Annotated in this window: 60 protein-coding genes and 1 other RNA gene (1 of these 61 only partly in view); 40 read left to right on the top strand and 21 right to left on the bottom strand. The window is 41.6% G+C overall.

The window, feature by feature from the left end:
* From tsaD to RBR61_RS00850, 3 genes are all read left to right on the top strand, one after another.
* Positions 1-375, top strand: partial view of a tRNA (adenosine(37)-N6)-threonylcarbamoyltransferase complex transferase subunit TsaD gene (tsaD, locus tag RBR61_RS00840; RefSeq protein WP_320341624.1) — the end only. It extends 603 nt beyond the left edge of the window; the window shows 375 of its 978 coding nt (coding positions 604-978); its start codon lies beyond the left edge, outside the window; its stop codon occupies positions 373-375.
* Between the two features lie 107 nt (positions 376-482).
* Positions 483-986: a thiol peroxidase gene (gene tpx, locus RBR61_RS00845; protein ID WP_320341625.1), complete on the top strand. Its 504-nt coding sequence runs from the start codon at positions 483-485 to the stop codon at positions 984-986.
* 101 nt (positions 987-1087) lie between these two features.
* Entirely contained in the window at positions 1088-1840 is a 753-nt protein-coding gene (locus tag RBR61_RS00850; RefSeq protein WP_320341626.1) for a TIGR04219 family outer membrane beta-barrel protein, read from the top strand.
* 4 nt (positions 1841-1844) lie between these two features.
* Here RBR61_RS00850 and RBR61_RS00855 read toward each other — a convergent pair whose 3' ends face one another.
* From RBR61_RS00855 to RBR61_RS00865, 3 genes are all read right to left on the bottom strand, one after another.
* Entirely contained in the window at positions 1845-3944 is a 2100-nt protein-coding gene (locus RBR61_RS00855) for a Tex family protein (protein ID WP_320341721.1), read from the bottom strand.
* Positions 3940-4854, bottom strand: a complete 915-nt coding sequence (locus RBR61_RS00860) for a DUF234 domain-containing protein (protein ID WP_320341627.1) — start codon at positions 4852-4854, stop codon at positions 3940-3942. Before RBR61_RS00860 ends, RBR61_RS00855 begins: the two co-directional genes overlap by 5 nt.
* 349 nt (positions 4855-5203) lie before the next feature.
* Positions 5204-6127 (bottom strand): hypothetical protein, encoded by a 924-nt coding sequence (locus RBR61_RS00865; protein ID WP_320341628.1) that lies wholly within the window; start codon positions 6125-6127, stop codon positions 5204-5206.
* A 184-nt stretch (positions 6128-6311) separates the two neighbouring features.
* Here RBR61_RS00865 and RBR61_RS00870 point away from each other — a divergent pair, with 184 nt between their 5' ends.
* Entirely contained in the window at positions 6312-7910 is a 1599-nt protein-coding gene (locus tag RBR61_RS00870; protein ID WP_320341629.1) for a flagellar hook-length control protein FliK, read from the top strand.
* Complete coding sequence (locus RBR61_RS00875) at positions 7907-8158, top strand: EscU/YscU/HrcU family type III secretion system export apparatus switch protein (RefSeq protein ID WP_320341630.1); 252 nt, start codon at positions 7907-7909, stop codon at positions 8156-8158. Before RBR61_RS00870 ends, RBR61_RS00875 begins: the two co-directional genes overlap by 4 nt.
* Here the strand turns inward: RBR61_RS00875 and RBR61_RS00880 are convergent.
* Both RBR61_RS00880 and rmuC read right to left on the bottom strand, forming a co-directional pair.
* Positions 8155-8385 carry a hypothetical protein gene (locus tag RBR61_RS00880; RefSeq protein ID WP_320341631.1) on the bottom strand — a complete coding sequence of 77 codons (231 nt, stop codon included), beginning with the start codon at positions 8383-8385 and terminating at the stop codon, positions 8155-8157. The two genes, RBR61_RS00875 and RBR61_RS00880, sit on opposite strands and share 4 nt — an antisense overlap.
* A 40-nt stretch (positions 8386-8425) precedes the next feature.
* Positions 8426-9640: a DNA recombination protein RmuC gene (rmuC, locus tag RBR61_RS00885; protein ID WP_320341632.1), complete on the bottom strand. Its 1215-nt coding sequence runs from the start codon at positions 9638-9640 to the stop codon at positions 8426-8428.
* Between the two features lie 79 nt (positions 9641-9719).
* Between rmuC and RBR61_RS00890 the strand changes: the two genes are divergently transcribed.
* The 5 genes from RBR61_RS00890 to RBR61_RS00910 are packed head-to-tail and all read left to right on the top strand — an operon-like array spanning position 9720 to position 13811.
* Positions 9720-10970 (top strand): EAL domain-containing protein, encoded by a 1251-nt coding sequence (locus RBR61_RS00890; protein WP_320341633.1) that lies wholly within the window; start codon positions 9720-9722, stop codon positions 10968-10970.
* Between the two features lie 2 nt (positions 10971-10972).
* Positions 10973-11164: a YwbE family protein gene (locus RBR61_RS00895; RefSeq protein ID WP_320341634.1), complete on the top strand. Its 192-nt coding sequence runs from the start codon at positions 10973-10975 to the stop codon at positions 11162-11164.
* On the top strand, positions 11164-12534 hold the full coding sequence (dbpA, locus tag RBR61_RS00900; protein ID WP_320341635.1) for an ATP-dependent RNA helicase DbpA: 1371 nt from the start codon (positions 11164-11166) through the stop codon (positions 12532-12534). Before RBR61_RS00895 ends, dbpA begins: the two co-directional genes overlap by 1 nt.
* Entirely contained in the window at positions 12522-13034 is a 513-nt protein-coding gene (locus RBR61_RS00905; protein WP_320341636.1) for a YgjP-like metallopeptidase domain-containing protein, read from the top strand. Before dbpA ends, RBR61_RS00905 begins: the two co-directional genes overlap by 13 nt.
* A gap of 18 nt (positions 13035-13052) precedes the next feature.
* On the top strand, positions 13053-13811 hold the full coding sequence (locus RBR61_RS00910; RefSeq protein ID WP_320341637.1) for a hypothetical protein: 759 nt from the start codon (positions 13053-13055) through the stop codon (positions 13809-13811).
* A gap of 1 nt (position 13812) precedes the next feature.
* Here RBR61_RS00910 and RBR61_RS00915 read toward each other — a convergent pair whose 3' ends face one another.
* The 4 genes from RBR61_RS00915 to gltX form a co-directional block, all read right to left on the bottom strand.
* Complete coding sequence (locus RBR61_RS00915) at positions 13813-15744, bottom strand: CHASE domain-containing protein (protein WP_320341638.1); 1932 nt, start codon at positions 15742-15744, stop codon at positions 13813-13815.
* Between the two features lie 31 nt (positions 15745-15775).
* Complete coding sequence (locus tag RBR61_RS00920) at positions 15776-17608, bottom strand: ABC-F family ATP-binding cassette domain-containing protein (RefSeq protein WP_320341722.1); 1833 nt, start codon at positions 17606-17608, stop codon at positions 15776-15778.
* 93 nt (positions 17609-17701) lie between these two features.
* The gene (locus RBR61_RS00925) at positions 17702-18238 is read right to left on the bottom strand and encodes an alpha/beta hydrolase (RefSeq protein WP_320341639.1); all 537 of its coding nucleotides are present in this window, start codon (positions 18236-18238) and stop codon (positions 17702-17704) included.
* A 4-nt stretch (positions 18239-18242) separates the two neighbouring features.
* On the bottom strand, positions 18243-19631 hold the full coding sequence (gene gltX / locus RBR61_RS00930) for a glutamate--tRNA ligase (RefSeq protein WP_320341640.1): 1389 nt from the start codon (positions 19629-19631) through the stop codon (positions 18243-18245).
* Between the two features lie 146 nt (positions 19632-19777).
* Between gltX and RBR61_RS00935 the strand changes: the two genes are divergently transcribed.
* From RBR61_RS00935 to RBR61_RS00945, 3 genes are read left to right on the top strand one after another with little or no spacing between them, the layout of a single operon-like run.
* Entirely contained in the window at positions 19778-20611 is an 834-nt protein-coding gene (locus RBR61_RS00935; RefSeq protein ID WP_320341641.1) for a peptidylprolyl isomerase, read from the top strand.
* A 3-nt stretch (positions 20612-20614) separates the two neighbouring features.
* Positions 20615-21058 carry a dCMP deaminase family protein gene (locus RBR61_RS00940; protein ID WP_320341642.1) on the top strand — a complete coding sequence of 148 codons (444 nt, stop codon included), beginning with the start codon at positions 20615-20617 and terminating at the stop codon, positions 21056-21058.
* Between the two features lie 2 nt (positions 21059-21060).
* Positions 21061-21603 (top strand): iron-sulfur cluster assembly scaffold protein, encoded by a 543-nt coding sequence (locus tag RBR61_RS00945; RefSeq protein WP_320341643.1) that lies wholly within the window; start codon positions 21061-21063, stop codon positions 21601-21603.
* Here RBR61_RS00945 and arsC read toward each other — a convergent pair.
* A complete protein-coding gene (gene arsC, locus RBR61_RS00950; RefSeq protein ID WP_320341644.1) occupies positions 21600-21953 on the bottom strand; it encodes an arsenate reductase (glutaredoxin) in 354 nt (117 codons plus the stop codon). The two genes, RBR61_RS00945 and arsC, sit on opposite strands and share 4 nt — an antisense overlap.
* Positions 21954-22145: 192 nt before the next feature.
* On the opposite strand from arsC, the gene RBR61_RS00955 reads away from it, so the two are divergent.
* Positions 22146-22601, top strand: a complete 456-nt coding sequence (locus RBR61_RS00955) for a hypothetical protein (RefSeq protein ID WP_320341645.1) — start codon at positions 22146-22148, stop codon at positions 22599-22601.
* Between the two features lie 12 nt (positions 22602-22613).
* Here RBR61_RS00955 and RBR61_RS00960 read toward each other — a convergent pair whose 3' ends face one another.
* The gene (locus RBR61_RS00960; protein WP_320341646.1) at positions 22614-23048 is read right to left on the bottom strand and encodes a DUF4395 domain-containing protein; all 435 of its coding nucleotides are present in this window, start codon (positions 23046-23048) and stop codon (positions 22614-22616) included.
* Between the two features lie 12 nt (positions 23049-23060).
* Complete coding sequence (locus RBR61_RS00965; RefSeq protein WP_320341647.1) at positions 23061-23465, bottom strand: Rrf2 family transcriptional regulator; 405 nt, start codon at positions 23463-23465, stop codon at positions 23061-23063.
* 234 nt (positions 23466-23699) lie between these two features.
* Here RBR61_RS00965 and RBR61_RS00970 point away from each other — a divergent pair, with 234 nt between their 5' ends.
* Genes RBR61_RS00970 through RBR61_RS01015 form a run of 10 tightly spaced genes read left to right on the top strand, consistent with a single transcriptional unit; the run spans position 23700 to position 32628 of the window.
* On the top strand, positions 23700-24146 hold the full coding sequence (locus RBR61_RS00970) for a DUF4395 domain-containing protein (protein WP_320341648.1): 447 nt from the start codon (positions 23700-23702) through the stop codon (positions 24144-24146).
* Between the two features lie 45 nt (positions 24147-24191).
* Entirely contained in the window at positions 24192-24422 is a 231-nt protein-coding gene (locus RBR61_RS00975) for a DUF2061 domain-containing protein (RefSeq protein ID WP_320341649.1), read from the top strand.
* A gap of 14 nt (positions 24423-24436) precedes the next feature.
* Positions 24437-25147: a phosphoadenylyl-sulfate reductase gene (locus tag RBR61_RS00980; protein WP_320341650.1), complete on the top strand. Its 711-nt coding sequence runs from the start codon at positions 24437-24439 to the stop codon at positions 25145-25147.
* Positions 25144-26055 (top strand): sulfate adenylyltransferase subunit CysD, encoded by a 912-nt coding sequence (cysD, locus tag RBR61_RS00985; protein WP_320341651.1) that lies wholly within the window; start codon positions 25144-25146, stop codon positions 26053-26055. Before RBR61_RS00980 ends, cysD begins: the two co-directional genes overlap by 4 nt.
* A gap of 1 nt (position 26056) precedes the next feature.
* Entirely contained in the window at positions 26057-27469 is a 1413-nt protein-coding gene (gene cysN / locus RBR61_RS00990; protein WP_320341652.1) for a sulfate adenylyltransferase subunit CysN, read from the top strand.
* Positions 27470-27478: 9 nt separating this feature from the next.
* Positions 27479-29038 carry a nitrite/sulfite reductase gene (locus RBR61_RS00995; RefSeq protein ID WP_320341653.1) on the top strand — a complete coding sequence of 520 codons (1560 nt, stop codon included), beginning with the start codon at positions 27479-27481 and terminating at the stop codon, positions 29036-29038.
* Positions 29031-30353, top strand: a complete 1323-nt coding sequence (locus RBR61_RS01000) for an aminotransferase class V-fold PLP-dependent enzyme (protein WP_320341654.1) — start codon at positions 29031-29033, stop codon at positions 30351-30353. Before RBR61_RS00995 ends, RBR61_RS01000 begins: the two co-directional genes overlap by 8 nt.
* 48 nt (positions 30354-30401) lie before the next feature.
* A complete protein-coding gene (gene upp / locus RBR61_RS01005; protein ID WP_320341655.1) occupies positions 30402-31028 on the top strand; it encodes a uracil phosphoribosyltransferase in 627 nt (208 codons plus the stop codon).
* The gene (locus tag RBR61_RS01010) at positions 31029-31922 is read left to right on the top strand and encodes a methyltransferase domain-containing protein (protein ID WP_320341656.1); all 894 of its coding nucleotides are present in this window, start codon (positions 31029-31031) and stop codon (positions 31920-31922) included. It abuts the gene before it with no gap.
* 49 nt (positions 31923-31971) lie between these two features.
* Positions 31972-32628: a carbonic anhydrase gene (locus RBR61_RS01015; protein ID WP_320341657.1), complete on the top strand. Its 657-nt coding sequence runs from the start codon at positions 31972-31974 to the stop codon at positions 32626-32628.
* On the opposite strand, the gene asnB is transcribed toward RBR61_RS01015, so the two are convergent.
* Complete coding sequence (asnB, locus tag RBR61_RS01020) at positions 32625-34430, bottom strand: asparagine synthase (glutamine-hydrolyzing) (RefSeq protein WP_320341658.1); 1806 nt, start codon at positions 34428-34430, stop codon at positions 32625-32627. The two genes, RBR61_RS01015 and asnB, sit on opposite strands and share 4 nt — an antisense overlap.
* Positions 34430-35020: a class I SAM-dependent methyltransferase gene (locus RBR61_RS01025; protein WP_320341659.1), complete on the bottom strand. Its 591-nt coding sequence runs from the start codon at positions 35018-35020 to the stop codon at positions 34430-34432. Before RBR61_RS01025 ends, asnB begins: the two co-directional genes overlap by 1 nt.
* Before the next feature lie 99 nt (positions 35021-35119).
* On the opposite strand from RBR61_RS01025, the gene RBR61_RS01030 reads away from it, so the two are divergent.
* Positions 35120-36073, top strand: coding sequence for an NAD(P)-binding domain-containing protein (locus tag RBR61_RS01030; protein WP_320341660.1), 954 nt, complete (start codon positions 35120-35122; stop codon positions 36071-36073).
* Here RBR61_RS01030 and RBR61_RS01035 read toward each other — a convergent pair whose 3' ends face one another.
* From RBR61_RS01035 to topA, 5 genes are read right to left on the bottom strand one after another with little or no spacing between them, the layout of a single operon-like run.
* Positions 36074-36484, bottom strand: a complete 411-nt coding sequence (locus RBR61_RS01035) for a thioredoxin family protein (protein ID WP_320341661.1) — start codon at positions 36482-36484, stop codon at positions 36074-36076.
* Between the two features lie 34 nt (positions 36485-36518).
* Positions 36519-37682, bottom strand: a complete 1164-nt coding sequence (locus tag RBR61_RS01040) for a cation:proton antiporter (RefSeq protein WP_320341662.1) — start codon at positions 37680-37682, stop codon at positions 36519-36521.
* A gap of 4 nt (positions 37683-37686) precedes the next feature.
* Positions 37687-38532 carry a biotin synthase gene (locus RBR61_RS01045; RefSeq protein WP_320341663.1) on the bottom strand — a complete coding sequence of 282 codons (846 nt, stop codon included), beginning with the start codon at positions 38530-38532 and terminating at the stop codon, positions 37687-37689.
* Positions 38529-39050, bottom strand: a complete 522-nt coding sequence (locus tag RBR61_RS01050; RefSeq protein ID WP_320341664.1) for a metallophosphoesterase family protein — start codon at positions 39048-39050, stop codon at positions 38529-38531. The genes RBR61_RS01045 and RBR61_RS01050 overlap by 4 nt, the downstream gene beginning before the upstream one ends.
* Positions 39051-39058: 8 nt before the next feature.
* The gene (gene topA, locus RBR61_RS01055) at positions 39059-41281 is read right to left on the bottom strand and encodes a type I DNA topoisomerase (RefSeq protein ID WP_320341665.1); all 2223 of its coding nucleotides are present in this window, start codon (positions 41279-41281) and stop codon (positions 39059-39061) included.
* Between the two features lie 221 nt (positions 41282-41502).
* Between topA and RBR61_RS01060 the strand changes: the two genes are divergently transcribed.
* The 13 genes from RBR61_RS01060 (at position 41503) to RBR61_RS01120 (ending at position 54004) form a co-directional block, all read left to right on the top strand.
* A complete protein-coding gene (locus tag RBR61_RS01060) occupies positions 41503-42972 on the top strand; it encodes a flagellin (protein WP_320341666.1) in 1470 nt (489 codons plus the stop codon).
* 259 nt (positions 42973-43231) lie between these two features.
* Positions 43232-45310 carry a tetratricopeptide repeat protein gene (locus RBR61_RS01065; protein ID WP_320341667.1) on the top strand — a complete coding sequence of 693 codons (2079 nt, stop codon included), beginning with the start codon at positions 43232-43234 and terminating at the stop codon, positions 45308-45310.
* Positions 45307-46074: a glucose-1-phosphate cytidylyltransferase gene (rfbF, locus tag RBR61_RS01070; protein WP_320341668.1), complete on the top strand. Its 768-nt coding sequence runs from the start codon at positions 45307-45309 to the stop codon at positions 46072-46074. Before RBR61_RS01065 ends, rfbF begins: the two co-directional genes overlap by 4 nt.
* Positions 46074-47171 (top strand): CDP-glucose 4,6-dehydratase, encoded by a 1098-nt coding sequence (gene rfbG / locus RBR61_RS01075; RefSeq protein ID WP_320341669.1) that lies wholly within the window; start codon positions 46074-46076, stop codon positions 47169-47171. The genes rfbF and rfbG overlap by 1 nt, the downstream gene beginning before the upstream one ends.
* Positions 47156-47725: a dTDP-4-dehydrorhamnose 3,5-epimerase gene (rfbC, locus tag RBR61_RS01080; protein WP_320341670.1), complete on the top strand. Its 570-nt coding sequence runs from the start codon at positions 47156-47158 to the stop codon at positions 47723-47725. The genes rfbG and rfbC overlap by 16 nt, the downstream gene beginning before the upstream one ends.
* 142 nt (positions 47726-47867) lie before the next feature.
* Complete coding sequence (locus RBR61_RS01085) at positions 47868-48929, top strand: class I SAM-dependent methyltransferase (RefSeq protein WP_320341671.1); 1062 nt, start codon at positions 47868-47870, stop codon at positions 48927-48929.
* Positions 48930-48942: 13 nt separating this feature from the next.
* Positions 48943-49683 (top strand): TylF/MycF/NovP-related O-methyltransferase, encoded by a 741-nt coding sequence (locus RBR61_RS01090; RefSeq protein WP_320341672.1) that lies wholly within the window; start codon positions 48943-48945, stop codon positions 49681-49683.
* The gene (locus RBR61_RS01095; RefSeq protein ID WP_320341673.1) at positions 49680-50165 is read left to right on the top strand and encodes an acyltransferase; all 486 of its coding nucleotides are present in this window, start codon (positions 49680-49682) and stop codon (positions 50163-50165) included. Before RBR61_RS01090 ends, RBR61_RS01095 begins: the two co-directional genes overlap by 4 nt.
* Before the next feature lie 2 nt (positions 50166-50167).
* Entirely contained in the window at positions 50168-51019 is an 852-nt protein-coding gene (locus RBR61_RS01100) for an NAD(P)-dependent oxidoreductase (protein WP_320341674.1), read from the top strand.
* A complete protein-coding gene (locus RBR61_RS01105) occupies positions 51016-51780 on the top strand; it encodes a cephalosporin hydroxylase family protein (RefSeq protein ID WP_320341675.1) in 765 nt (254 codons plus the stop codon). Before RBR61_RS01100 ends, RBR61_RS01105 begins: the two co-directional genes overlap by 4 nt.
* Before the next feature lie 124 nt (positions 51781-51904).
* Positions 51905-53293 carry a flagellar filament capping protein FliD gene (fliD, locus tag RBR61_RS01110; RefSeq protein ID WP_320341676.1) on the top strand — a complete coding sequence of 463 codons (1389 nt, stop codon included), beginning with the start codon at positions 51905-51907 and terminating at the stop codon, positions 53291-53293.
* A 95-nt stretch (positions 53294-53388) separates the two neighbouring features.
* Positions 53389-53763: a flagellar export chaperone FliS gene (fliS, locus tag RBR61_RS01115; RefSeq protein WP_320341677.1), complete on the top strand. Its 375-nt coding sequence runs from the start codon at positions 53389-53391 to the stop codon at positions 53761-53763.
* Positions 53750-54004 carry a hypothetical protein gene (locus tag RBR61_RS01120; RefSeq protein ID WP_320341678.1) on the top strand — a complete coding sequence of 85 codons (255 nt, stop codon included), beginning with the start codon at positions 53750-53752 and terminating at the stop codon, positions 54002-54004. Before fliS ends, RBR61_RS01120 begins: the two co-directional genes overlap by 14 nt.
* Here the strand turns inward: RBR61_RS01120 and RBR61_RS01125 are convergent.
* Positions 53999-54694, bottom strand: coding sequence for an SDR family NAD(P)-dependent oxidoreductase (locus RBR61_RS01125; RefSeq protein ID WP_320341679.1), 696 nt, complete (start codon positions 54692-54694; stop codon positions 53999-54001). The genes RBR61_RS01120 and RBR61_RS01125 overlap by 6 nt on opposite strands.
* On the bottom strand, positions 54691-55224 hold the full coding sequence (locus tag RBR61_RS01130) for a hypothetical protein (protein ID WP_320341680.1): 534 nt from the start codon (positions 55222-55224) through the stop codon (positions 54691-54693). The genes RBR61_RS01125 and RBR61_RS01130 overlap by 4 nt, the downstream gene beginning before the upstream one ends.
* An 83-nt stretch (positions 55225-55307) precedes the next feature.
* Between RBR61_RS01130 and RBR61_RS01135 the strand changes: the two genes are divergently transcribed.
* Together RBR61_RS01135 and ffs are read left to right on the top strand one after the other, a co-directional pair.
* Positions 55308-55646 carry an Hpt domain-containing protein gene (locus tag RBR61_RS01135; RefSeq protein ID WP_320341681.1) on the top strand — a complete coding sequence of 113 codons (339 nt, stop codon included), beginning with the start codon at positions 55308-55310 and terminating at the stop codon, positions 55644-55646.
* Between the two features lie 44 nt (positions 55647-55690).
* Positions 55691-55788, top strand: an RNA gene (ffs, locus tag RBR61_RS01140) — signal recognition particle sRNA small type.
* Positions 55789-55846 lie beyond the last annotated feature (58 nt).

The following is a 55846-nucleotide window of genomic DNA, read 5'->3' on the forward strand; positions in this document are numbered from 1 at the left end:
ATAGCATTTTCATATTCGGGCTTGAAAAACTCGGTAAGACTTGCGGTTGAAAAAGCTCATAAGAGTGACTACAAAGATATAGCCGCTTCTTTTGAACGTGTGGCTGCTGCGCATATTATCCAGAAGCTCAAAAAGTACTTTAAAGATGTGCCTCCAAAAAAGTTTGCCATAGTCGGCGGAGCGAGCGCCAACCTCTACCTCCGCTCGCAGATAGAAGAGCTCTTAAAACCGTATAAGGCGGATTTACTTTTAAGTGAGTTAAAATATTGTTCGGACAATGCGGCGATGATAGGAAGAGTCGGGGTTGAGATGTATAAAAATGGTCTGTTTAGTTCGCTTGATGAGTTAGAAGTTTGTCCAAAAAGTGTCATTTAGCTTAAGAAATCCTTAACGATAAGTGCATTTTTTCTAATTAAGAGCAGAATTATCCCATTTCAAATATACTTCCCGCACAAATTAAAAAAACAAAAAAAGGAGCCAAAATGGCAACTACAAAATTCAAGGGTACAGACGTAGAACTATTAGGAAACCAGGTAAATGTTGGTGATAAAGCACCAGAAGTAAAAGTTGTAAACTCAGACGGTTTAGGCGATGTGGTAGTTGGCGGCGCGCAAGGCGTTAAGCAACTTGTAATCGTTGTTCCTTCACTAGATACTGGTGTATGTGCTACTGAGACTCGTAACTTCAATGCAAAAGCAGCTTCATTAGAGGGTGTTAAAACTACTGTTGTTTCTATGGACCTACCATTTGCATCTGGCAGATTTTGTGCTGCAGAGGGAATCGATAAGTTAACTGTTGCATCTGACTTCAGAAACAAAGATTTCGCTAACGCTTACGGTGTACTTCTTGGCGGTTCTGTTCTTGCAGGTGTTACTTGTAGAGCAATTTTCGTAATTGATGAGAACGGTGTTGTAACTTACAAAGAGATCGTTCCTGAAATTACTGAAGAGCCAAACTACGACGCTGCGATCGCTGCAGTTAAATAAGCGATTTTCTATCCTCCTTCCTTAAATATAGGGCTTTTGCCCTATATCAATCAAGCAAAACTTCGGTACAATATCCTATCTTAGATAGAAGGATACTTCATATGAAAAAATTATTGTTTACATTTGCCACAGGGGCAGTTTTTGCTTCCGGTGTTATGGCTGATTTTACTCGTCTTGAGATGGGTGCTGGAGCATGGATGCAGACTCCAAAAGGAGATGCTTCTTATACAGATGGCGGAGCTGACGGTAGCTATACCTCAAGCGAAAATGATAAGAGCGAGACCTATATCTGGGCTCTTATAAAACATCCGATTCCTGTTTTGCCAAATCTTAGGTTAGAGTATGTAACTCTCGAGGACAGCGGCGTTGCAAGCGGAACATTTAAAGATTTTGATATCGGAGCAGCAACGACTACGCTCTCTTACGATATGAAGCAGTATGACATTATTCCATACTACAATATTCTTGACAACACGGCTTGGATCACTCTTGATCTGGGACTTGACATTAAAATAGTCGATGCATCTTATACGGCTGCACCGTCTGCTCCGTTTACTGGTTACAGCGACAGCGTGACTTTTGCACTCCCTCTTTTGTATGTAAGAACAAGAGTTGAAATACCCGCTACAAACATCGGTTTAGAGGCGGATGTTAAGTATGTAACGACAGGCGACTCTACGGTTTATGACGTAAGAGCAAAGGTTGATTATACGCTTGATTTTATTCCCGTTGTCCAGCCAGCTTTAGAGGTTGGCTACAGAGTTCAAAAGCTAGATATAGATGAGAGTGGTGTAGATGCAAAACTTGACATCGATTTCTCTGGTATTTATGCAGGTTTGATGCTTCGTTTTTAACTGCTTAGCCTACAAGGCTAAGCCCCACTTTCTCCTTCTCTTCATCTATTGATACGACCTCTATTTGCGGCAGGTACTGGTTTAGAGAGAGAACTTCAAGCGGATGAGAGATCTTTGTTGCACTCATCTTTGATATATGGATCATGCCGTCATTTTTAAGCCCGATATCCACAAAAGCCCCAAAATCAGTAATGTTTCTGACAACACCTGAGAGAATATTTCCCACGCTTAGCATCTTTATATCGGTTACTCCATCTTTAAACGGAATTGGCGGGAGCTCTTCTCTTGGGTCAAAACCTGGCTTACGAAGCTCTTTGATGATGTCTTTTAGCGTCTCTTCTCCGACATCAAGCTCCGCAGCTTTTTGTTTAACGTCAACTCTCTCCAAATCAACTCCGATAAGTTTTTTTGCGACTTCGTAACTTTCAGGGTGAATCCCGCTGTTGTCAAAAATATTTTTGGAGTTTTTGATGCGGATAAATCCCACCGCCTGCTCGTACGCTTTTTTGCCAAGACCTTTTACTTTTAGAAGCTGCTCTTTTGTTCTAAAAGGGCCGTTTTCTTCTCTAAAAGCGATTATGTTTTGAGCTACTTTTGCGCCTACGCCCGCAACGTAAGATAGAAGTGATAGTGAAGCGGAGTTTATATCTACACCTACGCGGTTTACGAGGTCTTGGGTGACATCGCTCAGTTTTTTCTCCAAAAGTTTCTGGTCAACGTCATGCTGATACTGTCCGATGCCCAAGCTTTTCGGGTCTATTTTAACAAGAGCCGCCATGGGGTCTTGAAGCCTTTGAGCAATAGAGATCGCCCCCCTTATACTCACATCAAGGTTAGGATACTCCTGCGTGGCTATCTTTGAAGCCGAATAGACTGACGCTCCCGCTTCGGAGACGACCGTGAAGTTTAGTTTTGCGCCTTCGTCCCTATTTAGTCGTGCAAAAAACTCTTGCGTTTCGCGTGAGCCTGTTCCGTTTCCGATAGCCACACCCGTGATGTTATACTTTTTTGTTAGTGTTAGTACTCTATTTTTGGAGTTTTCATAATCTCTCTGAGGTTCTGTCGGATAGATGACGCAGGACTCCAGATAGTTGCCGTTCTCATCAATGACTGCCAGTTTGCATCCCGTTCTAAAAGCGGGGTCAACTCCTAGTATAACTCTTTTTGTGACAGGCGGAGTCATGAGAAGCTGGTTCAGGTTTTTTCCAAAGACTGCGATTGCAGCAGTGTCGGCTCTCTCTTTTAGCTCGGCTTGAACTTCTCTCTCAAGCGATGGAAGCAAAAGCCGTTTCAAGCCATCTTTGTATGCTTCAAAAAGAAGTTCCTTTGATGTTGAAGCGTTGCGGGGGATTTTGTACTGCTTTATATTTGCTTCTATGTAGTCGGTGTCGATAGTTATCTTTACGCTCAGCTCTTTTTCATGTACCCCGCGCATTATCGCAAGGTAGCGGTGGGACGGTATGTAAGCGACCTTTTCGCTCTTTTGGGCGAAGTTTTTAAAGAGTCCGTTCTCATCAAAACTCTTTGTCTTTTTAACTTCTAAAACGCCGTGACGCAGCATATTGTTTCTTATAGCTTCACGCTCACGCGGCATATCTGCATAACGCTCCGCCAAGATGTCCTGAGCACCTTTTATGGCCTCATCTACGGAAGCAACACTCCCTTTTACAAACTCTTTTGCTTTTGTTTTGAACTCAGCTTCGCTAAATTGCGCCTTTTGCAAAATGTTTGCCAGAGGAGCCAGGCCGTTTTGCACGGCAGTTGCCGCACGTGAGTTCTTCTTCTCTTTGTAGGGGCGGTAGATATCCTCTAAAACTCTCATACTGTCGGCATCTTCTATCATTTTTTTAAGCTCATCGCTCAAAGTCGCTCTCTCGGCAATAAGCCTTAAAATCTCCTCTTTACGCTCTAAGAGTTTTTTGGAGCCAAGAAAGATGGTCTCAAATTCACGAAGCACTTCATCATCCGCTCCGCCCGTCATCTCTTTGCGGTAGCGGGCGATAAAGGGGATGGTAGCACCCTCATCAAGAAGCTTCAGAATATTTTCTACATGTTCTTTTTTTAAAGCAGTTTTTTTGGTTAGTAAGTCTGTTAAATTATTAATATTTTTTTCCTACACACTCAATAAAATCTTTTTCGCTTATATCCTCTAGGAGTGTTTTAAAATTTTTAAGAGCAAGTAGTTTGACATCTTTGCCTTTTAGGGCTTTTAACTCATTTGAAAAACCGCCTTTGGAGACAATAACATAGATGTTAGGCGTTAGTTCGGCCTGAGTGCACTGCTCTTGAAGTTTGCCAAGCTCGCTCTTTTTAGCTTTTTGGTTGGAGTATTTGCATATTCCGGCTACGACTTTTCCGGACTTCGTCTTTGCCAAGATATCTATCTGCGCCCTTCTGTCCCAGTAGCTTCCAACCTCAATGATCGGGTCGTCTTTAAAGCTTTTTTTTATGAGCTCATGTGAGAGTTTTTTAAAAGTAAGTTCGTAAAATTCGCTTTTTCGGTTGGCAAATGCCTCTTTTGACTCTTTGAAATCGCCATCTTTGATGCTCTTGAAATATGGTGAGACAAAAGCGAACCAAAAACGCATAAAAGGGGTACCGAAATTTAGTTTTTCATCTATCTTCTCATCTTCGATCGGTGGAGACTCAAGCGAGTATTCACGTCTTAGGATGTTTTTGCTGCAGAGCGCATCAATCGCCTCTTCGCCCTCGGCTCTTGATATGCGTGCTCTCTTTAGCGCAGAGTGAACTCTGCCATCACCCGTTGCCGCGGCGCTTAGGAGTGCGTGGCTTATCTTGTCGCTTCGGGTGATCTTGGTAATATCGCCGTGGATATAGGTGTAGTTTTTTAAAACCTTGCTCTCTATAAGCTCTTCAAGCGATTTGGTTAGATCTATATTCCAGCTCATACCGCCAAATACCGAAAAGTATTCTAGTGCCTTTTGGATATCATCGGCCTTGTTTTGATAGCAAAAGGAGCGGAACTGCTCTAGAAGCGTGGGGTATTTTGCCATGAAGAAGCCTTTAGATTGTTTTTTGAAATTATACTAAAGGGCACCTCTAAAAGCCCTTTACTGATTTTTGAAGAGCAAATTTTTAAACTAGTACAAGGCAAGATTTTGAAGCTCCTAACCGTAGTTAAGAGTGAAAAATCTGACGACGGAATAGTTAAAAAGATGCCTTCTCTTCGGGCTTTATAGATTTTGTGCCTATCTTCGTTGCCGCTTATCGCCGTAGCTTTGGCTATGACTCTTCGCGTCGTCTTGATATACTCAAAATCTCTTAAAGCAAAAATTGTAAGAGTTTTTAGAGGTGCCCTAAAATATTGAGGATTAATTGAGAAGACAGAGCTTTTCGCTCCATCTATATTGTCTTTAAAAACTCATTTAGGGGTGAGTTTTGCCTTGCAAAATCAATTTGAGAGACTACTCCGCTTGTGCCGTCTTCATTTAGAAAAAGACCCGTCGATCTTATGCGTCCGAGTGTCTCGTTCTTCTGGCTTTTAATATCGATCCTGCCGTCCGTACTTCCTAGATAGATTGCGCCTATGCCGATTTCGCCAAGAGCTACAAGAGTATCTTCATCTTTACTTTTTTGCCAGATGCGCAGACCCTCAAAAATTGGGTCGCTCTCATCTATCCAGCCGTTGTTGTCGCTGTCGTATCGTCTAAGATCCGCAAATCCGTTGCCGTTTAGCGTGCCAAAGAGCTCCAAGCCGTCATCTATTTTGTTGTTAGAGTTTTTATCTAGCGCTAAAAATCCGTTCCCTTTTTTAAGAGTTGAGATCTGGTCGCACTCGCCGTTCGCATCTATGTCAAAGGAGAAGTTCGTGCTATCAAGATCAGGCAGTTCGCCATCAAAGTTTAGAACCAGCGGATCGTAAAATTGCTGGCGTATGATCTCATGGTTTGAGACAAAAGAGTGTGACATAGAGATGTCGATATTTAGCTCTATTCTTCTGTTTGATGTGTATATAAAGCCCTGCATGCTTACATCAAGCCTCTGAGACTCTCTATACTCTTCATGCACAGAGACCTCTCTTTTTGTAAAGTCGCTTGCATCTACAGCTTTGAATTTATATGTCTTAGAGTTTAGTCTAAAAATAAGCTGTTGTATCAACTCAAATTCAAGACGTTTGCAAAATGCTACTTGTGAATTGAGGGCTTCTACCTCTTTGAGGCGTTTTGAGTTTTCGTTTTGGAGTTCGCTGGTAAAAGTTGTAACCGTGCTTGAGCTGCTTCTTGAGGATTCAGAGTGTAAATCCAGTACAAAGTTTTCTATTTTCATAACTTCTCCTACTAATAAATCTCATATAATTTGAACCCGTCCAAATTATATTCAGTCACTAAAGCTTTGCCCTTAAGGGCAAGAGGAGTCATTTTGACTCCTTTACGCATATACAAAAGTTAAGACAAAAAAAGAGGAGCAAAACCTATTCCTATTTTTATTTGATAAATGATATACTTTAGCCATGATCAATACATCTCTAAACAAGCAGCTCGGCATCATTCTTCCAAACACTAACAAAGCGTTAGCGGTTATTTTAAAAGATGCGACGCCTAAAGAGATGGAGGCGGTTCTAAAGAACAAAGACCTAAAGTCAGTTATAGGCTCTCTGCTTAAAGAGAGCAGCGTAAATGCAGATGCCAACAAGACCCTTTTAAACCTTGCAAAGAACAATCCCACGCTAAAAGATCTGGGCAATATTACAGGCACGGTAAAAGAGCTGTTGGGTGCGCTAAAGAGCGAAAAGAATCCTCTTCCTATTGAGACGACACTTAGGAAATTTCTTGTAGATATTAAAGAGCTGAATGAGCCTGTTTTAAAGCAGAAGCTTCAAAATTCCGGCATTTTTTTGGAATCAAGACTCAAAAACGTGCAAAATCCTCAGCTAGAGCTCAAAAATCTGCTGACATCTCTTGAAAAGAGTTTGGCAAAAAGCGAGATGCCAAACGCAAAACTGCTTACTCAAAACATAAAAGAGCTTCTTGTCACCCCGACTCTAAAGGAGGCAACAAATAGCGCTCTTATGCAGACCCAAAAAGACAATAAAGAAGCTTTGATGCAGCTCTCAAAAGGGGTTGAGAACATAGTCTCAAAACTCTCGGAGCAGCTAAAGAGCGCAGATATCATAACTACAAAAGGTTTTGAGCGGCAACTCTCAAAAGTAGAGCATCTGGTCTCTCAAAAGATGCTAAGCCCAGAGAATTTCAAACCCGCAGTGCTGGTGGATGCTCTAAAGCAGTTAAATACTCAGATGGCGCAGAGCCCGCAGCTTATGCAGAGCCAAAAACCGGAGGTCAAAGGTATCTTTGATGCGCTTGTAAAGATCGTGGAGTCTCTAAAAGTCATCACTGTTGAAAATCCTACGCCAAAAGCGGCGCTGGATGTTTTTGTGGATAAGAAGCTCCCCCAAGATATCCGCACGGTTATAGATATTTTAAAGAGCGGCGTTGAAAAGGCGGACCCTATTTTTTCAAAAGAGGTAACTTCTCTTGTCTCAAAATTGACCCATTTTACGGCTCCGCAGGTATTGGAAGCGCAGAGCAACATTAAAGAGATATTGTCTGGGGATCTGAAGTCCGTCTTGTTAAAAGCGGGCGAAGAGATCGCAAAGTCACAGCACCCCAATCAGGCGGATATATTAAAACATGTAGATAAACTGCTGCTTCAGATAGACTACTTCCAGCTGCTCTCTCATCTCTCTTCATCCTCCTCTTTGTATCTTCCTTTTTCGTGGGATAGTCTGGAGGAGGGAAATATAAATATAAAAAAAGATAAAAACTCCGCATTTTACTGCGATATCGATCTGAAGCTAAAAGAGTACGGGGAGCTGAAGCTAAAACTTGCCCTTTATGAAGAGAATCAGATAAATATCCATATCTATTCACAGAACAAGGAGTTTAAAGAGATACTCAGGGAAAATATAGCCTCTCTGCGCTCAGCCTTGATCGACTCAAGTATCACGCCTAGAGAGATACGCATTTTCGATACGCCAAAAAGTACGCCTGCATCTGCGTATGAAAACAGCGACTCAAAGATAGATATGGGGTTTGAGGTAAAGATATGAAAAAAGCAGCCGCCCTAAGATATGACACTACAAAAGAGAAAGCGCCGCGCGTAGTTGCCAAGGGGCAGGGGAAGAGTGCGGAGAATATCATAAAGATAGCCGAACTTCACAATCTGCCCATAAAAAAGGATGAGGATCTCATCGAGCTGCTCTCAAAAGTGGAGCTTGACAAAGAGGTTCCGGAGACTCTTTATAGAGCCGTTGCAGAGGTGTTTAGTTTTATATACAAAGTGAGCAAAAAGGGCTAAAACTCCCCATACTCTTTGACCTTGGTTATATCTATCCCTTTTTCTTTGAGCTTGTTGCCTATCTCAACTACGATCTTGTTGTATTTTTCGGTCTCCAAAAACCCTTCGTAGGCATCCATCTTCTTCTCATAGACCTTTGCCGCGATATTCTCTATCTCGTTAAGCGCTTTTTTGAGCTCTTCGTCTAAAAACTCAACCGTATCGCCTAATATCTCTTCATCTTTCATATATTCTCCTGTTCTTTTTTAGAATTATACAGAAGCAGATTTAATCTTCAAGCATATGCTGTGGCAGATTTTTGCTGTTCGCCGCTCCGAGTTTTTGAAGCTTTTGAAACTGGCTTGTTATGCTTCCGCTTCCAGAGTGCAGTTTTGAAAAGGTCTCGTCGTATGTCTTTTGGACGGTAGTTATCTGATTTCCGAGCTTCTCGACACTCTCAATGAATCCCGCGAACTTGTCAAAAAGAAGCCCCGCGCGTTTTGCAATCTCTTGGGCATTTTTCTGCTGTCTCTCATACTTCCAGCTGTTCTCGACCGCACGAAGTGATACCATCAGCGTTGTAGGACCAACCAAAATAACATTTCTTTTAAAGGCGTGGTCAAAGAGCGAGCCGTCATACTCCATCGCCATAAGCAGCGCGCTCTCGATAGGTATGAACATAAATATGAAATCGAGCGTTTTAATACCCTTTAGGTTTGTGTAATCTTTATCGCTGAGCTCTTTTATATGCTTTTTCATAGAAGAGAGATGCTCTATGGCGAAGTGCTCTTTTTGCTCTTCGCTCTCAGCCGAAGCATAGCGCTCATATGCCGTAAGGGAGGTCTTTGCGTCTATGATAATATCTCTGTTCTCGGGCAGATGCACCAAGACATCGGGGCGATATCTGCTTCCGTCGCTCTCATGCTCAAGACTTACCTCTCTCTCATACTCTTTGCCAAGCCTTAGCCCGGAGCTCTCAAGCACGCTCTCTAAGACCATCTCACCCCATACTCCCTGTTTTTTGCTCTCGCCTTTGAGCGCTTTTGTTAGGTTTTTGGCATCCTTGCTCATCTGATGGTTTATCTCTTTGATGCTTCTTATCTCGGCTTGAAGCATGGAGCGGTCTTTTGCCTCTTTGATATAGACATCATCTATCTGCTTTTTAAACTCACTAAACTGCTCCCTTATCGGTGCTATCATCTTGGAGATACTCTCTTGGTTCTGCAGAGAGAACTTCTGCGAGTTATTCTCCAGGATCTTTTGTGCAAGTTCTTGAAACTCAAGCCTCATCTGCTCTCTGTTTTGCTCCAGCAGTTCAAACTTCTCTCTGTTCTTTTCGTTTATGCCCTCAATACGCTCCTGCAGGACGGCGTTTTGGCTTAGAAGTGCGGCTGAGTTTTCTTTTTCTTGATGAAGCTGATTTTTAAGGGTTTGTACCACCGCTATCCAGACTCCAATGATTCCAAAAAGGAGACCCACTCCAACATAAACAGCTTCAACCATTTCAAAAACTCCCCGATTTATTGGCTTATTGTAGCAAAAAGATACTATAATCTACTTTTATAAAAAGTGAGGATTTTGTATGCAAAACTTATACTTCGCACGCCAGCCGATTCTTAACAGAGAAGCAAGGGTTGATTTTTATGAAGTGCTCAGAGCGCAAAAATCGCAGGAGGCAGGGAACGGTTTTATATTTGAGAGTTCACTTCTTGAAGCTTTGCAAAAGATCGGCAGACAGTCGGTTTTGGGAAAGCGAAGAGCATTTATAAAAGTAGACGAGAATCTGCTGATGGGCGCTAAGATATATACTCTCTCGCACGAATTTTTTATTTTTGCATTAACATCAGATATAGAGATAAGAGAAGACGTGATAAAAAGAGTGCGTGATCTCAATGAAAAAGGGTTTATCTTGGCAATCGACGATTTTGCGCCGAGCGCTGCGTCAATGAGCAAATACTCAAAGATAGTAGACGAGGTATCATTTGTCAAAATAGACTTTAACAGAACCGTTTTAGTGAATGAAGAGAGCAAAGAGATGGTTGCCAGAGTAAAAGAGAGGGGTGTTAGCGTTGTTGCGACAAACGTATCGGACAAGCTCAGATATGGGTTTGCAAAGAGTCTCGGCTGCCTATTTTTTCAGGGTTACTACTTCTCAAAAGCAAAGATGTTCGAGGAGGATCAGTGCAAGCCGCCGAGACTAAACATCCTAAAACTCTACTCTCTTCTTGCAAACGATGCGGATTTTGAAGTTATTGTAAATGAGTTCAAAAAAAACAGCTCGGTGAGCATTCTGCTTCTAAAGTATATAAATTCGGGGGCGTTTCACTTTAAGAACAAGATATCCTCGATCCATCATATATTGACGCTTGTGGGAAGGGAGCCACTCTCAAAGTGGCTGATGCTGGTGATATATTCAATGGCAAACGTTCCAAACCCAAAAACGTCACCGCTTATGCTGATGGTAAAGAACCGTACTGTTATGATGGAGAGAATTCTAAAAGAAGCGGTACCGGACGCAGGAAAAAGTATGATGGATCAGGCCTACTTTGTAGGCGTGTTATCACTCATAGATGTCCTCTTTGAAGATGATATGCAAAAGATACTTGATGAGATGAACGTATATGATGTCGTGAGAGATGCAATCTTAAAAGATAGCGGTATTTTGGGCGAAATATATGCACTAATAAGAGATATAGAGGAGTTTAACCCAAAAGCTATGATGGAGTTTGAAGAGAGACACGATCTAGAGAGCGGCGTCTTAGGAAAGATAATGATAGAGTGCATGAAAGAGGTTGCGGTATTTGAGGTCGCACTCTCTTCTATAGAAGGATAAAGATGGATCCAACTAAAAGAGCGGATATAAGAAGCGGTATGAGCGTAGCAATCGTACTTAAAGAGGATCAGGCTACAGGAAGACTGACAGATGGGATAGTTCGTGATATTTTAACAAAATCACCGACACATCCTCACGGAATAAAAGTCCGTCTGATGAGCCGCGAAGTCGGCAGAGTAAAGAAGATATATTGATGAACAAAAGAGATTTTTCAAACCTGCCTCTTAGCAAAGAGATGCTTCACAACTTAAGCGAGATGGGCTATAAAGAGATGACGCCCATTCAAGAACAGAGTCTGCCATATATACTTGAGGGCAGGGACGTGATCGCTCAGGCAAAGACGGGAAGCGGTAAAACGGCTGCCTTTGGCATCGGGCTGCTCTACAAGCTTCAGGTAAAAAAGTTCAGAGTCCAGTCTTTGGTATTATGCCCGACACGCGAACTTGCGGATCAGGTAGCGCGTGAGCTTAGGATGCTTGCAAGATTTGCCCATAATGTAAAGATATTGACGCTCTGCGGCGGAGCGGCTTTTGGTCCACAGCTCGGCTCGCTTCGTCACGGCGCGCATATAGTAGTGGGGACTCCGGGGAGAATTTTAAAGCATCTAAAAAAAGAGACGCTCTCACTCGAAGATGTTGATATGCTGGTTCTGGATGAAGCCGACAGAATGCTGGATATGGGCTTTAGCGAGGAGATAAACGAGGTCTTGGAGTTTGTTCCAAAACACAGGCAGACGCTTCTCTTCTCGGCTACGTACACCGATGAGATAATGGAGATCAGCACATCGATCCAAAACAGTGCCATAAATATAAAGACTACTTCTACAGAAGTCGCCAACAAGATAACCGAGCGTTTTTATGAGGCAGAAGATTCGCAGAAGATGAGTACGCTTATAAAAATCCTCGGCAGTTTCAAGCCCGATAACGTTATCGTGTTTGCTAACACAAAAGCCGAAGTTCAGGAAATTGCAGATACCTTGCAAAAAAACAGGATCGATGCGCTCGCTATTCACGGGGATCTGGAGCAGTACGAGAGAAATGACGTGTTAGTACAGTTCGCTAACAAAAGCTGCAGAGTGTTAGTGGCAACGGACGTTGCCGCGCGCGGACTTGACATTAAAGAGCTCTCCATGGTCGTAAACTATGATTTGCCGCACAGTGAGGAGATATATACGCACCGCATAGGCAGAACAGCCCGCGCGGGGGAAGAGGGGCTGGCTTTTACGCTGTTTACCCCTTATGAAGCTCCCAAGGCAGATGAGTACAAAAACGAGAGCCGTCTTTTTGAATCTGCAGCCTCTTTAAAAGTAGTAAACGGTTTTGAGATGAAGCCGCAGAACATAACGCTTGTCATCGAGGGCGGCAAAAAAGACAAAGTGCGCGCAGGCGATATTTTGGGAGCGCTTACGGGTGAAGCGGGCTTAAATGGCAGCTCTATCGGAAAGATAGATATCTATGAGAGACAGAGTTACGTCGCCATAGAGGCTTGTAAAGTTGACGAGGCGCACGATAAGTTAAAGAGCGGAAAGATAAAAGGGAAGAAGTTTTCGGTTTGGATTCTTTAAAATATATCAATCACTACTCGGAATCGACCAAGAAGCAGGTGCTGGAGCTTATATCGCAGAACAAATTGGCTTACTATCTCAAAAAAAAGTATCCGTCTGCTCATAACGTAAAGACGGACAAGGCGCTCTTTGGCTATGTGAATGAGCTTAAAGCTTCTCACATCAAAAACGCGCCCCCTCTTAGCAAAGTTCTCTACGACGGCAAGATAAACGTTATACATAATGCTCTTGGAACGCATCACTTTATCTCAAGGGTTCAGGGTGCAAAACTAAAGAGCAAAAACGAGATACGCATCGCTTCTATGTTTAAAAGTGCGCCTTTGGAATTTTTGGAGATGATAGTTGTGCATGAGCTCTCCCATTTTAAAGAAAAAGAGCACAACAGGGCATTTTACTCTCTATGCGAGTATATGCAGCCATCTTACCATCAAGTGGAGTTTGACCTGAGGCTCTATCTGACACAGATGGAACTTTTTGGCAAAATGGATGAGTGGAACTAAGAACAGAAGGAGCAAGATATGAGAGAAGAGATAAGTTTGGCAATTATTCAGAGCATTTCTGATTCGCAGCAGGATCTGATAGTAGTTTTTGAGGATGATGCACCGATCGTTATAAACAGAGCGTTTAAAAAGTTTTTTGCGGTCTCGTCACTGGATGATTACAAAGAGGAGTTCGGTCCATTTGTGAACAACTTTGTTCCGCATCCATCCTATTTTCACTCTGAGAAGATCGCAAAAGGGAGCAACTGGGTTGATGCCATCTTGGAACTTGACGATTCTGAGAGGATTGTAAGTATGATGACATCTGCTTACGAGCCGCACGCTTTTTTAGTAAAGCTGCGCAAGATTGAGGGGTATGTTATCGCAGTCTTTGAGGATATTACGCAAACACTTATTAAGCGCATAATGATCGAGAACAATGCGAGTATAGATCAGCAGAGCGGCGCTTATGCTAAAAACTACTTTTTGCATATTGCGCAAAGTTATCAGGATGCGGCATCTTTTAACAAGAAGATTATCAGTGCCATACTTATAAAGTGTGAGACAAAAACGGAGTCTGAACTGCCTGAGCTGGTTAAGCACTTTAAGGGCATTATACGACAAGACGATATGCTTATACGCTGGGAGGATGACTCTTTATTGCTTATATATCTTGTGGACAACTTGACAAATGCGCAAAGGATGATGGATAAAATCTATACAAACGGGTGCTCTTTTACTCTCATAACCCAAAAGGAGAAAGAGAGCATAAAAGAGTTTATAAAGAGAATTGATTAATTCAATCCTTTTTTTCAAAGAAGCAGTATCTGTTTTTTCCGCTCTCTTTTGCCATATACATCGCACTGTCTGCATTTTTGAACAGCGTCTGCTGATCAAGTCCGTCATCCGGGTAGATAGCTATGCCGATAGAGCCGGTAACAAACATCTTGTTGCCGTTAAACTCACAAGGCGTCTCGATTATTTTAAGAAGTTTCTCTGCTATATGCGAAGCGCCTTGTGCATCTGTATGCGGAAACAAAAAGATAAACTCGTCTCCGCCCAGACGAGAGACCGTATCCACCTCACGCAGTATGGAGGTGAAACGGTTTGAGAGCTCTATCAAAAGAGCATCGCCTGCATCATGTCCCAGAGTGTCGTTTACCTCTTTGAAACGGTCAAGATCCAAAAAGAGGACGCTTAGTTTTTCGTTGTTACGTTTTGACATGCTTATAGCGTAGTTAAGGCGCTCTTCCAGTTGAAACCTGTTTGGAAGTCCGGTAAGAGAGTCGAAGTTCGCAAGAAAATGGATACGCTCCTCCGAGTGTTTTTTATCGGTTATGTCCTCTTTTATGGCCATATAGTGAGATATTGTTCCGTCTATCCTAAATACCGGCGATGCTTTTACGCCCTCGATATACTCATCTCCGCTCTTGGTCTTGTTTACAAACTCCCCGTGCCAGATTTTGCCAAGCTGCAGGTTGCTCCACATATCATCGTACGCCTGGGCTCCAGTTTTGCCGGATTGTAAAAAGCGCGGGTTTTTCCCTATGGCTTCATGTTTTTCATAGCCTGTAATCTCTGTAAAAGACTTGTTTACATATTCTATGTTTCCGTCCAGATCGGTAATGACAATGGTATTTGGGCTCTGCTCGATAGCTTGGGAGAGCTTTAAAAGCTCCTGAGCCTGAATATTAAGAAGGTGTCTGCTTTTAAAAAGTGTCAAGACGATGTATAGTAAAAAGAACTGTACAGCCAGACCTGCCGCCGTCATCAAAAGAGGGTATATGGTATCTACGGACATATCGAATTTTTTGGTACTTGAGAAGTTTATATGCCAAGATACGTTGTTTAGCTTTAGCACTCTTTGTGCATGAAACTTCGATCTGTATGATGATGGCTCATAAGATCTGTAGAGGAGATGTTCGCTTGAAGTATTGGCGCTGTCGTATATATCAAAATTAAGAACAGATTTCTCCAAAACTATCTTGTTCATAAGGTCGTTCATACGAAAAGGGCTGTAGATAAACCCTATTATGGCTTTGCGTCTATCGTCTAGACTCTCTAGGTTTACGCACTTTTCATAGAGCGGCAGATACATTAAAATACCTGGTTGTACATTCTTGTCGATCTCTTGGACCAGAGTGACCTTTCCTGTAATTGCAGCCTCGCCGCTATCCATTGCTATCTGCATCGCAGCTCTGCGGGTAGGTTCTGAGAACATATCGTAGCCTATTGCCGCCGTGTTTCTCTCATCCATAGGCTCAAGGTAAAGAATAGAGCTGTATATATCACGTTTGCCTGCCGGCTTTAGAGAGAATGACGTAAAACCATCGTCTCTCATCTCCTGCTCTACTTTTGCCACATCTTGTGGCTTTATCATCTTTGAAAAGCCGATCCCCTGCATACCGGGGTAGTTCTTTTCAATATTGATGGCTTTTACAAAGTCGTGCCACTCTTTGCGGTTTACGTGATCGCTTCCGTGAAAGAATCCTACTCCGCTTTGGAGAATGTTCTCATACTTTTGCATACGGTTTTTGATCATATCTATGTTCTCATGTACAGTGTCTTCAAACTTCTGCGCGGCAATAGATTTATGAAAGTTCTGTGCAGCAAACCAGATGGTTACTGCAACAAGGATCGAGAACAGGATTACCAGAAAAACAGCAGCTCTGTTATAGACAAAACCTTTTCTTGAAAATGATATGGGCGAGTTGTAACACTTTGACGTCAAGTCTTTATCCTTAAAATATTATCTTTTTGGTTCAATCAAGAAGAGCTATCTTTTCATCATATCTCTGATTAATCATATCCAGTTCACTCTGAGCAGTTTCTAAAAGTTCAAAAAACTCTTCGATCTCGCTCTCCTGCGATGCAACCAGTTTTGAGAGCTCCATGATCTTTGTGGTGTCGCCTTCGTTTGAGGCTGAGGTAAGTTTATCGTGGTTAAGCGAGAGAAGCTCTTCTGTTTTGATTATGGAGTCTTCGAGCTTTTGAACTCTCTTTCTCAGAGGCGATGTCTCTGTATTTCTCTCTCTTACAAGCTCTGCTCTTAGTTTTTTACTCTCTTTGGTGTTGTTTGTTTTTGGCTTCTCTTTGGGCTTCTCTTCTTCCTCTTCTTCCCATCCTATCTTCTCTAAAAAGAGATCGTATCCGCCGTCAAAATACTCTGCACCCTCTTTGGTGAATATAATGAGCCTGTCACACGTGCGGCGCAGCAGCTCCTCTGAGTGCGTTACGATGATTGTGGAGCCTTTAAAGTTCTGGATGGCTATGGTGAGTGCCTCTATGGAGTCCATATCCAAGTGGTTTGTCGGCTCATCCAAAAAGAGAAGATTGACGTCGCGTGCTAAGATACGCCCGAGCATTACACGGCTCTTCTCGCCTCCCGAGAGAAGAGAGACCTTTTTATCTGCACTCTCACCGCTAAACATCATAGCCCCCGCAATGCCACGAACAGCCTGAGCTGATATCTTTGTGTTGGCTGAGTGTATCTCATCGAGGACATTGTTGTTTTGGTCGAGTCTTGCAATATTTGTCTGCCCGAAGTGTGCAAAAGAGGTGCTAGGGTGCATATGAACCTCCCCGCTTAGCGGTTTTAGCTCGCCTGCGATCGTATTTAGAAGAGTTGACTTACCCTTACCGTTCTTTCCGATGATGCCAAGACACTCCGCTTTTTGTAGTACAAAAGAGATGTTTTTAAAGAGGATGTTATGAGGCGTATAGCCGAAACTTAGCTCTTTAACGTCAAGCAGAACCTTTGCGGGCGTATCTTTGTAGCTAAAATCGAACTTCAGCGTGGAGTCATAGCCAAGATCTTCAAGCAGCTCCATCTTCTCAAGCTGTTTTACTTTTGACTGAGCAAGAGCGGCGGTCGAGGCGCGAGCTTTGTTTTTGGCAATGAACTCCTCAAGCTCTTTTACTTTTCTGTCCTGCGAGATCTTCTGTTTCTCATAAAGCTCCTCATCTGCTTTAAGCTGCCCATAAAACTTGTGTGTATCGCCTTGAACTATATTTAGTTTTTTTCTTATGATACCCATTGTATGGGTAGTTACACCATCCATAAAATTACGATCGTGCGTGATTAGTATCACTTCGCCCTCAAACGCTTTTAGAAAGTTTTTCAGCCATCTAAGAGATACGATGTCAAGATAGTTCGTCGGCTCATCCAAAAGCAGAAGGTTTGGTTCGGTAACTAACAGCTTTGCAAGGTTTATGCGGATCTGATAGCCTCCCGAGAAGGAGAGAGGGTCTTTTTCAAGGTCTTCGTGCGTAAATCCGAGTCCAAAGAGGATCTTCTCGACTCTGTATAGGTCATACTTCATATCCTCTTCAAGAGCTAGTGCCGCCTCTTCTCTTAGCGTGCTCTCGCTAAACTCAAGATACTGTTTAAGCGCGCCTATCCTGTACCCTTTTGGTATGATTACCTCACCGCTATCAGGAGTCTCTTCGCCCAATATGATCTTAAAAAGTGTAGATTTGCCGCTTCCGTTGCGACCTACAAGCCCTATCTTGTTGCCGGAGTTTAGCCTAAGGCTGAGGTTGCTAAAGAGTTCCTGCTTTGCAAAATTTTTGGAGATGTTTATAAGCTGTATCATAGACTTTCTTATTTTATTACGCATAAAGGAACAAAGTCCCTTTATGCTACGCTAGCCGCTAAGGCACTAAAGCTAGCCGCATAAAGCGGCAGATTATTTTGTATTTTTTATCTCTTCTAACATCCATGGCCACTCTCCGTATCCGCTATCGCTGTTTATATGTCCCGCATTTTGCAGAACAAGCATCTCGATGTCAAGCGCTTTTTGAAGCTCATCCGCCTCTTGCATCGTCATATACGGATCATTTGTCGAGGTGATAAGAAGCGGTTTTTTTGCATAGAGCTTTGTAGGTATATTGCACGGGAAAAAACTCTTCAGCTCTTTGATGTCGCACTTAAGGCTTGGAGGGGCAACGAGAAAAAGGTTATCCAGCTCTTTGATGCCGCCTTCGTTGCAGACGTGAAACCAGAGTATGTTCGCAACTGAGTGGCAGATAACGATGTTTGGTTTAAACTCCTCAAGCTCACGCTTTAACTCGCTCATCCACTCATCTTTGTTCGGGAGGTCGATATTGCTGAACTTTAAAAAACTTACACATCCGTAATCTTTTGCGATCTCTCCTGAGAGCCAACTCTGCCAGTGCGGGAAATCACTCCCGCCCCAGCCGTGAAGTATTAAAACTCTCTTCATTTTTTTATGAGTGCTCGGCAATGGCGTTTGCTATGCGCAACATGGTCTCATCCCTGCCGATTATCGCCATGACGCTGTCAAGTCCAGGACCGCTCATCTTGCCCAAAAGTGCGACACGAAGAGGCTGTCCTATCTTGCCAAAGCCGATTCCCATCTCATCTACGACCTCTTGCATAAGGTGGTGGTAATCGCTTGGGAGATGAAGCTCTTTTGCAGCAGAGACCTTCGCGCCAAAAGCGTTTAGTATCTCGATAGCATCACCTTTAAATGCCTTCTCTACAGCTTTTTGGTCGTAGTAGCTTGGAGTCGTTATGATCTCATAAACAAGAGACGCCATCTCTTTTAGAGTTTTTGCGCGCTCTTTTATGGCATCTAGAAGGATCTCTTTTTTATCGTGAGATGTAAGGAGCAGCCCGTACTGTTCAAGCAGTTTTGCAAGCTCGCTGTTTGGAGTGTTCTTGATATAGTGAGAGTTTAGCCAGTCAAGCTTTTCCGTGTTGTATATGGATGCCGAGCGGTTGATGTTCTTAGGGTCAAAAAGCTCTCTCATCTCATCCATGGAGAATATCTCCTGATCTCCGTGGCTCCATCCAAGGCGTACCAAAAAGTTCAGCAACGCTTCGGGAGTGTATCCCATCTCTTTGTATGCCATAACATCGGTTGCGCCGTCACGTTTTGAGAGTTTTTTGCCTTCATGGTTGTGGATCATCGGGACATGGTGAAACTTAGGTATATTAAAACCGAGCGCTTGATAGATCACTATCTGTTTTGGCGTGTTTGAGAGGTGGTCGTCTCCGCGAATGACCTCTGTCACGCCCATAAGATGGTCATCGATAGCTACAACAAAGTTGTATGTAGGCGAACCGTCAGCTCTGGCAATTACAAAATCATCCAAAATATCTTCGGCTTTGAAAATAATGTCGCCCTTGACACCGTCACAAACGACTATCTCTCCATTTAGCGGCGCTTTTATGCGGATGACCGGCTCTACTCCTTCAGGCGGAGTGCCTGTAAAGTCACGATACTTGCCGTCATATTTGGTTCTCTCTTTGTTCGCCATCTGAGTCTCTCTAAGCTCTGCGAGCTCCTCTTTTGACATATAGCATCTGTAGGCTTTTCCCTCATCTAAAAGCTGATTTATATACTCTGCATATATCTCATCTCTTTGAGATTGGTACACTATCTCGCCGTCATGCTCCAGACCAAGCCAATGAAATGCATTTACGATCGCATCTGCCGCTTCTTTTGAATTTCTTGCTTTGTCGGTGTCTTCAATGCGAAGAAGAAACTTGCCGCTATTTTTTCTAGCCCAGAGGTAGGAAAAAAGAGCCGTTCTTAGACCGCCGATGTGTAGATAGCCTGTAGGACTTGGAGCAAAACGGGTAACAACCATAAAAATCCTTTGATTACCAAATACAACTAACCACAACTGCTTAAAGAGGCTATGGTTAATTGTATTTGGTATAAATAGTTACGGAATTTTAGGCTAACATTTGTTAAAAGCGGGTAAAATACCCTTTTTAATTTATAGGATGACATATGTATAAGATACTTTTATCTCTTTTTATTGGTGCGATGTTAAACGCGGAGCTTATTAACGGTGTTAGCGTCGTAGTAAAAGGGGAGCCGATAACTCTTTATGATATAAAAGAGGAGATGAAAATATCCAGAGTCGATGCCCAGAGCGCTACAGACAGTCTCATAAGAAAAAAGCTTGAAGAAGCAGAGATAGCAGAGCGAAAAATAAGTGTTACGAGTTCTGAAGTTTATGATGACATTAAAAAGACCGCTATGACAAACAATATGAGCATAGATGAGCTTTACGAGGCGGTCAGAAACTCGAACGGACTTACTTCGGCACAGTTTAAAGATAGGACTAAAGAGAAGCTTCTCTCGCAAAAACTCTACTCGGCGATCGCTTACTCATCTATAGACACTCCAAGCGAGGATGAGTTAAAAGAGTACTATGAGCTTCACAAAGGTGACTTTTTACGCCCGAGCGCTTTTGATGTGACCATCTACAGCTCAAAAAGCAGAAGTGCTCTTGAGAAAAAAACGACCATCCCCATGTTTCACTCAGATGAGATAAAGATGGATGAGCAGATACTTGAGTATGACAGAATATCTCCAGAGCTTGCAAGACTTCTAGAAAATACTCAGATAAACAGTTTTACCCCGGTCGTCTCTGAAGCAAACGGAATGTTCGTGAGTTTTTACCTAAAAGAGATAAAAGCGCCAAGCAGCGTGGAGTATGAGGGTGTTAAAAATCAGATAATGAACCTTATTATGTCTCAAAAGAGAGAGCAGGTTTTAAGCGACTACTTCGCAAGACTCAGAAATAGCGCGGACATAAAGATAATCAGAGAACTCTAAAAGATGTTGAGCGATGAAAATTTTATAAACATAGCAAAGGAGCTCTCAAGCGCTTCAAAGTGCGTCTCCAAGCAGGTCGGAGCGGTAATCGTTAAAGACGGAAGAATACTAAGCACGGGCTATAACGGGACTCCTGCAGGGTATATAAACTGCCGCGACCATTGGGATGGGGAGTATACATCGCAGCATCACGAGTGGTCAAAGACCTATGAGATACACGCTGAGATGAACGCTATTATCTGGGCAGCAAGAAAAGGCATAAGCATAGAGGGCGCAACAATTTACGTTACGCTTGAGCCATGCAGCGAGTGCAGCAAGAACATCATAGCAAGCGGGATCAAACGCATTGTATATCTAAAACCATACGAGCATAATCACTCAGAGATCATCTCAAAATTTATAAAAGACAACAACGTAAGCATTGAAATGCTGGGTCAAAGAGGTTGAAAATGGATGAACAAAAAGCATTAGAGGCTGAGATAGGAAAACATCTTATGCAGCCTGAAAACTACGGCAAACTTGAGAATGCTACTTGTGTCGGAGTGGGGATCGACCATGCGACAAAAAGCTATGTCATCATGTATATAAATAGAGACGAGAACTCTATACTGGACGTAAAATTCGGCACAAACGGAAATCAGGACACGACTACGCTTGGCTCTATATTTACAGAAATGATAAAGGGCGAGAGCATAGAAGAGGCACTTGAGATAACGTCAAATTTGGAGAAAGATCTTCAAGAGAGTTATGCGGCTATTCCTGCCCCAAAAGTAGATACTACAAAACCAGAAGGCGAACAGGTCGAGCGGGTCTCAACAGAGCATCAAGACAGTGCAAACATGGTGCTTACCTCATTTCGTGCAGCAATGCGTCATTATGAGAGAAAGCTAGGCGGCATAGATGAGGAGCAGTTTGAGATGAGCATTGTTAAAACCTGCCCATACTCGACGACCGAGTGCCACTTTGTAACGAAAGATAAGAAAAAATCTTAGGACTCTAAAAACTCCGCGATCCTCTCTGTCGGTCTTCCTATGATCGCTCTATCGCCCTTTATGATTATGGGGCGTTCAATAAGCTTTGGATGTTTTGCCATCGCTTCTATTAGAGCCTCGTCATCTTTGGCATCTTTTAAATTCAGCTCTTTGTATATATCCTCTTTAGTTCTCATCAACTCTCTTGGCGCAATGCCCAGCATCTTTAATATGCTCTTGATCTGAGCTTTATCTGGGGACTCCTCCAGATACTTCACAACCTCGGCATCACACTTTTTCTCTTTTAATATCTCCATAGCCTCGCGTGACTTTGAACATTTGGGGTTATGCCATATTTTTATTTCTTGCATTTTGACCTCTTTTTTGTCGGCATTTTACACTATAATTGAAAAATGAATATTTTTATAACCATACCTACTCTCTTAGGCTTCACCTTGGGTACCCCAAATCTCCTGCACGAGATTTGACCCTAAGGTTGCAGAATCGTTCGCTTCGTATGGTTATAAAAGAGGTATAAAAAACAGATATAGGAAGGGGATTTTATGGTAGATGTAGTGCTTTATATTCACATATTGGGGGCGACCGCTTGGATCGGGGGATCATTGTTGTTGTTCGCACTCGGCATACTGCTAAAGGGCAAAGAGGCACAGGAGCAGACATACGAATATCTGGGGCCGCTTTATGGCTATTTTGAAACATTCTGGCTGGTAGTTTTGCTAAGTACTGGAACATTTCTCTTTTTTAATTTTAATCTGATCGATGTTTTGACGCTTGACATTGATGAGTCGAAGCTTGGCTATATGATGAGCCATAAACTATTTTATGTATCGGCTATAACAATATTTACTATCGTTCACATGAGAATCGCTCTAAAGACTCATAAAAATGAGCGTACAATGGTTCAGAAGATCGTGTCGCGCGCAAGCTCTATGATGATATTTCTTTTAAATCTTATAGTGCTTTGGTATGCGATGCAGTTAAGACATATCCTCTCTTAAATAGAGAGAGGTTTAAAAAAGTTTTGTAAATTTCTTTAAAATCTTATATATCTGGCACCCTATGCAGTAGTTAAACGTAACTTCTAAAAATGCGCAGACCAGAAGCACGGCAATGACTAAAACCGCAGCGAGTGCTTCTCCTAAAATAAACATTATAAAAGAGATAAGCACGAACACAAACCCTATCTTGAGGGCAAACTCTTTTGGTCCCGCGTCTATCTCGATTTTTTTAAGCCCTAGCATCTTGGCGATAATCTTTGCGATGTGAAAAAGAGGGCTCGCTTTTTTGTAGTCCAAAGAGCGTACCAGAAAGTCATATAGCAGAAGTGTTAAAAGCCAGAGCTGAGGAGAGACTATAAATATAACCGCTATCGCAGAGACCAAACCTGCCATCACTCTGATTACGTTTTGATCTACTTTTTTAAATATTACAGGACAAGAGCCCATCTGTTTTCCCCTTTATATCGTATAGTTTAAAAATTTGTTTTGATAACTTGAGAGTTCCATAATGCTAATATCAAAAATATCTTTTAGACTCTCCCGCGACTCTTCAAAAAATAGATTCAAAATCGGATGATCGATCTTTGCATCGACTATTTTAAGATCATCTTCAAGAGCGATCAAAATATCCAGGACTTTTATGTTTTTCGGATCGCGGGCGAGTTTATAGCCGCCTTTGGCACCCCTTATGCTCTCTACGATCCCGGCACGCCTCAGTTTCCCCAACAGCTGCTCAAGATAGTTTTGAGGAATATTGGCATTTGCTGCTATCTCTTTTATCTGCATCACAGACTCGCCGTAATGTTTGCTCAGTTCGCAAATAGCGGCAAGACCGTAACTCCCCTTTGTTGATATTAACGGCATTGTTACTCCAGATCTATTTTATCAACACGAAGTATACACTTTTTTAAAAATAATGTAAAGTGATTTACTCGTAATTAAATATAAATTTATTAATTCATTAAATATCCCTATTTATAGGCTTTTATCTATAATCTATACTATTTTAGTAAAGTATAACACAACAAAATCACTTGACTTTGTTTCTGAAACAGATTATACTTTCGTCAAATAATTAAAGATCGGAGAAAAATTAAGATGTCACAGAGTCAATATATAGAAAAAAACTCTCTTTGCAAGAATCAGGCCCGCATGCATGCAGCACTTCTAGTAGCTTTGATGGCTGTTTATATGCTAAGTGCGAATACAGCTGTTTTATATATTTTGGTCTATGACTTCTTAATGAGAATATATATGGCGCCGCATATGAGCCCTATATATTTGATCTCTACTTTTTTAGTCAAGATTACAGGACTAAAGAGAGAGGCTGCGGATGAGAGTGCAAAAGAGTTTGCTTCTCATGTCGGTTTGACACTTCTCTTTGCGGCACTGGGCGCAGAGCTTTTAGGTGAGATGACTATCGCTTATCTGCTGGTCGGATGTTTGAGCATATGGAAAATTGCAGAGGCAACGAAAGATGTCTGTTTTGCGTGCAAGTTTTACGAGCTGCTAAAGAGCAGAAACATTGAGCTGGAATCACTATGAGTTATGTAATAGGTATAGTTTTGGGCTCTGGGGCAGGGAGTAAAGATGCAGGAAAAAGCTTACAGATCGGTTATTAAAACCATCTCATGGAGAACGTTAGGGACGATTGACACAATGGTCATCTCCTATATTATAACGGGCAATCTGGTCATGGCGGCATCCATCGGCTCCATAGAGGTAGTAACGAAGATGATCTTGTACTACTACCACGAGAGAGCGTGGAACAAGATAGATATAGGCAGACATAAAGCGGTTGCCGGTGATTATCATATTTAGAAAAAAGGGATTTTATGAGAGAGAAAGTTCAAAAACTAAACGCAGAGTTTAAACATCTGGATGCAAAAAGCGTCTTAGAGCATTTTTTAAAAGAGTACAGAGGCAAAACCGCGCTATCGTCTAGTTTTGGAGTGGAAGATCAGGTACTAACTGACATGATATTAAAAATAGACGCAAATACCCAGATATTTACGCTCGATACAGGCAGATTACCGCAGCAGACCTATGATGTCATGCATAGAACAAATTTAAAGTATGAGACAAAAATAAGGCTCTACTTCCCAGATAGCAGAGATGTAGAGAGACTCTACCACAAACAGGGGGCTAACGGGTTTTACGACTCAGTAGAGAATAGAAAAGAGTGCTGTTTTGTTAGAAAGATAGCACCTCTTAAAAGAGCCCTCAGCGGAGTTGAGGTCTGGATCACCGGTCTTAGAGCCGAGCAGAGCCCGACACGTGAAGAGATGCAGATGTTGGAGTGGGATGAGGGCAACGGCGTAATAAAACTAAACCCGCTTATTTCGTGGAGCGAGAGCGATGTCTGGAGTTACATCAAAGAAAACGGTGTGCCGTATAATGCCTTGCATAACGAGGGATACCCAAGCATTGGGTGTGAGCCTTGTACGAGAGCGGTTCAAGCGGGTGCAGATATACGAAGCGGCAGATGGTGGTGGGAGAACCCTGAACATAAAGAGTGCGGATTGCACATAAAGGATACAAATTGATAGATACAAAGAGATTGACACATTTAAAACAGCTTGAAGCCGAATCGATCCATATACTTAGAGAGGTGGTTGCGGAGTTTGACAATCCCGTGATGATGTACTCTGTGGGCAAAGATTCGGCGGTTATGCTTCATCTCGCACTCAAAGCTTTTTTCCCTGCAAAACTGCCGTTTCCGCTTCTGCATGTAGATACCAGATGGAAGTTTAGAGAGATGATTGAGTTTCGTGACAAAAGAGCAAAAGATGAGGGGTTTGAGCTTTTAGTTCATACCAACCCTGAGGGCATAGAGATGGATATAAACCCGTTTGTTCACGGTTCGGCTGTTCACACCGACATAATGAAGACTCAGGGGCTAAAACAGGCACTAAACAAGTACAAGTTTGACGCTGTCTTTGGCGGAGCAAGACGCGATGAAGAGAAATCCAGAGCAAAAGAGAGGATCTACTCTTTTAGAGATAAGAACCATAGATGGGACCCTAAAAACCAGAGGCCCGAGCTATGGAGTATCTATAACTCGCGCTTTCACAAGGGAGAGAGCATAAGGATTTTTCCCCTTTCAAACTGGACGGAGCTTGATATCTGGCAATATATCTACCTGGAGCATATCCCGATAGTTCCGCTCTATTTTGCAAAAAAGAGACCCGTAGTTGAGAGAGACGGCGTCAAGATAATGGTCGATGATGAGAGAATGCCAATACATGAGGGCGAAGAGATAAAAGAGGAGACGGTGCGTTTTAGAACTTTAGGGTGTTATCCGCTTACGGGCGCGGTTGAATCAAGCGCAACGACACTGGGCGAGATCATTCAGGAGATGCTCTTAACCAAGACAAGCGAGAGGCAGGGACGTGTTATCGATAACGATTCTGCAGGCTCAATGGAGAAGAAAAAAATAGAGGGGTATTTTTAAGATGTCGGTATTAGAGAGAAAAATAGCAGCGGATATAGAGAGTTATCTAAAAGAGCATGAGAATAAACAACTGCTGAGATTTATTACATGCGGAAGCGTTGATGACGGCAAAAGCACTCTTATCGGGAGGCTTTTACACGACTCGAAGATGATCTTCGAGGATCAGCTCTCAGCCATAAAAAAAGATAGCAAAAAGAGCGGAACGACGGAGGGGGAGTTTGATCTCTCGCTTCTGGTTGACGGTCTGCAGAGCGAGAGGGAGCAGGGTATAACAATCGATGTTGCCTACAGATATTTTACGACGGACAAGCGAAAGTTTATCATCGCAGACACTCCCGGTCATGAGCAGTACACTAGAAATATGGCAACGGGTGCAAGTATGGCGGATCTGGCGATAATCCTCATCGATGCAAGATACGGGATCCAGACTCAGACAAAAAGACACTCTTTTATAGCAAAACTGCTTGGGATAAAGCATATTGTAGTTGCCGTAAATAAAATGGATCTGATGGATTTTTCCGAGGATGTTTATGAAGGTATTAAAAAAGAGTATTTGGCATTTGCAAAGGAGATAGAGTTAAGCGAAGATATTACGCTTATTCCGTTATCTGCACTAAACGGGGATAATGTAGTTGAGCCAAGCCAAAAAACTCCGTGGTACAAAGGCGAGACGCTTCTGCATCTTTTGGAGAATATAGAGATAGCAAACGACAGAGATCTGATTCATTTCAGGATGCCGGTGCAGTATGTAAACAGACCGAATCTGGACTTTAGAGGATACTGCGGGACGATCTCTTCAGGTGTTATAAAGGTAGGAGAGAGCATTACCGTTTTGCCATCAGGCAAGTCTTCAAGAGTCAAAGAGATAGTTACTTATGACGGTAATTTAGAGTATGCCTACGTGCAGCAGGCAGTAACCGTTACGCTTGAAGATGAGATAGATATCAGCCGTGGGGACATCATGGTAAAGAGCGACGAACAGCCCGACAGTGCAGATGCTTTTGATGTAAATATCGTCTGGATGAGCGAAGAGCCGCTGCTTAAACATAAGCAGTATTTTATAAAACGCGCTTCTTCCGTGGTTGTGGGAAGTATTGAGAGCTTTTACTATAAAACGGATGTAAACACGCTTGAACACCAAAGCGCGAATTTGCTAAACCTAAATGAGATAGGGCACGCAAAACTCTCCCTTGAGAGCCATCTTGCGTATGACCCATACATTAAAAACAAGGCAATGGGGAGCTTTATAATCATAGACAGAGTTACAAACAACACTGTCGGGGCCGGGATGATCGTTCAAAAATCTCAAACAGATTCAAAAGCAAAAGCTCATGAATATTCAGAGTTTGAGGTAGAGCTAAATGCACTTGTAAGGAAACATTTTCCGCACTGGGAAGCAAAAGAGATTTTTTAGGAAAAGAGTATGTCAAAAGAGACAAAAGCACAAAGAGTTGAACGAATAAAAAGAGAAAAAGACGGTTTGGACGTTTTAGAGGATATCTACCGCTATGCAAAGAGCGGCGAGGAGATCGACCCCGAAGATATAGACAGATTTAAGTGGTACGGATTGTACACGCAAAACAGAAATCTTCAAGAGAGAGAGGACAGGACGCTCTACTTTATGTTAAGGGTTAAGCTAGAGGGCGGCAGGATGGATTTAAATCAGCTTGAAGCGGCTCTAGAGGTCTCAAAGAGATATGCAAGAGGCACGGCGGACTTTACGACAAGACAGGATCTGCAGTTTCACTTTATCAAAGTAGAGGATCTGCCTGCAATTTTTTCATGTTTGAGCGAGGCGGGGCTTACTACAGCTTTTGCGGCCGGAGATGTTGCCAGAAATGTGGTTACATGCCCCGTAAGTGATGTAGATAAAGAGCGCCTTTATGACGTGGAGGCGATAACCAAAGAGGTTAACGACTACTTTGATGCAAACAGAGAGATATCGAATTTGCCGCGAAAATACAAGGTGGGAATCAGCAGTTGTTCCAAACACTGTGCCTCTCATGAGATCCAGGATCTGAGTTTTAATGCAAAAAAAGACGAAGATGGCAGAGTGCTGTTTGATGTAAGTGTTGGCGGAGGCTTGGCATCAAACAGACGAATAGCTTCTCATTTGGGTTATGTGGAACCGCATCAGGTTTTAGCAGTTGCCAAAGCGGTTACCCAGATATACAGAGACTACGGCAACAGGGAGAATAGAAACAGAGCAAGACTCGGGCATCTGCTCGACGCTCTGGGGGTTGAACAATTTATCGAGATATTGCACTCAAAAGTAGATTTCAGACTTCAACTGGATGACGTGCAAAAATATACTCCTTATGTAAATAGAGAACATTTCGGCATACACAAGAGTATAAAAGAGGGAAGAAGCTATATCGGTTGTGCCATAAACGGTGGAAGAATCGGAGCCGAGGGGTTGAGCGGGCTTATAAAGATAGCTAAAAAATACGGTATTACAAGTATAAGAGCGACAACGGCGCAGAATTTTGTCATTACCGATCTGCCCAGCGAAAATGCCGTCTCTGTGGTAGAAGAGTTAAAAGAGATAGGCATTGACGCAGAGCCGTCACCTTTTAAAGCAAGAACACTCTCCTGTACGGGGATAAATTTTTGTAAATTTGCCGTCTCCGAGACAAAAGATTTGGCAGCAAAACTGGTGGAACATCTCGAGCGTAAATTTCCGTATTTTGAAGAGAGACTCTCTTTTAGCGTTAACGGATGTCCAAACTCATGCGCACATCCACACATAGTAGATATTGGACTTCTTGGTTGTAAAGTAAAACGCGGTGCTGAGAGTGTTTCAGGGTTTGAACTTATTCTGGGGGGAAATCTGGAGGGAGAGCAGAGCAGTTTTGGCAGAAAAACGGGGATAAGATTTGCGGCAGACGATACGTTTGGGGTTGTTGAGAGCATAGTAGAGAGTTATCAGGCAAGCCACTATAAAAACTTTTATGATTATGCTTACGGAATAATTTATGAGTAAAGATATATTCAGACCGCTTCTTACGAGAGATAAAAAAGGTCTTAAAGATGAGATAAAGAAGAATATCATAGGGGTTCATAAAAAGTACTATTTTGATTATACCGCTTCGGGGTTGGCATATAAAGCTATAGAGTCTCGTATGGCAGAGGTGCTTAGGAGTTATGCAAATACGCACTCAAAAGAGGCATCAATGGCAGCAAAAACGGATCTTTTGTACAGAGAAGCACGCAGACATCTAAAGAGCTTTTTAAAGCTTGAACCTGATTTTGCGATACTGCCCTCAGGCTGCGGAGCAACGGCGGCAATAAAAAGGTTTCAGGAGATACTAGGGATATATATCCCCCCTGCAACTCGCAAAAGATTCAAGATTGAAAGCTGCGGCGGATCACGCCCTTTGGTAATAGTAGGACCGTATGAGCACCACTCAAACGAGGTAAGTTACCGCGAAGCGCTCTGTGACATAGTCCGCATCGGATTGGATGATAATGGGGTGGTCGATACAGGGCAGCTTGAGGATGTTTTAAAAAAAAACAGAGATAGAGAGAAGATAGGGGCTTTTTGCATCGCTTCAAATGTAACGGGCATTATCACCCCCTACGAAAAGATCTCTCTGCTCCTTCGCAAATATGGTGCAACAGTCTGTTTTGACGGTGCCGCATCATCTCCGTATATGAATATCCCCTCAACTTTTTATGACGTGATGTTCCTCTCTGGGCATAAACTTATAGGAGGCCCCGGTTCTTGCGGACTTTTGGCTATCAGAAAATCTCTTATCGATGAGAGTATCGCTCCCTCTTTTGCAGGCGGGGGAACGGTCGAATACGTTGACCGCACCTCTCATCAGTTCATTGATGAAAAGGAGTTAAGAGAGGATGCCGGAACATCTCCAATTTTGCAGCTTATCCGCGCCGCATTAGCATATCAGCTTCGCAACGAGATCGGGTTTACGTGGATAAAAAATGAGAAGAACAGACTCCTGAAACATCTCATAGATGGTCTGCTGAAAATTCCAGGCTGCACTATTTACGGAAATATGAGAGAGGAGAATATAGGGATAGTCTCTTTTAATATAGAGGGGGTGGACCCGTATAGCCTATGTTCAAGCATGTCAAGCAAAAACGGTCTGCAGACTCGTGCAGGCTGCTCTTGCGCAGGACCGTACGGGCATGACCTTTTGGGGCTGGAGGATGAGCATGATCTAGATGAGAAACCGGGATGGCTCCGCATCAGTATCCACTTTTCGCAAGAGATCAGCGATATTGATTATCTTCTCGCGGCACTTAATAAAACCATCTGTGAGATTAAGAGCTATTGAATATTTGCAATAGTACAATTTAGCAACAGCTTATATCAAGGGCACAAAATGGTTTATGAATTGTCAAACCCCGTTACAAAAACGTTAATTATGCATCTAAGAGACCAGAGCAGCGACGCGCTTCGCTTTAGACATACTGTAGGCGAACTTACAAAGCAGTTGATGTATGAGGCGTTAAAAGAGCCTGTTTTTACTCAAAAGAGCATAACGACATGGCGCGGCAAAGAGAGTTATGAAGTTATAGATGAGGACAACATTGTGGTCGCAACGGTTCTTCGGGCAGGTATGCCGATGCTTGATAGCGCGGTAGACCTTCTGCCGGGGGTCTCTGCAGGATTTTTGGCGATGAAGAGGGACGAGACCACTCACAAGAGCGTTCTTTACTATGACAGGCTTCCGGATTGCAAGGGCAAAACGGTTATCTTGGTCGACCCGATGGTGGCTACAGGAGGCTCTATGATGGATGCCATAGAGCTTATCAAAAGCAGAGAACCGCTTAAAATTGTTACGCTAAATATAATAGGTTCGCCTGAGGGCTTGGAGAAAGTAAGCAAGGTGTACCCTGAGGTAGACATCTACATAGCGCAGATAGACGAGAGGCTTAACAGCGACAAGTTTATCATTCCCGGGCTTGGGGATGCTGGTGACCGCTCTTACAACACAGTAAAACAGTAGATGACTATAGACCTGCGGGGCAAGAGCTCGAATGAGATTCTGGAGTGTTTTGAAGCTCTGCAAGTAGATGGCGGTGAAGTTGTTGAAGTGGAGATTTTAGAGTCCGATATAGAGAGTATCGGATATAAGTCTTTTGTCGATCTTGCACAGCTATATTTTATGAGGCTTCTCACTCCTATAAAAAAAGATGAGGCGACTACTCTTTTAAGATTTCAAAAGCTGCATATCGAGAGTTCTTTTCATAACTCAGAGGATGAAAGCAGTGAAAAATACGGCACAAAAAGCGACTTTTTTACGATCGATAAAACAAGAGAATTCAGCTTTTTGTACCACTATAAAAAAGCGCTTGAGTTTGTCGGCATAAAAAGCAAAAAGAGGGTTTTAAATCTGGGCGTAAACCGTGGGGATGAGTTTGATGTTATAAAAAATATGCTTACGGATGAGGAGTTTGGTGTTGTCAAGTTTGTCGGCATTGACTACTCTGCCTCGGCGATCGAGTATGCAAAAAAAGAGTTTTCGCAACATGAAAATGTCGAGTTTATCTGCCACGATATAAACGCTCTTAGTGAACTGGAGTTAGGAAGATTTGACCTTATCGTCTCCATAGGTACGCTTCAAAGCTCAAATATCTCTTTTAACTCTACATTTATGTCCATATACCAAAACTACTTGGCAGAGGGCGGCTCAATGGTGCTTGGTTTTCCAAACTGCAGATGGATTGAGGGCGAAATGATCTACGGTGCGAAAGCCCCTAACTACTCATTTAGCGAGCTTGGTCTTGTTCTAAAAGATATACACTTCTGCAAAAAGTATCTACAGCAAAAAAAGTACAGAGCAGTGGTAACGGGGAAGGATTATCTCTTTTTAAGTGCGAGAAAGATCGCAAAATCTTAATTTTCTTTCTTAAGCTATAATTTTGACTCAAAAGACAAAAGGTTTTGCCATGACTCACGACAACATAATTGAGGGAAACGAGCTCTTTCGCAAAAGTTACTTTAAGGCTCATGAAAAGGAGTTTTTGGAGCTTGCTACAAAAGGACAGACTCCAAAAGCGCTCTATATTGGGTGTTCCGATTCAAGAGTAGTGCCCGACTTGATGACAAACAGCGCGCCTGGTGATCTTTTTGTCGTGAGAAACATAGGCAATTTTGTCGCACCCTATAAACCTGATGAGGATTTTCACTCTACCGCTTCGGCTATCGAGTATGCCGTGAGCGTTCTTAAAGTGAAAAACATTATAGTGTGCGGTCACACAAAGTGCGGGGCGATAGAGGCTATCCATAACAAGAGCTGCAGCGATGACCCCGAGCTTGTCCATACAAAAACATGGCTGACCCTTGGCGAGAGCGCAAAGTCGCAAGCGCTTATAGCACTTGGTCCCAACGCAGACAAAACAGCACTTCTTCGTCTGACGGAAAAGCTATCCGTCATCTCCCAGCTTGAAAACCTATTAACATACCCTTCTGTCAAAAAAAGGGTCGATAGCGATGAGGTCTCAATTCACGGCTGGGTTTACGATATCGAGAGCGGAGAGATAGAGTACTATGACCCTGAGATATCGCAGTTTCTGCCGCTTAGTGCTCTTAAAAAAGAGAGCTAGAGCAGGTACTTCTTTATCCAGACACTAAGTACGTAAAGCCCCCAGACATGCTGTTTGAAACTGCCTCTTGAGGCTTTTTGTATATACTCCTCGATAGCATCTTTTTTAAAAATCCCACTCTTGTCGTTTACCTCTCTAATGAGCTCTATTTTTTTGCTCTCTACCAAATACTCCATATATGGGTTGGAGAAACCTTTTTTTCTGCGTGAGAGGATTTTTTCGCCCAGATATGGCTTTGCAATCGATTTTAAGAGTGACTTAGTGGTGCCATCTTCGTAACGCAGCTTTGGATCGATCGAGAATAGAGCGGATGCAAACTTATGGTCTAAAAAAGGGGTGCGCGATTCGATGGAGTGCGCCATGCTCACACGGTCTAGTTTAGCCAAGAAGTGTTCAGCCTGAAAAAGATGCAGGTCAATATAGCTGTACCAGATGCTCTCATCACGGTGTTGTGACTTCTCAAATCTCTCTCTATAGCTCTCTATGTATTTGAGTGATTCGTTATCTCTTACATTTCTTCTTAGAAGCATATTTTTCTGCAGGTCCGTAAAGCTCTCTCCTGTTGTACGAAACAGAAGCGTGTCGTCAAAAACCCTTTTGTACCTCTCCCACTCCCTGTTCATAGAGAAGTTGGAGTGAAAATAGTTGCTGAGCCAGTTTTTGTTTTTAATTTTTGTAAGCGACTGTACGTCCAAAAATTCAAAGTACTGTCTGTATCCCAAAAAGAGCTCATCGCTTCCCTCTCCGCTTAGTACCGTCTTGTAACCATCTTTTTTAATGTGCTCAAAAAGGAGGTATAGCGGGACTGCCGCAGGGTCATTGAGCGGCTCATCAAGCGCATCAAAAGTCTTATCCATAGCATTGACAAAGTCATTTTTGGAGATCTCGATCTCCTGATTTGAGACACCCAAAAATTCCGCGCTCTCTTTTGCATTTTGCCTCTCATCATATTTTGCAAAATTTTTGTAGCCCAGTGTGTAGGTCTGCAGTTTTACTCCGTTTTTTAGGGCAAAGGCGTTTATCAAAGCGCTGTCGATTCCGCCCGAGAGCAGTGATGCCATGGGAACATCCGCATTAAGTCTGATTTTTATAGACTCTTCAAGCAGCTTCTCCAACACAGATACTGCCTCATCTCTGTCCGTTATGAGGTTTGGCTTATTTTCAAGCAGCTCAAAGTAGCGTTTTATTTCGACCTTTTTATCTCTAAAAGTAAGATACTCTCCCGCCGCCAATTTTTTGATGTTTTTAAAAAAGGTAAATGGCGGAGTGGGAGCCAAAAATGAGAGGTAGCTAAGAAGCGCATCCTCATCCATCTCAACTTTTTGCAAAAAGGGCAGAAGCGCTTTTATCTCGGATGCGAATATAAAAGATTTTCCATGCAGGTAAAAGAGCGGTTTTTTGCCGAGTCTGTCGCGAAAGAGGTAGAGAGTCTCATCATCCAGAAGCGCGATCGCAAACATACCGCGCAAGTGCTCTACAAAACCGACTCCCCACTTAAGATACGCCGCTATTATGACCTCGCCCTCACTTTGAGATTTAAAGGCAAACTCATCTTTTAGCTCATCTCTAAGCTCTTTGAAGTTGTATATCTCTCCGTTAAATGAGAGCAGAATCTTATCATGCGAGAGCGGCTGGTTTGAACGTGAATGTGTGTCGATTATGCCAAGACGCTGATGCGCAAAAAAGAGCTCTTCTCTCTCTACTATCCCGCAAAAGTCGGGTCCTCTGTGAGTAAGTCTGCCAAGAGCGGCTTTGGCGACGGTAGCGTCATACTCTCCTAAGATCCCAAAAACAGCACACATCAGATAGCCTCTTTTAGAAAAAGAACGGTTATATCGTCTTGCATATAATCATCTCTAAAAACCACTTTTTTAACTCCAAGATGTTCTGCCATCTGCTCTATCTGCGCGGTTGTGATGTAGTTGTAAGTCTCGCTTTTCTTCTCGCCGTGAAGCACGTTAAATATAAAACCTACTCGGCAGGCGTTAAAACAGTTTTGCACAAAGAGATGCGTCTCAAACTCCTCCAAAACATTCATCGCACCGCTGCAGACATAATAATCTGCCGCAGGGAGAGACTCTTTGCAGATGTCTGCTATGAGTATCTCACACCCTGTCCTTTCGCTTGCGATGGAGTACATATCAGCAAGAGAGTCTATGCCTATATACTCCCTTGGAGCTCTTTTTTTCTTTGTCATATATAGGTACAAGTCTCCAAAACCGCACCCCGCATCTGCAATGCTGTATGAGCTTAGCTTATCCGGAAGCATCTCTAAAATAATATCAAACCTGATCTTTTGAGACTCTTTAGAGTGCCAGTTTACACCTTTTGCGGTAATTCCGTACTTGTCTATGGCTGATGAGTAGAATTTTTGGCTGTCAACGCGGGGCATGGCTTTTCCGTAATATAGTTTTAGAATTATAGTATAAAAAATATTTAGATTGTTTTTTAATTATGTTAGAATGTTGACAATATGTTATAAGGAATTATTATGAGTCACATGTACAATCTTGCGATTATAGGTGCAGGTCCCGCGGGAATTGCAACGGCGGTTGAGAGTTATCTCTTGGGCATAAGAGACATCATTTTGCTTGAAAAGGATGAAAATCACAACTCCACCATACGTAAATATTACAAAGATAACAAAAGGGTAGACAAGGATTGGAAGGGTCAAAAAGTGGAGCTTGACGGCAGGATATACTTTGTTGACGGTACAAAAGAGACAACTCTTGATTTTTTTGACAAGATATTGGTTAACCACTCTGTCGAACTTAAAACCCATACGGAAGTTCAAAAGATAGAAAAAAGAGATGGTTACTTTGAGGTTTTCATCGCAGGCGGCAGCATAACGGCAAAGTATGTAGTTGTAACGATAGGCAGAATGGGAAAACCAAATAAGCCGGACTATAAGATACCGCCGGAGATAAAAAGCAGAGTAGGCTTTACGTTAGACGGCTGCGTTGGCGGCGAGAAGGTGTTGGTTGTCGGCGGCGGGGACAGCGCGATCGAGTACGCGGTTGATCTGAGTGCAAAAAATGAGGTGACTATCTGCTACAGAAGAGAGACATTTAGACGTGCCAACCCTACGAACCAGCGTGATATCGCAAACGCAATTTCGCATAAAGAGGTCGAACCCATTTTAGGGATAGATATCGTCTCGTTAGAGAGTGATGAGGGCAGGGTCAAAGTCATCTTTAACGATATTGAGCCGCAAACTTTTGACAGAGTTATTTATGCCATCGGCGGTACTACTCCAAGCGCATTTTTGGCAAGTTCGGGCATAAAAGAGGAGGATGGCAAACCTGTTCATGACGAGAATTATGAGACAAATATCAAAGGACTTTTTGTCGCCGGCGATATAACACAGGAGTCGGGAGGCAGCATAGCTCTTGGGCTCAACCACGGCTATGCGATCGCATGCCATATACAGGAGCAAGAGGGGTAGTTACTCCAGTTCTAGCTCTTCAAATAGCTCTAAAAACTCTGCTTTGCCCATAAAACCCATTCTCTCATAGTCTGACTTCTCGTCTTTTGGGTCTATAATGTAGGTTGTAGGCACTATGGGAGTGTTGAGGTATGGCGGAAATCCTCCATCATTTTTGTTAAGAATAAGGGGGATATAGCTCCTCTTTATAAGTTCATCTATAGTTTTATCCGAGAGTGTGGTTTTTTCAAACCTTATGCACCAAGGGCAGTTGTTCGTGATCATAACTACCAAAAGCTCTTTATTTTCATCTTTTGCTTTTTTAAGTGCCTTTTGGTAGTTTGTCTCATAGCCCATCTCTTTGGCAAACTCTTTGTAGCTTTGCGCAGAGGCTATTAAAAAGGTAAGTAAAAGTGCTAGCAGAGTTTTCATAGACTACCCCTTTTATATTGGGTTGGCAAAATTATCAAGCAGACTCTATGCCTTTTTTTACTTTATAGTTGTTTATCAGCTTGATAACGATCATTATAGCAATTGCTTGGAAAAGCGAAGCTAAAATAAGTGCGTAGTAGTGAAGTTCATCTATACTGTTCGCGTGATAGGCAAGAGTCGCCATAGCGATAAGAAGTGTAAGCGGCATGGAGTGTGAGAGTCCCATAAGGATCGCATCCACAAAACCCAGGTCCTTGATAAAGACCAATGAAGCCGCCAGCCTCATAAGCGTCATAGCGAGCGTTATAAAGAGCGCTTTTGTTATAAGCCCCTCCATAAAGAGCATCTCCAGATTAAAAGAGCTTCCGATATGAATAAAAAATATGGGTACTAAAAAACCAAAGCCGAAGGAGGCGAGTTTTTCTGGAAGCTCATGCTTGTGTTCAAAAAAGGTAGGGATGAATATCCCCGCCAAAAATGCACCAAAGGCGAGTTCAAGATCAAGATAGAGCATCGCGCCTACAAGAAGGAAAAATATCCCCATAGAGAGTCTGATATCCTGTTCCTTGTTGTCGTTATGGGGCATAAGAGATGTAGAGACCTGTGGAAACCACCAAAAGAGAAGCTCCATAGCGCGAAAGAGCAAAAACATAAAGAGCAAAAAGAGCGCAAGTGCAAATACGGTCTTGATAAGTCCCATTCCCAGACCGGACTGCAGAGCCGCAGAAGTGAGGGTCAAAAAACCGATGCTTACTATCTCGCCGATTGCCCCGGCAGTCATCGAGAGTGAGAGCCAAGGAGTTTTGCCGTACTCTTTTGAGAGCGTAGCAATAAGCCCGACCGATATAAGCGGCATAAGCACCATAAATATCTTTCCAAGATCAAGATAGAGAGAGAGGGCGATAGAGAATGCGTATAAGATGGCAAGATAGATAATGATCTTTTTCATCAGCTCTCTTGGCGTCTTAAGTGTGTTTTTTAGATTGATCTCCGTTCCGGCTATAAACATCAGGTACAAAAATCCAAGCTCTGCGACTATCGCAAAAAGGTGCTCCTCATGCAAAAAGCCGATATATGCGAATATGGCTCCAAAGATGATCTCGATAGGGGTGGTCGGAAGTTTTAGAAGCTTCGCAAAGAACGGCGAAAAGATGATTATCAGAGAGATCGTCACTACAAGCAAGACGTTTTCATGCATGGTTCTATCTCACAGCTTTTGCAATTTTAAGACCGAGCGATCTTAGCATATCGAGATCTTTGTTCATCTCGCGTCCGTTTGTTGTAAGGTAGTTTCCTATGACTATGGAGTTCGCCCCGTGTGAAAAAATCTCGTTTTGTCTCTCTCCAAACATAAGCTCTCTGCCTCCGGCGATCATAATACGCTCTGCGTCAGGGATCATCTCTCTTGTGAGTTTTACCAAAGAGAGAGCTTCATCTACGCTTAGCGGGTTGGGTCTGAGCTCCAACGCTTCGTTGTGGTGGTAGAAGTTTATAGGTACTGATGTCGGGTTCAGTGATTTTAAAGACTCAAGCATCGAGACTCTATCCTGCTGGCTCTCTCCAAGTCCGAAAATCCCTCCGCTGATAAGAACCAGACCTGCTTCATTTACGTTTTTGCAAGTCTCATAACGCTCATCCCAAGAGTGGGTCGTGCAGATCTGAGGGTAGAACTCTTTTGAGGTCTCCAGGTTGTGGTTATAGGCTTTTATACCAGCTTTTTTGAGGGTAAGAAGCTGTTCAAGCGTTGCCGTGCCGTTGCATGCTATCAGTCTGAGCTTCGGTACCTCTTTTGTTAATATCTCGGCGATTGAGCAGACAAAAGAGAGCGTTTTTTCATTGAGCCCTTTGTCTGCCGTTACGAGACAAAAGCCTAACGCGCCGTTTTGCTCGGCAGTTCTTGCCTCTTTTAAAATAAGCTCTATATCTTTTTGTTTGTATCTATCTATGTCCGCTTTGTAGCGTACGCTTTGAGAGCAAAACTTGCAATCTTCATTGCAGGTACCGCTGTTTATGTTGCAGATGGAGCATAGAAATATCTCTTTATTCATTGTTTTTCTCTTATATAGTTAAACTCTTCTTTTTTTATCTCATCACTCTTGTTTGCCCTTGTATATCTTGTAACCACAAACTCGTCATCTTTGATCTCAAGCATCGCCCACTCCGAGAGAGGCTTGTTTCTCGCACAGACCTCCCCGGAATTTAAAAAGAGGGTATTGCCTGTAAACTCTACGGAGAACTCGTGAGTATGTGCAAATATTACGACATCTGTATCTGGGGTCATATAAAAAGGTAGATGCATAAGTTTGAATGTCGTGTTTGAGAGTTTAAAGTAGTACGGCTCTTGAACGAGATTGAACTGATTGTGAAACTGGGAGAGATGAGCATCATTGTTTCCGTAGACCGCTTCGTATCTCAAACCGCTCTCTTTTAGGAGGTGAAGAACCTCCACATCTACAATATCGCCGGCATGCAGCATAAACTCTGCACCGTCTTTTATGAGGGTATCGATCGCTCTTTTGGCTTTTTTCACCTTCGTGTGCGTGTCTGCAATGATACCTATTTTCATACTCGTCTCTACTCTATATCTTCTATCGGTGTTCTGGTTTTACACTTTATACACTCGTAAACCTCTTTGCCTCTGTATGTTCTTCTTGCTAAAGCGCCGTTGCAGCCCTTTTCTTTACATTTTATGGTTGTAGGCTCGAACTTGGAGATAAAGGTACATTTAGGGTAGTTCTCACATCCCCAGAATGGACCGCGTCTGGAGTTTTTAAGGCTTATTTTCCCGCCGCATTCAGGACACGGTGTCTCGCTTACTTTCTCCTCTACGTTTATGCTTTTCGTGTTCTTACAATCCGGATATCCGCTGCATGCTAAAAATGGACCGTTTCTGCCGGTTTTGACAACCATCTCTTTGCCGCATTTATCGCATATCTCGTTGCTTGATTCAGAGTTTGACTTCTCCTTCTCCTCTTTTTCGCCCTCAACCTGTTCTGTATATTTACACTTTGGAAAGCCGCTGCACGCGATGAACTCTCCAAATCTTCCCGAGCGCAGAAGCAGCTCTTCACCGCATTTTGGACAAGCGCGGCCTAACGGTTTTGCAACTTTTAGCGAGACTATCTTCTCTTTACCCTCTTTTACCTTCTCGTCAAACTCAAAGTAGAAATCACTTAGCAGTTTCTGCCAGTCGTTCTCTCCCTCTGCTATCTCATCTAGCTTCTCTTCCATATTTGCCGTAAAAGATACATCGACAATATTTGGGAAGTGTTTTTCAAGTATTTCAGTTACCGTAAATGCCATATCTGTCGGGATTATCTGCTTTTTCTCAATGGTCACGTATGTTCTGTTGCTAAGAGTGGCAATGGTCGGAGCGTAAGTTGAAGGACGACCGATCCCCTCGCTCTCAAGCTTTTTGATAAGTGCCGCTTCGGAGTAGCGCGCAGGTGGTTCGGTAAAGTGCTGCTCCTGTTTTATTTTTTGTATTTCAGCATTTTCGCCCTCTTTGAGTGCAGGTAGAAGTTTGTCTTTGTCTTCCGCTCCTGTTAGTGCATAAAAACCGTCGAAAATAAGCTTTCGCCCACTAGCTCTGTATTCGTTCTCTTTTCCGCTAAAGATGATGCTCTGCTGCTCAAAAAGCGCGTCGTTCATCTGACAAGCCATAAATCTCTCATAGATAAGACGGTAGAGTTTTATCTCGTCAGGTTTTAGGAATGATGCCGCGACCTCCGGAGTAAATTGAAGCATTGTCGGGCGGATAGCTTCGTGAGCCTCTTGCGCGCCTTTTGCCTTTTTAGTATAGACCTTAGGCTCTTTAGGGAGATATTTTTTGCCGAACCTGCTCTCAATTACACCGCGAACAGCGCTAACCGCTTCGGCAGCCAAGTTAAGAGAGTCTGTTCTCATATATGTAATTACACCGCTTGTTCCGCTTGGAGTCTTAACGCCTTCATAGAGAGCTTGTGCGACCATCATGGTCTTTTTGGGAGTAAATCCGAGTTTGCTTGAAGCCGTCTGCTGAAGCGTTGATGTCATGAACGGCGGAGGAGTCGCACTCTTTCTCTCTTTGGTCTCTATCTTTGAGATGACGAACGAGTCCGCTTTTACACTCTCTACGATCGCATCTGCTTGAGCCTTGTTGGTTATAGAGAGCTTTGATAGTTTGTTTTGTTTGTGTTGTGTGAGCGTAGCCTCTATATCTTTTTTAAAGAGGGTGTCTATGGTCCAGAACTCTTCAGGTACAAACGCTCTTATCTCTCTTTCGCGGTCTACGACAAGCTTTAGCGTTGAGGATTGAACACGGCCTGCAGAGAGTCCTTTTTGTATCTTTGAACTAAGAAGCGGCGAGAGTTTGTAGCCCACGACACGGTCTAGTATGCGGCGTGCCTGCTGAGCATTTACCATATCCATATCTATTTTGCGGGCATTCTCCAGTGCGTGGTTGATAGCGGTTTTGGTTATCTCATGAAAAACTATTCTAGGAAGTGTATCGGGGTCTCTTTTGATCGCATGCGCTATATGCCATCCTATTGCCTCACCCTCGCGGTCCTCATCGGTCGCGATGTATATCGTATCACTCTTTTTTGCCAAAGCGTTTATCTCTTTAACCGTTGCGGCGTTCTCTTTTGCGACGCTGTAAGCCGGTATGAGATGGTTCTGTTCATCCACGCTGATCCCAAAACGTGATTTTGGAAGGTCTCTTATGTGGCCTTTAGAAGCGATGACCTCATAATCTTTGCCGAGGAAGTTTTTTATGGTCTTGGCTTTAGCGGGTGATTCGACGATAATTAAGTTCAAATAGTTTTCCTATTGCGCTATACATTATATATAGTATAGTTATTTTTAAGTCTGGAAGTGTAGCAAAAAAAGTATAAATTGTAAAAATAGTATCTTTTTAAAAAAATTTCATAAATTTATTAAAGTTATTTTTTTTGCTGTCGATCTAGTTAACATCAAGGCAAGGAAGCCGAGATAAAAATTTAACTGGGGCGTAAGGCTCTACCCGAAAAGGATTTATTATGGGATTTAGAATTAACACAAACATCGGTGCGATGGACGCACACAGAAATGCTACAATGAACAATGTTGGACTTGATAAAAGTCTTAAGTCTTTAAGTTCAGGTCTTCGTATCAACACTTCTGCTGACGATGCTTCTGGTCTTGCTATTGCAAACTCACTAAAAGCTCAGGCTTCTGGTCTTGGACAAGCTATTAGCAATGCTAATGACGGTATCGGTGTTACTCAAACTGCTGACGGTGCGCTTGATGAATATACAAATATCATCAACACTGTAAGAACCAAAGCTATTCAGGCTGCGTCTGATGGTCAAAATGCTGATTCTCGTATGGCGATCCAGAGAGATATTAGCAAGCTTTTAGAAGCTGCAGATTCGATAGCAAAAACAACTCAGTTTAATGGTCAGGCTCTTCTTGATGGTTCGTTTATGGATAAAAACTTCCAAGTTGGCGCATATGCGAATGAAACTGTTGGTGTATCTATAGATAGTACTCGTACTGCAACTCTTGGTCAGTTCGCACTTAAAGAGGGTACAGCTGTTACGTCTGATGCTTTTGGTGCTGCTGACTTTACTGTAAACGGTGTTGCTACTACGGCATCTGTTGCAGGTACTGATACTAACATCAATGCTCTTGCTCAGACTGCGGATTCAGCTAGACAAAAAGCTGAGATTATAAACAGTATCTCAAGCACAACAGGTGTTACTGCAGATGCAAACACTGAACTTGTTGGTGGAGCAGGTGTTGCAGGTGGAACTATAACAGCTGGAAGCGTATTTGTAAACGGTGTAGATTTGGGTGAGGTTACTTTCTCTGCAAATGACTCTTCTGGAACATTGGCTGCTGCATTTAACCGTATCTCAAACGAGACCGGTGTTACTGCTACTATCGTTGATGGTGGTAAACTTCAGTTAACATCTGCTGATGGAAACAATGTCACGCTTTCAACTACTGCAGCTGGTACAACAGTGGCTGCTGCAGCTGATACTGCAAAGATGTTTGGTGCTGGTAGTACTGTTGAGTTAAACGGTGCTGCTGCTGCTGCTCTAGCTGTGGTTTCTCGCGGTACTATAGAGCTTGAATCTGACAATGCGATCACTATCGGTGGTGGTGCAGAGGCAGCTGGTGGTTTTACGGCTACTACTTATTCAGTAGGAAATGCGATATCTTCATCTGATGTTACGACATACGATGCTGCGCAGCTTACAATAAAAAAAGCTGACCATGCTTTAGCACAGCTTGATAGAATTCGTTCTAACATCGGTTCTACTCAGAATCAGTTAGAGTCAACTATCAGAAACATCTCTGTAACTCAGGTAAACGTTACGGCGGCAGAGAGCCAGATCCGTGATGTTGACTTTGCTGCAGAGTCTGCTAAATTTGCAAAACACAACATTCTTGCTCAGTCTGGCGCTTACGCTATGAGTCAAGCAAATGCTGTTCAACAAAATGTGCTTAGATTACTTCAGTAATCTAAATTAAGTAGCCTTTGGCTACGAGCACATTTCTTTAGAAAACGTATTGAGACTGCTTCAGTAGTTTTAATTCTTCTTATCTTACGAAGCAAGCAGGTTTATTTGCTTGCTTCGTTCTTCAATTTTTCTTTTTAAACTCTCTTTCATTTACTCTTTAACTTTTTGCTAACAACAATAAACTCACAAAAGCTCTCATTAACATTTAAATAGCTAAAATAAATTTATTCGTCATATTTGAGGAGCGGTATTAAAACCTATGAGTTACAATGAGGCAGCGATAAATGAAGTTCTATCTCTTGCAATTGAGCATCATCAGAAGAGGAATTTTTCTGATGCCGAAAAACTATACAGAGCAATACTGCAAGCCTCTCCAAATCATCCTGATGCTAACTATAATTTTGGTATTTTGGCTTTGGATATGGGGTATGCCAAAGAGTCTATTCCTTTTTTTGAGACGGCCATCAATAATCGTCCTTTAGTAGAGGCCTATTATCTCGGATATATAGATGCATATAAAATTATTGAAGCACATGAAAAAAATATCTCTGCCTCATCAAAAATATCTTCTCAAACTTCCATAAAACTGATTCAAAAAGAGTTGGGTAAATGGTCAAAACTGCATAATAAAGGGAACCATAAAGAAGCCGAAAAAATCTCTCGAGAAATGATAAAAAAATATCCAAAAGTCGGTATGGCATGGAAGACGCTTGGGATAACTCTGATTGATAAAGAGCAGTATATAGAATCACTATGCATCAACAAAACAGCACTCAAACTACTTCCTGAGGATCATGAAATCCCATACAATATAGGAGTTGCTTTTCAGCTTTTGGGTATGCTAAAGGCAGCTGCTATAGCATATAGCAGAGCCATCGATATGAAGCCGGATTACCTAGAGGCACATAATAATCTTGGAACGGTACTTCAAAAGCAGGGTGATTTTGCAGGCGGAATTGCAGCTTACGAAAAGGCTCTCTCTATAAAATCAGATACTTACAAGGTCCACAACAACATCGGTTTTGCACTTAGTAATCAGGGGATGTTTATCGAGGCGGATGGATATTTCAACAAGGCTTTGGAGTTGGAGTCCGACTTTGAAGGAGCGTTTAGCAATCTTCTGTTTTCATTGAACTATCATCCAGATAAGAGTCCCGAGGAGATATATGAGGCTTATAAAGAGTACAACAAACGTTTTGTACTTCCATTCTCTAAATATCACAAAACACATAACAATGTTAAAAATTCAAATCGAAGACTGAAAGTCGGGTATGTCTCCGGTGATTTTAATCTCCATTCGGTTCGTTTTTTTCTTGAACCGCTCTTAGCCAATCATAATCATACGGCAGTTGAAGTTTATGCATATGCAGAGCTTACCAAAGAGGATGAAATGAGTCAAAAATATAAGAGTTATTGTGACCACTGGATTCCTACAGCAGGTATGAGTAATGACGCTTTGGCTGAGAAGATCAGAGAAGATGAAATCGATATTCTTGTGGATCTCTCAGGTCAGACAGCCGGCAACCGTCTAGAGGTGTTCGCACGAAAGCCCGCTCCTGTCTCTTTGTCATGGCTTGGATACGGCTATACTACCGGCGTAAGCGCGATTGATTACTATTTAACTGATGAGGTCAGTGTTCCGTTGGGGAGTGAACACCTTTTCGCCGAAAAGCCTTGGAGAATGGATCAACCTTCTTTTGTGTACTCTCCTGCGGCTGGGATGGGAGAAGTTAATCCGCTTCCTGCGCTTGAAAAAGGTTATGTTACATTTGGAACGTTGACAAGATCTATTCGTGTGAACCATCGAACCATAAAAGCTTGGGCAGAACTTTTAAAACGAGTTCCAGATTCTAAACTGATTATTAACAGCAAAGATTACCAAACATCTGCCATGCAAGAGAAGTTGGCGGAGCGTTTTAGAGAGCATGAAATCGATAAAGAGCGGTTGGAGATCGGGTACCGCTCTCCTCCTTGGGATGTTTTGCGTAGTATTGATATCGGTGTAGACTGTTTTCCGCACAACTCAGGAACAACCCTCTTTGAAACCCTTTATATGGGGATACCTTATGTCACGCTTTTAGGCAGACCAAGCGTAGGGAGATTGGGCAGTTCAATACTGCATGGTTTGGGAAGAGATGAGTGGATAGCAAACAGTGAAGAGGAGTACATTGAGAAGCTGGTGGCCATTTCCGGTGATATTCCAGCACTCTCACAACTACGTGCCGGACTGCGAGATGAGATGCGTCAGAGCAAGCTGATGGATGGTGCTGGATTTGCCCGAAAAGTCGAGGAAGCGTACCAAAAGATGTTTACACTCTGGTGCGAGGAGCAAAAATGAAAGCAGTTATTTTAGCAGGAGGTTATGGGACTAGACTTGCTGAAGAGACAGATATTCGTCCAAAACCTATGGTCGAGATCGGTGGAAAGCCAATATTGTGGCATATTATGAAAATTTATAGTCATTACGGATTTAACGACTTCATCATACTTCTGGGTTATAAAGGTTACTACATTAAAGAGTATTTTGCCAACTATTATTTGCACCAAAGTGATGTTACTTTTGATATAGCAAACGGAAAGATGGAAGTACACAACAACGCTAGTGAACCTTGGAAGGTAACACTGCTCGATACCGGACTTGATAGTATGACGGGCGGAAGAATTAAAAGAGCAAAAGAGTTCATAGGAGATGAGACTTTTTTGCTTACTTATGGCGATGGCGTTAGCAGTGTAAATATTAAAGAGCTTGTAGCGTTTCATAAAAAGAATAAAACAAAAGTGACTATGACAGCGATTCAACCGGCCGGAAGGTTCGGTGCACTGGATATTAACTCAAATTTAATTCGTGAATTTGTAGAAAAACCGGCCGGTGATGGCAACTGGATAAACGGTGGTTTTATGGTGTGCGAACCGGAAGTTTTAGATCTGATCGAGTCGGATTCTACTACTTTTGAGCAATACCCCCTTCAAACACTTGCAAAAAACGGAGAGCTTGGTGCATATAAACACAATGGATTTTGGCAGTGCATGGATACGTTACGAGATAAAGTGTACTTAAACGAACTTTGGAACAGCGGGAAAGCTCCGTGGAAAACTTGGTAATGAAGTCTTTGTTTGGCGGAATTTACAAAGATAAAACAGTACTAGTAACAGGGCACAGTGGTTTTAAAGGTTCTTGGCTTGTATATTGGCTAAAGAAAATGGGAGCAAAAGTTGTAGGATATTCACTCGAAGCTCCTACAAATCCAAATCATATAGACCTTTTAAATCTTGATATTATTTCTATTATTGGAGACATAAGAGATTTAGACAAATTAAATCAAACATTTGAAACATATAAACCAGATATAGTTTTTCATCTTGCCGCACAGTCGCTTGTAAGACTCTCCTATGAAAATCCAATAGAGACATATGAAACTAATGTGATAGGAACTCTAAAAGTATTTGAAGCATGCAAAAAAGCAGATGTTAAAGCTATAGTCAACATCACAAGCGATAAAGCTTACGAAAACAGAGAATGGATCTGGGGATATAGAGAAAATGATCCACTAGGAGGATATGACCCGTATAGTTCATCCAAAGGGTGTGCCGATCTGCTTGCAAACTCTTATAGAAGCTCATATTTTAATCCAAAAGAGTATAAAAAAACTCATACTACTCTCCTTGCATCTTGCAGAGCCGGAAATGTTATAGGCGGTGGTGACTGGGCAAAAGACAGGCTTATAACAGACATCATGCTCTCTGTTTCGTCAGCTAAAAAAGTAAGCATACGAAATCCAAAAGCAACCAGACCATGGCAGCATGTGCTTGAGCCGCTTAGCGGATATCTTCATATTGGGCAAAAACTACTTGAAGAAAAGGTAGAGTTTGGGGAAGCTTGGAATTTTGGACCAAGTGATGAAGGAAGTATTACCGTAGAAGAAGTGGTAAAAAATGTAAAAAAACATTGGGATAAAATAGAGTACGAGATAAAGAGTGACCCAAATCAACTGCATGAAGCTAATTTTTTGAAGCTAGAGTGTTCAAAAGCCCATGTATTGCTTAAATGGAGAGATGTTTGGGATAGTGATACAACATTTGAAAAAACTGTTAAATGGTACAGAGCATTTTATGAAGAGCAAAAAATTTTGACAAATGACGATTTAGACGAGTACATCAGAGATGCTGCAAAAAAGGGACTTATTTGGACAAAAAACTAAGCATAATTCCTACGGAGTTTAGCGGATTATACATAATTGAGCCTAATCTTTTTGAAGATGAGAGAGGTGCTTTTGGCAGACTCTTTTGTGAAGATGAGTTAAAAGATATCTTTAAATTTAATATCAAACAGATAAATCACTCTCTAACCAAAGAGAAGGGAACTGTAAGAGGATTACATTTTCAGTATGAGCCATATGCGGAGATCAAGATGGTAAAGTGTATCAAAGGAGCTGTTTTGGATGTCGTAGTAGATATAAGAAAAGATTCACCGACTTTTTTACAGCACTTTTCGGTGGAACTAACAGAACAAAATCAAAAGATGATCTATATTCCAAAAGGTTTTGCCCACGGTTTTCAAACGCTAAAAGATAATACAGAGCTGCTTTATCTGCATAGCACTGTCTATACCCCGTCAAATGAGGGGGCGCTAAATATAGATGACCCGCTCTTAAATATAAAGTGGCCGTTAAATATAATCAATCTTTCTGCAAGAGATGAAACTCACCCATATTTAACCGATGAATTTGAAGGAGTAGAAGTAAATGAACTGTAGATTTTGCAAAACAGAACTCAATGATATTTTTGTAGATTTAGTCAACTCTCCTGCTTCAAATTCATATTTGACCAAAGAGCAGCTTGATGAACCGGAAGTTTTTTACCCTCTGAAAATTTATGTATGCCAAAAGTGTAAACTTGTGCAAATAGATGAGTATAAAAAATCAGATGATATTTTCGATAAAGATTATGCTTACTTTAGTTCATACTCTACAAGTTGGCTTGCACATGCTAAGAACTATGTAGAGATGATAACAAAGAGACTCTCACTGGATAAAAACTCACAAGTTACTGAAATAGCATCAAATGACGGCTATCTGCTTCAATATTTTAAAGAAAAAAATATACCCTGTATTGGAATAGAGCCAACAAAGAGCACGGCAGATGTTGCACGAGAAAAAGAGATTGATGTTATAGATGATTTTTTTGGAAGTTCTTTGGCTCAAACTTTAGTAAAATCAGATTTGATTCTTGGAAACAATGTTTTAGCACACGTTCCGGATATCAATGACTTTGTAAAAGGTCTCAAAATAGCTTTAAAAGAAAATGGAACTATTACCATGGAGTTTCCACATCTACTTAAGCTTATAGAAGAAAATCAGTTTGACACTATTTATCATGAGCATTTTTCATATCTATCTTTTTATACGGTTAAACAAATTTTTGAAGCACAAGGACTAAAGCTTTACGATGTAGAAAAACTTTCAACTCATGGAGGAAGTTTAAGAATCTATGCAACCCATCAAGAAAACAATATAGAAGTGTCTCAAAGTGTCGAGTATCTTTTAAAAGAAGAAAAAGCTTTTGGTTTAATTGATATGGATATTTATAAAGGATTTCAAGAAAAAGCAAACAGGGTAAAGTACGACTTGCTGGCTTTTTTGCTTGAAGCAAAAAAAGAGAATAAAAAAGTAGTAGCATACGGAGCTGCCGCAAAAGGAAATACACTTCTAAACTACGCAGGGGTAAAAAATGACCTTATAGAGTTTGTCGTAGATAAGTCGCCTCACAAGCAAGGTAAATATCTACCTGCGAGTCATATTCCAGTAGTGAGTGAAGAAAAAATAAGCGAAACAAAGCCAGAGTATGTTTTAATACTTCCTTGGAATATAAAAGATGAAGTGATAGAGCAACTAAGATATGTGAAAGAGTGGGATTGTAAGTTTGTGGTTGCAGTGCCAAAATTAGAAGTTATTAAATAAAAGGAAAAAAGAAATGAATCATCTATCATCAATGTTTTGGGGAGTTAAAAACCCTGGTTTTTTCGAGGCAATGCAGCAAGCAATAGATAATACGCCTCAACAAGGTATTTATATAGGAGACAATCTTTTTACATTCAGTAAAAATTTAAGTTTTTTAAATAATAAACCTTTTATGGATGCTTATAACAAGCATGTAACTACCGAAGTAGAAAAAGCGATACTCTGGAGAATATATGTCGTTGCATGGGCAGCAAAAAGTGTTATTTCTAGGAATATACCTGGTGACTTTGTAGAGTGTGCATGCTATAAAGGAACTACGGCAAGGATCGTTAGCGACTATGTAGATTTTGCTAAACAAGAAAAAAGTTATTATCTTTATGATCTTTTTGAACATGACGAGTCTATGATGCATCATGCAATGCCAGAGCACAGCGCAACACTTTTTGAGCAAGTAAAAAATCGTTTTGCAGATCTTTCCAATGTAATCGTAACAAAAGGCCATGTGCCTAACGTTCTTCACGAAGTTTCACCACAAAAAGTTTCTCTTTTGCATATTGATTTAAATAATGCTGCCGCAGAGATAGGAGCACTTGAGATTTTATTTGATAGGCTCTCTCCAGGTGGTATACTAATTTTGGATGATTATGGTTGGCTAGGCTACAGAGAACAAAAGCTCGCTGAAGATCCTTGGCTTGCAAAAAGAGGCTATGAAGTTCTTGAACTTCCTACTGGACAAGGAATAATCTTTAAATGAATCGGATAGATTCAACCGCTAAAATATCATCATTATGCGACATTGAAATATCTAAAAAGGGTTCAATGCTGATTATCGGTGCAGATTCCATGGTAGATTCGTTTGTAAAAATTAAATTTACAGGTGGAATGGGCAACATTGAGATAGGCTCTAATGTATATATAAATTCCGGAACAGTTTTATATTCAGGAAATGGCATAACAATAGGCGATAATGTTCTTATTGGTCCTAACTGTTCAATTACCCCGACCAATCATGAATTTGGAAATAGAAATAAACCAATTAGAGAACAAGGCTTTAAGCAATCAAAAGGCGGGATTATAATTGAAGATGATGTTTGGATCGGTGCAAATGTTGTTATTCTTGATGGAGCGATAATTAGGCACGGAGCTATCATTGGAGCTAATTCTCTTGTAAATAGTGAAATTGAAGAGTATTCTATAAATTATGGCACTCCTTGTAGAAAAATTGGCTATAGATAATAATGAATTTGTCTCAATTGAAAAATAGAAAAGTAGCTATTTTAGGAATAGGCTATATAGGCTCCAATATATTAGAGTATTTAAAAAGACTCAATGTGAAAACTGTGGCGATAACCAGAAAAAATATAGATATTCTTAAAAAAGAGGAGTTTGACCATCTTATAAATACTTCAGGAAATAGTGGAAATTTTAGAGATCAATTGATAGAGACAGTAGAGTCAAATATCGGTTTAAATAGTTATATTTTAGAAAATGCAAAAATAAAATATAGTTATATTTACATTAGTTCTAGTCGAGTTTATGGCTCTTGTGATGAAAATAGTGTAATTTTTGACGAAGATTCATATAGTTGTTATAATAATTTGAGCTTGGACTATATATACGATGGAAGCAAAAAATTAGCAGAAAGCTTATTGTTTAATTATGCAAGAAAAGTAAATTATAAAATAGCGATCTTGAGACTATCAAATGTCTACGGGAAGTTTAACTCTTTAGATGATGCGACCTTAATCAAAAAGATAGTTAGATACAAGAGAGAATTTCTTGATAATTTAAGTGTTGGGCAAAATAGATACTCAACAAAAGATTATATTCATATAGATGATGCTGTACAAAATATTGTAAATGTTATGTTAAATATAAAAAGTACAGATGTATATAATTTGGCCTACGGAAAGAGTTATTCACTGGATGAAATTTCAAAAATTTTAGATTTAAATATAGAGAGTGATGAAACAATAAAACCTATCTATTCAAATATATCTAATAATAAAATACGAAAAGAATTTTCTGTTGATTTTAAATATGGTTTTGAAGACGGATTGAAAAATACAATTTTACAAGGGGAAAAATGATGGATGCGATAGAACAGTTTGAAAAAGATAGAGAAGAGAGAGTTGAAAGAAATGGCAACGATGAAGAGTTGAAGAGTTTGGCTGCTCAATGGCTACAAGAAAGTATGATGAAACAGTATGTTTATAACTTTTCTTGGCTGGGGAGACCGATTATTCAAAGTCCACAAGATATGATTGCTCTGCAGGAGATTATCTGGAAAGTAAAGCCAGATATGATTATAGAAACTGGTATCGCTCATGGCGGTTCACTTATCTTTAGCGCTTCTATGCTCACGCTTCTAGAGGCTTGCGGGGAGATAGAAGACGGAAAAGTCCTTGGAATCGATATAGATATCAGGGAACACAATAAAAAAGCAATACAAACGCATCCGATGAGTAAAAAAATCACTATGTATCAAGGCTCAAGCATAGATGAAGAGATGATAGCAAGAGTACATGAGTTTGCCAAACAAGGTAGAAAGATACTTGTATGTTTAGATAGCAATCATACTCATGAACATGTATTAGCGGAGTTAAGAGCATATTCACCTTTGGTTAGCCTTGGAAGTTATTGTATAGTTTTTGATACGCTTGTAGAAGATATGCCAAGTGAATTTTCTAATGACAGACCTTGGGATAAAGGCAATAATCCAAAAACAGCAGTTTGGGAGTATCTCAAAGAGTGTGATGACTTTGAAATTGATAAAAATATAGAAAATAAGATTTTAATCACAGTCGCTACTGATGGGTATTTGAAAAGAATAAAGGGCAGTGCAGTATAACTCTAATTAGAAAAGCAGGTTCAATCTATTTTTTATCAGAAATAAGGCTAAATTAAATCGTGTAATTGTCGATATAGACTACAAGATATTTAATAACGTAAGGTTATTTCAAAAAGGATTTTTCATGGCTATAAGTTCATTAGGCGCAGGAGCCGGGATACTTACACAAGACCTTGTAGATCAGCTTAAAGAAGCGGATAAGGCTCAGTACATCAATCCGCTCGATGCCAGAAAAGCGACAGAAACTGCAAAACAGGATGCTTTTAACATCATAGAGGCATATATGGACAATGTAGAGTCAAGTTTGGGTACTCTCACGCAATATGGCGTTTTTGAGTCTAGAACTACAAGCAGCAGCAATGAGGATGTAGCAACGGTAACTGCTTCAGATAGTAGCGACATACAGGACTTCTCTATTGAGGTTTTAAACCTTGCGACGAAAGAGATAGTTCAGAGTGCGCCGTTGGCATTTGCAGCTAAAGATGCCACTATTGCGACCGGTGCAGGAACTGAAACATTGACACTTGCGGTCGGGAGCCAAACATTTGCGATCGAATATGATGAAACTACAACATTAGAGGGTTTAAAAGATCTTATAAACAAAGAAGCGGGTGATAGTGTAAGTGCGACTATTGTCCAAGTTGCTGATGGCGACTTCAGACTTTTCTTAAATGCAAAAGAGAGCGGAACAGGACAGGATATATCAATAACAGACAATAGCACTGGAGGCTCAACTCTTAACACTGCACTTACAACCGGAATGACAAATGTTCAAGATGCGGTAGATGCTCAGTTTAAGTACAATGGACAGACTATTACCCGCAGCAGTAATGTTGTGAGCGATCTGCTCTCGGGAGTGACTATTACGCTTAAAGAAGCGGGTACCACAAATATTTCGGTTGAGCAAGACAGAGAAAATATTGCATCAAAGGTAGAGAACTTTATAAGCAAATATAACTCTGCACTCTATCAGCTTAATCAAGACACGAAGTCAAGTGAAAAAGTTGAAGAGAGGGGTGTATTTTCTGGTGAGAGCACTATTAAAAATATGAAGTCAGACCTAATAAATATGCTGGGCGAAGTCGGTGAAGGCGTGGGAAGACTTCAGGACTACGGCATTGAAGTAAATGATGACGGAAGTTTAAAGCTTGATACTTCAAAGCTAAACAGCATGCTTGATGAAAACCCTTCAAATGTTCAGGCATTTTTTGCAGGCGGAACATTTACAAAAAGTGATGGTTCTGAGGTTACACTTGAGGGCGCGTTTGTGCAGATGGAAGAGAGTGTCTCAAGATATACAAAATATAATGCAGGGTTAGATCAGTACGAGAATCTTCTTAATAGCAGACTTGAGAGCTTGACTGAGCAAAGAACAAAAGCGATGGAGAGGCTTAATGTTAAGTATGACATCATGGCAAAGCAGTTTGCGGCTTATGATGCTATGATAACCCAATTCAACAGTATCTCTACAATGTTTACAAACATGGTAAACTCTGAAGCGGCGCAAAAATAGCCTAAAAATAGGGCTGAGGCGCTAAAGTAAATCTTGAAATAGTCGATCTGCTTTATATGAATGAAAAGAACGAAAATGATTCAAAAGGATTTGAAATGTACGGTAATGTAGCTCATAATATTTATGCACAAAACAATGTCGGGATAGAGTCTCCTGCAAAGTTAATAGAGATGTTGTACGAAGGGATTTTGCGTTTTAACGCTCAGGCAAAAAAGGCGATAAAAGATGGTGACATCGAGAAGAGGGTTTATTGGATAAACCGCTCTGTCGCGGTTATCACTGAACTTATTGCCGTTTTAGATATGAAAGGCGGGCAGGTTGCGCAATATCTGGAGGGGCTTTATAATTATGAGATACAGCTTTTAAATGAGGCTAACCTTAAGAAAGATGAGTCAAAAATTGATGAGGTTAGCAATGTATTTAAAGGATTGCTAGAGGCTTGGAGAGAGACCACAAATGTGGCTAAATAGGCTAAAAATAGCTATCGTTGAGAAAAATCCTGACGCACTTGCAAAGCTGTTGGATGACGTTCCGCAGCTTCAGGATCCAAAAGAGATTGAGGAGGCAATATACCTCCTAAAAGAGGCGACCTCTTTGATGGAGAGGCTCAAAGATGAGACAAAAGCCTCAATGAAGCAGATAAAGAAAAACCTTGATTTTCTGCGCTCTACAGACATCCCCACATCAAAAAAACTTGACATAAAGTCATAGTTTTTTCTTAGATATCCCAAAATTCAGACTTCTGATAGTATACTCACTCACAACCGCACCTTTTCTCATGCTAAGAATATGCTCAACTGCATCTGCAATATCTGATGAGAGAAGCTTCTCATCTTCGTGCTGGCTTGTCTCGAATCGAAGATCATTGTAAAAGTTGCTGTGCGTCATATCTGGATTTATGTTCGTAACGCTCAAAGAGCTCTTTCTGGTCTCTTCAAACAGAGAGTCCCCAAACGCTTTAAGCCCGGCTTTTGTAGCGCCGTAAACCCCTGCGAATTTACTTGACCTGAGCGCTTCTATGGAGTTTATGTTTATAAGGTATCCTCCGTTTTTTTTCAAGTTGCGAAGCAGGGCATTTGCCAGAAGCATCGGAGCGGTAAGATTTAAAAACACCATGTCGGTGATAGTTTTGTTGTCCAGCTCTTCATGAGGTTCAAACCTGCCGAACCCGGCGCAGTTTACAAGCATATATATATCTTCGTTTGATAGTTTTTTGCAAGTTGCAAGTGTTGATTTCTCATCTGCCAGGTCTGCTTGAAGCGGCGTAAAATTTTGGGAGTCAAAATCCTCTTTTTTAATGCCTCTGCTGATCCCGATAACCTCATAACCCAGCAGCAGTAATCTTCTTGCGATCTCTTTTCCTATGCCGCTGCTTGCCCCAGTAACCACTACTTTTCTCATCTTGCAACCTCTTTGATAATCTCATCAATCACATTAAATATCAATTTTTTAGTACCATCTTTTGTAACTTTGTTGGGCTCAAAATGATCGCTGACGACCTTGAAGATGAAGTGGTTTTGCCTCTCTTTTAGAGCTTTATGAAAACCGAAAGACTCCATATCCACTATCTCGTATTGATCTTTGGATATCTCTTCATCAGCGCATGTTATAGCGTGCAGGGAGCTTCTGTTGAGAGTATGGCTTGCCCCTCTGTATATAATTGAGCCGATATTGAGCAGAGTACCTATCTTATGACTCTTATTTGCTCCGCAGATGCCTACGTTTATAAACCTATCTTCGCTGCTGTGAGAAAACTTTTTTAAAAGAAATGTGGCGGCTTTTTTTGCAGACTCCACGCCTACTCCGCTAACGATCACTCTGAAGTTCTCATTTTCAAAAATGGTGTAGCCATCAGAACTTGTTTTAGTAAGGCTGTATTTCTCAACAAATGCCTGAGCTTCCGATTTTAGAGCTGTTACAATATATAGCATGGCGTATTGTATCAAAAATGCCGTTTTTTACGGTAGAATTATCTATGTAGGCTTTTATAATAAAAGGGTGAAAGGATTTGGTTATGCTTGTTTTAAATGTTGATTATTCAAATTTGGACTATGACAATCTGGCGCTCTTAATAGGAGTGAAGAGCAGATATATTCCCATGATCGTTGAGAGTTTTTTAAAAGAGACAGACTCGATTCTAGAGACTCTTGAAAAATCTATACAGAGCGGGGATTACGACAAGATAAGATCAAACGCACATGCCATAAAGGGGAGTGCGGGAAATATAAAATTTAATGAGATTTATGAGATGGCAAGAGAGATAGAGCAAGAAGCTGCCCAGCAAAACAGTGAGTTTGATTATAAGCTCTATTTCGATGCCATCAAAAGTGCCATAAGAACGATATCTATTTGATCCTTTGTTTAATTTAACTTTTTTGGCTATAATTGCGTCGCTTCTCTTTAGACCTGTGCAATGGTGCTTTGAGGTACTGTGTCAGGGTAGGAATACAGCAGCACGCCTTGGAGTGTTATGTGCCGCAGGTATCTGGAGGGAAGTCTTCTGGTGATACTTTTATCCAACTTCTTCGTTAAAATTTGGTTGAATTTCGTCAT

Origin of the sequence: Sulfurimonas sp. (genome assembly GCF_034005705.1) — a bacterium.
GTDB lineage: Bacteria > Campylobacterota > Campylobacteria > Campylobacterales > Sulfurimonadaceae > Sulfurimonas.

Bases quoted from the DNA above. Each gene is read 5' to 3' on its own strand.
- upp (WP_320341655.1), top strand. From the start codon at position 30,402: ATGGTTTATGAATTGTCAAACCCCGTTACAAAAACGTTAATTATGCAT.
- RBR61_RS01090 (WP_320341672.1), top strand. From the start codon at position 48,943: ATGAATCATCTATCATCAATGTTTTGGGGAGTTAAAAACCCTGGTTTT.
- RBR61_RS01130 (WP_320341680.1), bottom strand. From the start codon at position 55,224: ATGCTATATATTGTAACAGCTCTAAAATCGGAAGCTCAGGCATTTGTT.
- RBR61_RS00970 (WP_320341648.1), top strand. From the start codon at position 23,700: ATGTCACAGAGTCAATATATAGAAAAAAACTCTCTTTGCAAGAATCAG.
- rmuC (WP_320341632.1), bottom strand. From the start codon at position 9,640: ATGGTTGAAGCTGTTTATGTTGGAGTGGGTCTCCTTTTTGGAATCATT.
- RBR61_RS01045 (WP_320341663.1), bottom strand. From the start codon at position 38,532: ATGAATAAAGAGATATTTCTATGCTCCATCTGCAACATAAACAGCGGT.
- RBR61_RS01025 (WP_320341659.1), bottom strand. From the start codon at position 35,020: ATGCCCCGCGTTGACAGCCAAAAATTCTACTCATCAGCCATAGACAAG.
- RBR61_RS00995 (WP_320341653.1), top strand. From the start codon at position 27,479: ATGTCAAAAGAGACAAAAGCACAAAGAGTTGAACGAATAAAAAGAGAA.
- RBR61_RS01000 (WP_320341654.1), top strand. From the start codon at position 29,031: ATGAGTAAAGATATATTCAGACCGCTTCTTACGAGAGATAAAAAAGGT.
- RBR61_RS01060 (WP_320341666.1), top strand. From the start codon at position 41,503: ATGGGATTTAGAATTAACACAAACATCGGTGCGATGGACGCACACAGA.
- RBR61_RS00940 (WP_320341642.1), top strand. From the start codon at position 20,615: ATGTTGAGCGATGAAAATTTTATAAACATAGCAAAGGAGCTCTCAAGC.
- RBR61_RS00865 (WP_320341628.1), bottom strand. From the start codon at position 6,127: ATGAAAATAGAAAACTTTGTACTGGATTTACACTCTGAATCCTCAAGA.
- RBR61_RS01095 (WP_320341673.1), top strand. From the start codon at position 49,680: ATGAATCGGATAGATTCAACCGCTAAAATATCATCATTATGCGACATT.
- RBR61_RS00935 (WP_320341641.1), top strand. From the start codon at position 19,778: ATGTATAAGATACTTTTATCTCTTTTTATTGGTGCGATGTTAAACGCG.
- RBR61_RS01050 (WP_320341664.1), bottom strand. From the start codon at position 39,050: ATGAAAATAGGTATCATTGCAGACACGCACACGAAGGTGAAAAAAGCC.
- RBR61_RS00965 (WP_320341647.1), bottom strand. From the start codon at position 23,465: ATGCCGTTAATATCAACAAAGGGGAGTTACGGTCTTGCCGCTATTTGC.
- RBR61_RS00875 (WP_320341630.1), top strand. From the start codon at position 7,907: ATGAAAAAAGCAGCCGCCCTAAGATATGACACTACAAAAGAGAAAGCG.
- RBR61_RS01035 (WP_320341661.1), bottom strand. From the start codon at position 36,484: ATGAAAACTCTGCTAGCACTTTTACTTACCTTTTTAATAGCCTCTGCG.
- RBR61_RS00850 (WP_320341626.1), top strand. From the start codon at position 1,088: ATGAAAAAATTATTGTTTACATTTGCCACAGGGGCAGTTTTTGCTTCC.
- RBR61_RS01015 (WP_320341657.1), top strand. From the start codon at position 31,972: ATGACTCACGACAACATAATTGAGGGAAACGAGCTCTTTCGCAAAAGT.
- RBR61_RS01120 (WP_320341678.1), top strand. From the start codon at position 53,750: ATGTGGCTAAATAGGCTAAAAATAGCTATCGTTGAGAAAAATCCTGAC.
- gltX (WP_320341640.1), bottom strand. From the start codon at position 19,631: ATGGTTGTTACCCGTTTTGCTCCAAGTCCTACAGGCTATCTACACATC.
- RBR61_RS01030 (WP_320341660.1), top strand. From the start codon at position 35,120: ATGAGTCACATGTACAATCTTGCGATTATAGGTGCAGGTCCCGCGGGA.
- asnB (WP_320341658.1), bottom strand. From the start codon at position 34,430: ATGTGTGCTGTTTTTGGGATCTTAGGAGAGTATGACGCTACCGTCGCC.
- RBR61_RS01100 (WP_320341674.1), top strand. From the start codon at position 50,168: ATGAATTTGTCTCAATTGAAAAATAGAAAAGTAGCTATTTTAGGAATA.
- fliS (WP_320341677.1), top strand. From the start codon at position 53,389: ATGTACGGTAATGTAGCTCATAATATTTATGCACAAAACAATGTCGGG.
- RBR61_RS00880 (WP_320341631.1), bottom strand. From the start codon at position 8,385: ATGAAAGATGAAGAGATATTAGGCGATACGGTTGAGTTTTTAGACGAA.
- RBR61_RS00920 (WP_320341722.1), bottom strand. From the start codon at position 17,608: ATGATACAGCTTATAAACATCTCCAAAAATTTTGCAAAGCAGGAACTC.
- RBR61_RS00890 (WP_320341633.1), top strand. From the start codon at position 9,720: ATGCAAAACTTATACTTCGCACGCCAGCCGATTCTTAACAGAGAAGCA.
- RBR61_RS01065 (WP_320341667.1), top strand. From the start codon at position 43,232: ATGAGTTACAATGAGGCAGCGATAAATGAAGTTCTATCTCTTGCAATT.
- RBR61_RS00870 (WP_320341629.1), top strand. From the start codon at position 6,312: ATGATCAATACATCTCTAAACAAGCAGCTCGGCATCATTCTTCCAAAC.
- RBR61_RS00945 (WP_320341643.1), top strand. From the start codon at position 21,061: ATGGATGAACAAAAAGCATTAGAGGCTGAGATAGGAAAACATCTTATG.
- RBR61_RS00895 (WP_320341634.1), top strand. From the start codon at position 10,973: ATGGATCCAACTAAAAGAGCGGATATAAGAAGCGGTATGAGCGTAGCA.
- rfbF (WP_320341668.1), top strand. From the start codon at position 45,307: ATGAAAGCAGTTATTTTAGCAGGAGGTTATGGGACTAGACTTGCTGAA.
- RBR61_RS01040 (WP_320341662.1), bottom strand. From the start codon at position 37,682: ATGCATGAAAACGTCTTGCTTGTAGTGACGATCTCTCTGATAATCATC.
- RBR61_RS01010 (WP_320341656.1), top strand. From the start codon at position 31,029: ATGACTATAGACCTGCGGGGCAAGAGCTCGAATGAGATTCTGGAGTGT.
- RBR61_RS00955 (WP_320341645.1), top strand. From the start codon at position 22,146: ATGGTAGATGTAGTGCTTTATATTCACATATTGGGGGCGACCGCTTGG.
- rfbG (WP_320341669.1), top strand. From the start codon at position 46,074: ATGAAGTCTTTGTTTGGCGGAATTTACAAAGATAAAACAGTACTAGTA.
- cysN (WP_320341652.1), top strand. From the start codon at position 26,057: ATGTCGGTATTAGAGAGAAAAATAGCAGCGGATATAGAGAGTTATCTA.
- RBR61_RS01135 (WP_320341681.1), top strand. From the start codon at position 55,308: ATGCTTGTTTTAAATGTTGATTATTCAAATTTGGACTATGACAATCTG.
- RBR61_RS01105 (WP_320341675.1), top strand. From the start codon at position 51,016: ATGATGGATGCGATAGAACAGTTTGAAAAAGATAGAGAAGAGAGAGTT.
- RBR61_RS00925 (WP_320341639.1), bottom strand. From the start codon at position 18,238: ATGAAGAGAGTTTTAATACTTCACGGCTGGGGCGGGAGTGATTTCCCG.
- fliD (WP_320341676.1), top strand. From the start codon at position 51,905: ATGGCTATAAGTTCATTAGGCGCAGGAGCCGGGATACTTACACAAGAC.
- arsC (WP_320341644.1), bottom strand. From the start codon at position 21,953: ATGCAAGAAATAAAAATATGGCATAACCCCAAATGTTCAAAGTCACGC.
- RBR61_RS00975 (WP_320341649.1), top strand. From the start codon at position 24,192: ATGCAGGAAAAAGCTTACAGATCGGTTATTAAAACCATCTCATGGAGA.
- RBR61_RS00980 (WP_320341650.1), top strand. From the start codon at position 24,437: ATGAGAGAGAAAGTTCAAAAACTAAACGCAGAGTTTAAACATCTGGAT.
- RBR61_RS00910 (WP_320341637.1), top strand. From the start codon at position 13,053: ATGAGAGAAGAGATAAGTTTGGCAATTATTCAGAGCATTTCTGATTCG.
- tpx (WP_320341625.1), top strand. From the start codon at position 483: ATGGCAACTACAAAATTCAAGGGTACAGACGTAGAACTATTAGGAAAC.
- RBR61_RS01125 (WP_320341679.1), bottom strand. From the start codon at position 54,694: ATGAGAAAAGTAGTGGTTACTGGGGCAAGCAGCGGCATAGGAAAAGAG.
- RBR61_RS00960 (WP_320341646.1), bottom strand. From the start codon at position 23,048: ATGGGCTCTTGTCCTGTAATATTTAAAAAAGTAGATCAAAACGTAATC.
- dbpA (WP_320341635.1), top strand. From the start codon at position 11,164: ATGAACAAAAGAGATTTTTCAAACCTGCCTCTTAGCAAAGAGATGCTT.
- RBR61_RS00860 (WP_320341627.1), bottom strand. From the start codon at position 4,854: ATGGCAAAATACCCCACGCTTCTAGAGCAGTTCCGCTCCTTTTGCTAT.